Annotated in this window: 59 protein-coding genes and 1 tRNA gene (2 of these 60 cut by a window edge); 50 read left to right on the top strand and 10 right to left on the bottom strand. The window is 30.8% G+C overall.

The features are described 5' to 3' along the window. The 3 genes in view from L8W55_RS02080 to L8W55_RS02070 are tightly spaced (at most 9 nt apart) and all read left to right on the top strand, a layout consistent with a single transcriptional unit that may run on beyond the window. Positions 1-968, top strand: the 3' portion of a protein-coding gene (locus tag L8W55_RS02080; protein WP_263677090.1) for a DUF829 domain-containing protein. Its footprint begins 163 nt before the window's first position; only the last 968 of its 1131 coding nucleotides appear in the window; the start codon falls outside the window, past its left edge; it ends in the stop codon at positions 966-968. A 9-nt stretch (positions 969-977) separates the two neighbouring features. Beyond that, positions 978-2351 carry a cytochrome P450 gene (locus L8W55_RS02075; protein WP_263677089.1) on the top strand — a complete coding sequence of 458 codons (1374 nt, stop codon included), beginning with the start codon at positions 978-980 and terminating at the stop codon, positions 2349-2351. Then, complete coding sequence (locus tag L8W55_RS02070; RefSeq protein ID WP_039627957.1) at positions 2348-2701, top strand: membrane protein; 354 nt, start codon at positions 2348-2350, stop codon at positions 2699-2701. The genes L8W55_RS02075 and L8W55_RS02070 overlap by 4 nt, the downstream gene beginning before the upstream one ends. Here the strand turns inward: L8W55_RS02070 and nusA are convergent. Next, a complete protein-coding gene (gene nusA, locus L8W55_RS02065; RefSeq protein WP_039617565.1) occupies positions 2698-3789 on the bottom strand; it encodes a transcription termination factor NusA in 1092 nt (363 codons plus the stop codon). The genes L8W55_RS02070 and nusA overlap by 4 nt on opposite strands. A 124-nt stretch (positions 3790-3913) precedes the next feature. Here nusA and L8W55_RS02060 point away from each other — a divergent pair, with 124 nt between their 5' ends. From L8W55_RS02060 to L8W55_RS02035, 6 genes are read left to right on the top strand one after another with little or no spacing between them, the layout of a single operon-like run. After that, entirely contained in the window at positions 3914-4156 is a 243-nt protein-coding gene (locus L8W55_RS02060; protein ID WP_039617566.1) for an HP0268 family nuclease, read from the top strand. After that, entirely contained in the window at positions 4153-5451 is a 1299-nt protein-coding gene (miaB, locus tag L8W55_RS02055; RefSeq protein ID WP_263677088.1) for a tRNA (N6-isopentenyl adenosine(37)-C2)-methylthiotransferase MiaB, read from the top strand. Before L8W55_RS02060 ends, miaB begins: the two co-directional genes overlap by 4 nt. Then, on the top strand, positions 5435-6058 hold the full coding sequence (locus L8W55_RS02050) for a lysophospholipid acyltransferase family protein (RefSeq protein WP_263677087.1): 624 nt from the start codon (positions 5435-5437) through the stop codon (positions 6056-6058). The genes miaB and L8W55_RS02050 overlap by 17 nt, the downstream gene beginning before the upstream one ends. A gap of 5 nt (positions 6059-6063) precedes the next feature. Further along, positions 6064-7029: a hypothetical protein gene (locus tag L8W55_RS02045; RefSeq protein ID WP_263677086.1), complete on the top strand. Its 966-nt coding sequence runs from the start codon at positions 6064-6066 to the stop codon at positions 7027-7029. Beyond that, a complete protein-coding gene (locus L8W55_RS02040) occupies positions 7026-7580 on the top strand; it encodes a hypothetical protein (RefSeq protein WP_263677085.1) in 555 nt (184 codons plus the stop codon). Before L8W55_RS02045 ends, L8W55_RS02040 begins: the two co-directional genes overlap by 4 nt. Next, positions 7564-8103, top strand: coding sequence for a hypothetical protein (locus L8W55_RS02035; protein WP_263677084.1), 540 nt, complete (start codon positions 7564-7566; stop codon positions 8101-8103). The genes L8W55_RS02040 and L8W55_RS02035 overlap by 17 nt, the downstream gene beginning before the upstream one ends. On the opposite strand, the gene L8W55_RS02030 is transcribed toward L8W55_RS02035, so the two are convergent. Further along, on the bottom strand, positions 8090-8887 hold the full coding sequence (locus L8W55_RS02030; RefSeq protein WP_263677083.1) for a membrane lipoprotein lipid attachment site-containing protein: 798 nt from the start codon (positions 8885-8887) through the stop codon (positions 8090-8092). The genes L8W55_RS02035 and L8W55_RS02030 overlap by 14 nt on opposite strands. Before the next feature lie 72 nt (positions 8888-8959). On the opposite strand from L8W55_RS02030, the gene lgt reads away from it, so the two are divergent. From lgt to L8W55_RS02000, 6 genes are all read left to right on the top strand, one after another. Beyond that, positions 8960-9775: a prolipoprotein diacylglyceryl transferase gene (gene lgt / locus L8W55_RS02025; RefSeq protein WP_263668983.1), complete on the top strand. Its 816-nt coding sequence runs from the start codon at positions 8960-8962 to the stop codon at positions 9773-9775. A 77-nt stretch (positions 9776-9852) separates the two neighbouring features. Beyond that, on the top strand, positions 9853-10632 hold the full coding sequence (locus L8W55_RS02020) for a fumarate reductase cytochrome b subunit (RefSeq protein WP_012661076.1): 780 nt from the start codon (positions 9853-9855) through the stop codon (positions 10630-10632). Then, positions 10616-12607 carry a fumarate reductase flavoprotein subunit gene (locus L8W55_RS02015; protein WP_039617579.1) on the top strand — a complete coding sequence of 664 codons (1992 nt, stop codon included), beginning with the start codon at positions 10616-10618 and terminating at the stop codon, positions 12605-12607. The genes L8W55_RS02020 and L8W55_RS02015 overlap by 17 nt, the downstream gene beginning before the upstream one ends. Next, on the top strand, positions 12600-13325 hold the full coding sequence (locus tag L8W55_RS02010) for a fumarate reductase iron-sulfur subunit (protein ID WP_012661078.1): 726 nt from the start codon (positions 12600-12602) through the stop codon (positions 13323-13325). Before L8W55_RS02015 ends, L8W55_RS02010 begins: the two co-directional genes overlap by 8 nt. Beyond that, complete coding sequence (locus L8W55_RS02005; protein WP_263677082.1) at positions 13303-15528, top strand: dynamin family protein; 2226 nt, start codon at positions 13303-13305, stop codon at positions 15526-15528. Before L8W55_RS02010 ends, L8W55_RS02005 begins: the two co-directional genes overlap by 23 nt. After that, complete coding sequence (locus tag L8W55_RS02000; RefSeq protein ID WP_263677081.1) at positions 15518-17335, top strand: dynamin family protein; 1818 nt, start codon at positions 15518-15520, stop codon at positions 17333-17335. Before L8W55_RS02005 ends, L8W55_RS02000 begins: the two co-directional genes overlap by 11 nt. On the opposite strand, the gene L8W55_RS01995 is transcribed toward L8W55_RS02000, so the two are convergent. Continuing rightward, positions 17325-17909, bottom strand: coding sequence for an NAD(P)H-dependent oxidoreductase (locus L8W55_RS01995; RefSeq protein ID WP_263677080.1), 585 nt, complete (start codon positions 17907-17909; stop codon positions 17325-17327). The two genes, L8W55_RS02000 and L8W55_RS01995, sit on opposite strands and share 11 nt — an antisense overlap. Before the next feature lie 416 nt (positions 17910-18325). Here L8W55_RS01995 and rrpA point away from each other — a divergent pair, with 416 nt between their 5' ends. Both rrpA and L8W55_RS01985 read left to right on the top strand, forming a co-directional pair. Then, positions 18326-18655 (top strand): MarR family transcription factor RrpA, encoded by a 330-nt coding sequence (gene rrpA / locus L8W55_RS01990; protein ID WP_039617585.1) that lies wholly within the window; start codon positions 18326-18328, stop codon positions 18653-18655. Then, positions 18652-19104, top strand: a complete 453-nt coding sequence (locus L8W55_RS01985; protein WP_263677079.1) for a lipocalin family protein — start codon at positions 18652-18654, stop codon at positions 19102-19104. Before rrpA ends, L8W55_RS01985 begins: the two co-directional genes overlap by 4 nt. On the opposite strand, the gene L8W55_RS01980 is transcribed toward L8W55_RS01985, so the two are convergent. Beyond that, complete coding sequence (locus tag L8W55_RS01980; RefSeq protein WP_263677078.1) at positions 19101-20183, bottom strand: NAD(P)-dependent alcohol dehydrogenase; 1083 nt, start codon at positions 20181-20183, stop codon at positions 19101-19103. The two genes, L8W55_RS01985 and L8W55_RS01980, sit on opposite strands and share 4 nt — an antisense overlap. A gap of 153 nt (positions 20184-20336) precedes the next feature. On the opposite strand from L8W55_RS01980, the gene hsdR reads away from it, so the two are divergent. The 6 genes from hsdR to L8W55_RS01950 all read left to right on the top strand — a co-directional run bounded on the left by hsdR (position 20337) and on the right by L8W55_RS01950 (position 28520). Beyond that, entirely contained in the window at positions 20337-22649 is a 2313-nt protein-coding gene (hsdR, locus tag L8W55_RS01975; protein ID WP_263677077.1) for an EcoAI/FtnUII family type I restriction enzme subunit R, read from the top strand. A gap of 82 nt (positions 22650-22731) precedes the next feature. Continuing rightward, a complete protein-coding gene (locus tag L8W55_RS01970; protein ID WP_263677076.1) occupies positions 22732-24021 on the top strand; it encodes an AAA family ATPase in 1290 nt (429 codons plus the stop codon). Beyond that, positions 24011-24643, top strand: a complete 633-nt coding sequence (locus L8W55_RS01965; RefSeq protein ID WP_263677075.1) for an RloB family protein — start codon at positions 24011-24013, stop codon at positions 24641-24643. Before L8W55_RS01970 ends, L8W55_RS01965 begins: the two co-directional genes overlap by 11 nt. Further along, positions 24640-25842, top strand: a complete 1203-nt coding sequence (locus L8W55_RS01960; RefSeq protein ID WP_263677074.1) for a restriction endonuclease subunit S — start codon at positions 24640-24642, stop codon at positions 25840-25842. The genes L8W55_RS01965 and L8W55_RS01960 overlap by 4 nt, the downstream gene beginning before the upstream one ends. 110 nt (positions 25843-25952) lie before the next feature. Further along, complete coding sequence (locus tag L8W55_RS01955) at positions 25953-27026, top strand: Fic family protein (RefSeq protein WP_263677073.1); 1074 nt, start codon at positions 25953-25955, stop codon at positions 27024-27026. Further along, positions 27027-28520 carry a type I restriction-modification system subunit M gene (locus tag L8W55_RS01950; protein WP_263677072.1) on the top strand — a complete coding sequence of 498 codons (1494 nt, stop codon included), beginning with the start codon at positions 27027-27029 and terminating at the stop codon, positions 28518-28520. Here L8W55_RS01950 and L8W55_RS01945 read toward each other — a convergent pair. The 4 genes from L8W55_RS01945 to L8W55_RS01930 are packed head-to-tail and all read right to left on the bottom strand — an operon-like array spanning position 28517 to position 31925. After that, a complete protein-coding gene (locus L8W55_RS01945) occupies positions 28517-29698 on the bottom strand; it encodes a molybdopterin molybdotransferase MoeA (protein WP_263677071.1) in 1182 nt (393 codons plus the stop codon). The genes L8W55_RS01950 and L8W55_RS01945 overlap by 4 nt on opposite strands. A gap of 1 nt (position 29699) precedes the next feature. Then, on the bottom strand, positions 29700-30146 hold the full coding sequence (locus L8W55_RS01940; RefSeq protein WP_263677070.1) for a molybdopterin synthase catalytic subunit: 447 nt from the start codon (positions 30144-30146) through the stop codon (positions 29700-29702). 3 nt (positions 30147-30149) lie between these two features. Continuing rightward, positions 30150-30371, bottom strand: coding sequence for a molybdopterin synthase, small subunit (locus tag L8W55_RS01935; RefSeq protein WP_039617593.1), 222 nt, complete (start codon positions 30369-30371; stop codon positions 30150-30152). A 9-nt stretch (positions 30372-30380) separates the two neighbouring features. Beyond that, positions 30381-31925: a multicopper oxidase family protein gene (locus L8W55_RS01930; protein ID WP_263677069.1), complete on the bottom strand. Its 1545-nt coding sequence runs from the start codon at positions 31923-31925 to the stop codon at positions 30381-30383. Positions 31926-32069: 144 nt separating this feature from the next. Here L8W55_RS01930 and nspC point away from each other — a divergent pair, with 144 nt between their 5' ends. From nspC to putP, 11 genes are all read left to right on the top strand, one after another. Next, a complete protein-coding gene (gene nspC / locus L8W55_RS01925) occupies positions 32070-33233 on the top strand; it encodes a carboxynorspermidine decarboxylase (protein ID WP_263677068.1) in 1164 nt (387 codons plus the stop codon). A gap of 136 nt (positions 33234-33369) precedes the next feature. Beyond that, complete coding sequence (locus tag L8W55_RS01920) at positions 33370-34299, top strand: formate dehydrogenase subunit gamma (RefSeq protein WP_039627999.1); 930 nt, start codon at positions 33370-33372, stop codon at positions 34297-34299. A 63-nt stretch (positions 34300-34362) separates the two neighbouring features. After that, positions 34363-35043 (top strand): molecular chaperone, encoded by a 681-nt coding sequence (locus L8W55_RS01915; RefSeq protein WP_263677067.1) that lies wholly within the window; start codon positions 34363-34365, stop codon positions 35041-35043. Positions 35044-35218: 175 nt separating this feature from the next. After that, the gene (locus L8W55_RS01910) at positions 35219-35422 is read left to right on the top strand and encodes a twin-arginine translocation signal domain-containing protein (RefSeq protein ID WP_012661099.1); all 204 of its coding nucleotides are present in this window, start codon (positions 35219-35221) and stop codon (positions 35420-35422) included. A gap of 16 nt (positions 35423-35438) precedes the next feature. Then, on the top strand, positions 35439-38261 hold the full coding sequence (locus tag L8W55_RS01905) for a formate dehydrogenase subunit alpha (RefSeq protein ID WP_263677065.1): 2823 nt from the start codon (positions 35439-35441) through the stop codon (positions 38259-38261). A 10-nt stretch (positions 38262-38271) separates the two neighbouring features. Next, on the top strand, positions 38272-38841 hold the full coding sequence (fdh3B, locus tag L8W55_RS01900; RefSeq protein ID WP_039617607.1) for a formate dehydrogenase FDH3 subunit beta: 570 nt from the start codon (positions 38272-38274) through the stop codon (positions 38839-38841). A gap of 55 nt (positions 38842-38896) precedes the next feature. After that, entirely contained in the window at positions 38897-39625 is a 729-nt protein-coding gene (locus L8W55_RS01895; RefSeq protein WP_263677064.1) for a winged helix-turn-helix domain-containing protein, read from the top strand. A 48-nt stretch (positions 39626-39673) separates the two neighbouring features. Continuing rightward, complete coding sequence (gene yedF / locus L8W55_RS01890) at positions 39674-40252, top strand: sulfurtransferase-like selenium metabolism protein YedF (RefSeq protein WP_263677063.1); 579 nt, start codon at positions 39674-39676, stop codon at positions 40250-40252. Then, entirely contained in the window at positions 40249-41280 is a 1032-nt protein-coding gene (selD, locus tag L8W55_RS01885; RefSeq protein ID WP_263677062.1) for a selenide, water dikinase SelD, read from the top strand. Before yedF ends, selD begins: the two co-directional genes overlap by 4 nt. A gap of 140 nt (positions 41281-41420) precedes the next feature. Beyond that, the gene (locus tag L8W55_RS01880) at positions 41421-44918 is read left to right on the top strand and encodes a bifunctional proline dehydrogenase/L-glutamate gamma-semialdehyde dehydrogenase (protein ID WP_263677061.1); all 3498 of its coding nucleotides are present in this window, start codon (positions 41421-41423) and stop codon (positions 44916-44918) included. A gap of 14 nt (positions 44919-44932) precedes the next feature. Then, positions 44933-46414 carry a sodium/proline symporter PutP gene (gene putP / locus L8W55_RS01875; RefSeq protein ID WP_263677060.1) on the top strand — a complete coding sequence of 494 codons (1482 nt, stop codon included), beginning with the start codon at positions 44933-44935 and terminating at the stop codon, positions 46412-46414. A 36-nt stretch (positions 46415-46450) separates the two neighbouring features. On the opposite strand, the gene L8W55_RS07935 is transcribed toward putP, so the two are convergent. Beyond that, entirely contained in the window at positions 46451-46573 is a 123-nt protein-coding gene (locus L8W55_RS07935) for a hypothetical protein (RefSeq protein WP_412175260.1), read from the bottom strand. A 2-nt stretch (positions 46574-46575) separates the two neighbouring features. Further along, complete coding sequence (locus L8W55_RS01870; RefSeq protein ID WP_263677058.1) at positions 46576-47055, bottom strand: outer membrane beta-barrel protein; 480 nt, start codon at positions 47053-47055, stop codon at positions 46576-46578. 188 nt (positions 47056-47243) lie between these two features. Here L8W55_RS01870 and L8W55_RS01865 point away from each other — a divergent pair. The 16 genes from L8W55_RS01865 to L8W55_RS01790 form a co-directional block, all read left to right on the top strand. Further along, positions 47244-47341 (top strand) — tRNA-Sec (locus L8W55_RS01865). A gap of 25 nt (positions 47342-47366) precedes the next feature. Next, a complete protein-coding gene (locus L8W55_RS01860; RefSeq protein WP_012661109.1) occupies positions 47367-48617 on the top strand; it encodes an adenylosuccinate synthase in 1251 nt (416 codons plus the stop codon). Further along, positions 48614-49033: a flagellar FliJ family protein gene (locus tag L8W55_RS01855; protein ID WP_263677057.1), complete on the top strand. Its 420-nt coding sequence runs from the start codon at positions 48614-48616 to the stop codon at positions 49031-49033. Before L8W55_RS01860 ends, L8W55_RS01855 begins: the two co-directional genes overlap by 4 nt. Further along, complete coding sequence (locus tag L8W55_RS01850; protein ID WP_263677098.1) at positions 49030-49548, top strand: MotE family protein; 519 nt, start codon at positions 49030-49032, stop codon at positions 49546-49548. The genes L8W55_RS01855 and L8W55_RS01850 overlap by 4 nt, the downstream gene beginning before the upstream one ends. A gap of 61 nt (positions 49549-49609) precedes the next feature. Next, positions 49610-50161, top strand: coding sequence for a DUF507 family protein (locus L8W55_RS01845; RefSeq protein ID WP_263677055.1), 552 nt, complete (start codon positions 49610-49612; stop codon positions 50159-50161). Next, positions 50158-51276: a glutamine-hydrolyzing carbamoyl-phosphate synthase small subunit gene (gene carA, locus L8W55_RS01840; protein ID WP_263677054.1), complete on the top strand. Its 1119-nt coding sequence runs from the start codon at positions 50158-50160 to the stop codon at positions 51274-51276. Before L8W55_RS01845 ends, carA begins: the two co-directional genes overlap by 4 nt. Next, positions 51273-51935 carry a sulfite exporter TauE/SafE family protein gene (locus tag L8W55_RS01835; RefSeq protein ID WP_263677053.1) on the top strand — a complete coding sequence of 221 codons (663 nt, stop codon included), beginning with the start codon at positions 51273-51275 and terminating at the stop codon, positions 51933-51935. The genes carA and L8W55_RS01835 overlap by 4 nt, the downstream gene beginning before the upstream one ends. A gap of 116 nt (positions 51936-52051) precedes the next feature. Beyond that, a complete protein-coding gene (gene ccoN, locus L8W55_RS01830; protein WP_263674776.1) occupies positions 52052-53518 on the top strand; it encodes a cytochrome-c oxidase, cbb3-type subunit I in 1467 nt (488 codons plus the stop codon). An 11-nt stretch (positions 53519-53529) separates the two neighbouring features. Continuing rightward, entirely contained in the window at positions 53530-54195 is a 666-nt protein-coding gene (gene ccoO, locus L8W55_RS01825; RefSeq protein WP_263677051.1) for a cytochrome-c oxidase, cbb3-type subunit II, read from the top strand. 8 nt (positions 54196-54203) lie between these two features. Continuing rightward, positions 54204-54407 (top strand): cytochrome c oxidase, cbb3-type, CcoQ subunit, encoded by a 204-nt coding sequence (locus L8W55_RS01820; protein ID WP_039617636.1) that lies wholly within the window; start codon positions 54204-54206, stop codon positions 54405-54407. Then, the gene (ccoP, locus tag L8W55_RS01815; protein ID WP_263677049.1) at positions 54407-55285 is read left to right on the top strand and encodes a cytochrome-c oxidase, cbb3-type subunit III; all 879 of its coding nucleotides are present in this window, start codon (positions 54407-54409) and stop codon (positions 55283-55285) included. The genes L8W55_RS01820 and ccoP overlap by 1 nt, the downstream gene beginning before the upstream one ends. Continuing rightward, positions 55285-55497, top strand: coding sequence for a DUF4006 family protein (locus tag L8W55_RS01810; protein ID WP_263674778.1), 213 nt, complete (start codon positions 55285-55287; stop codon positions 55495-55497). Before ccoP ends, L8W55_RS01810 begins: the two co-directional genes overlap by 1 nt. A 2-nt stretch (positions 55498-55499) precedes the next feature. Next, the gene (locus tag L8W55_RS01805; protein ID WP_087685197.1) at positions 55500-55601 is read left to right on the top strand and encodes a hypothetical protein; all 102 of its coding nucleotides are present in this window, start codon (positions 55500-55502) and stop codon (positions 55599-55601) included. Continuing rightward, positions 55598-56173, top strand: coding sequence for a hypothetical protein (locus tag L8W55_RS01800; protein ID WP_263677048.1), 576 nt, complete (start codon positions 55598-55600; stop codon positions 56171-56173). The genes L8W55_RS01805 and L8W55_RS01800 overlap by 4 nt, the downstream gene beginning before the upstream one ends. Further along, positions 56174-56686: a FixH family protein gene (locus L8W55_RS01795; protein ID WP_263677047.1), complete on the top strand. Its 513-nt coding sequence runs from the start codon at positions 56174-56176 to the stop codon at positions 56684-56686. Further along, on the top strand, positions 56686-57671 hold the beginning of the coding sequence (locus L8W55_RS01790; protein ID WP_263677046.1) for a PD-(D/E)XK nuclease family protein. Its footprint extends 1402 nt past the window's final position; 986 of the gene's 2388 nt are visible here — the first part of the coding sequence; its start codon is at positions 56686-56688; the stop codon falls past the right edge of the window. The genes L8W55_RS01795 and L8W55_RS01790 overlap by 1 nt, the downstream gene beginning before the upstream one ends.

The raw sequence follows: 57671 nt of genomic DNA, 5'->3' as shown, positions 1-57671 counted from the left end.
TTTGGCAAATTCAAACCCCACATACAAGCACTACTTATACCTTTTTAAGCTGGAATGATATAGTCAAAAAAAACTGGTCAGAGGGTATAAAAGATGCCTTGAGTGATTGCTATAGTTTTTTTAGAATTTATACCATCACAGGGCTTTTTTTAAAATTCGGTAAAGAATCCCCGCACCAACTTATCACAGGTTATTATCCATTTTTTTATGTACTTTTGAGTTTGATTTTTACTTTAGTTTGTGCTTTTGGAAGCTTATTTTATTTGCAAAATTTTCATATTGTTTTGGGAATTTTGGTTTTTATTTCATCATTAGTATTTTTACCAAAAATACTTTATAAATTAGGCAAGAAATTAGCTGTTTTTTGGATAGCTAGAATTTGTTCTTTTTGCGCAAACTGGGAGAAAAATGCTCAAGGTGAACTTGAATTAAGAATGGATGATTTTGCTAGGGTTATTTTTGAAAAGCTAAAGGAAAATGCAAATGATAAAAATTACGAACTCATCTTAAGTGCGCATAGTGTAGGAACAGTACTTTGTATAAATGTTTTAGCAAAAGTGCTTAGAAAATGTGAAGATGAAAATATATCTTTTGAAAATTTAAAGGTTTTAACTTTAGGTGAGTGCATACCTTTGGTAAGCTATCAAAAAAAATCTTTTGAGTTTAGAAAAGACTTAGAGTATTTAGGAAATAAAAATTTAATATGGTATGATTTTACTTCTATTATCGATGGGGCTTGTTTTGCACAAGTTGATTTTATACGCACAAGCGGGGTAAAAGCACAATTTAGCCCAAAATACCTTTCGGCTAAATTTCATACCTTATATAAAAATAAAGATTATAAAAAAATCAAAAAAGACAAATATAAAGCACATTTTTTATATTTATTCGCCACGCAAATTCAAGGAGTATATAACTTTTTTGAATTTATCATAGGTAAAAATAAACTAGAAGAAAAAATCAAATAGGAGAAAAACATGGGTCAGTGTCCTTTTCATCCAAAGCCTTATAAAAATAAAGCTTCTACATTAACCACTTTTTTACTAAAAAGAAGATCATGGCTTGATGGACTTTATGAGCGAAGCTATAAGATGATGATGGGTAGAGTAAAAATGCCTGGATTTGATCTGTATGTAGTAAATGATCCAAAAGAAGTTAGACGCATTATGGTAGATGAGGTTAGAGAATACCCAAAAAGCCAACTTTTACATGAACTTTTAGAGCCACTTTTAGGTATAAGTATTTTTACAACTAACGATAGAGTATGGGAAAAGCAAAGAGAGCTTTTAAGACCTTCTTTTGAAATGACAAGGATTTCTAAGGTTTTTAATTTGATGAGTGAAGCAGCTTCTGATATGATGGCAAGATTTGCAAAGTATGAAGACAAAGCGATTGTAGAAGTAGATGAGGCTATGACTTTTGTAACTGCAGATGTGATTTTTAGAACTATCATGTCATCAAAACTTGATGAGCAAAAAGGTAAGATTGTTTTAGATGCTTTTGTAACTGTGCAAGAAGAAACAGTTAAAACAGCTATGCGAAGAATGTTTCGTTTTCCAACTTGGCTTTCAAATCTTTTAGGTGAGAGAAAAAGACTTAAAGCAGGTGGAGTTATACGCAAAGTTTTATCAGATATTATAAAACCAAGATATGATAATACCCTAAATGATCAAGGAAAATATGAAGATATTTTATCATCATTGCTTATGGTAGTAGATGCAGATACTAATGAGAGATTTTCTTTTAATGAAATTTTAGACCAAGTTGCCATGCTTTTCTTAGCAGGCCATGAAACTACTGCAAGCTCGCTAACTTGGACGCTATATATTTTAAGTATTTCTCCAAAAGAACAACAAAAAGCTTATGAAGAAATCATGCAAGTTGCAGGTGATGAGGAGTTTAAGATAGAACATATTAGAGCAATGAAATATCTTACAAATGTGTTTAAAGAAAGTTTAAGACTTTATCCACCAGTTGGCTTTTTTGCTAGAGAAGCAAGAAATGAAAGCAAAATGAGAGATAAGCTCATTAAAAAAGGTTCAGGTGTAGTGGTAGCTCCATGGCTTATTCATAGACACGATAGTTTTTGGGAAAATCCACATGAGTTTGATCCAAGTCGCCATGAAGATAAAAGCAAGATTAAAAAAGACACTTATATGCCTTTTGGTATGGGAGAGCGTGTATGTATAGGGCAGGGCTTTGCTATGCAAGAGGCTGTTTTGATTTTAGCTAATATTTTAAGGACTTATAAGTTAGAATTAGAAGAAAATTTCGTGCCTGATATTGTAGGAAGACTAACTATAAGATCAGCTAATGGTATGAATATAAGATTTATAAAAAGGCAAAAATGAAAGAAAAATTAGCAGGAACCATACTACTTTGTGCTATCGTTCCTTTAGCGGTGATTAGTTATCTTTTTATTGTTATAGTAGGAACTTTTGGTAATCCTGCTAGGGTTAGACAGGGTGTGAGAGCGCTTGATCATTTTGTCAATGCTACTTTGTTTAATGGTTATGCTTGGGAGTCTTTATCATCTCATGCTTGGAGAGAACGTGATAAAAGATGGGCTAAAATAGTTATTAAAATCACAGATTTTTTTGACAAAAATCACTGCCAAAAGGCAAACAAAAGAGAACAACCTATAGTAGATTTAGTTTTAGAAAGAAAGCTTACCGAACAAACCGTCGGTAAACAACTTTAATTTTCTCCAAATAAAGCCTTAAGATTTTTAAATGCTTCTTCTTGGTTATTAGTTTTATCTTCATTATTCACTTCATTAAGTTCTATCTCATATCCAAGAAGCATGCTAGCTAAGCGTATATTAATACCACTTTTTCCTATGGCTTTGCTTTTTTGCTCGCTATTTAGCGTTACAATAGCCTTTTTATCTTCAATACTAACTGAGTTTATAATGGCTGGAGCTAAGCTTCTTGTGATTAAAATTGCCATTTCATTAGAATACTCAATGCAGTCAATATTTTCATTTTTTAATTCTTTGCTTACAGCATTAATTCTAACTCCTTTTATACCCACAGTTGCTCCTACTGCATCAACACTTGGGCTATTAGCTTGCAAGATGATTTTTGCTCTCTCGCCTGGAATTCTTGCACTTGCATAAATATTTATAAGGCCATCTTTGATTTCAGGAACTTCAGCTTTTAATAAAGCTTCTAAAAATTTAGGGCTAGTTCTACTAAGCTCCATTCTCATACCTGATTTATCAATATATACATGTCTAATAACAGCCTTAATCACATCACCTACTTTAAATTTTTCACCTTTGATACGATTTTTTCTAGGTAAATATGCACGAAACTCATCAATTTCTACATAAGTATTTTCTTCGCTATCTACTCTTACTACGCTACCAAAAACCATATGTCCTACCATTTTTTGGTATTTTTCATAGATTTTTTCTTCTAAGAGTTTTTGTATATTGTATTCTAATTCTTTATGTAAGATATTTACAGCAGTACGACCTAAATTTTCCAAAGAACATTCATAAGTTAACTCATCGCCAATTTCTACATCTTTAGCTTCAGCCCTTGCTTTACTTAAGGCGATAAAATGCTCATTTTCATTTTCTAATCTTTCATCATTATCAGCTACTACGATGATTTTTTGATAAAGTTGTAAATTTTTACCTGAATCAACAAAAAATTCATACTTATCACCATAAATTTTCTTAGCAGTATTAATAAGCGCTTTTTTAACTCTTTCTCTTACATCTTCTATTTGTAAATTTTTCTCATTAGCAATGGATTCAATTATATCTGTGATTTTTTCCATAATGACAATACAACCTTAATTTTGGATTTTAAAAGTTTGAAGAATAAAATTATATCTTTAATAAGTTTAATTAAAAGTAAAATTTGCTATAATTTCAGATTAAAAAAAACTTGAGGATGATGATATGGATTTAAAAATAGCAAGAACCTCTGTTGATGAAAAGCCAAAAAGTATAAGTTTAGAAAGTATTGAAAAGGCTGTGGATAAAGAAGGTCAAAAATTTTTCTATTTTGATAAAGATAATGCACACAAGCAATTAATCGCTTTAGTAGAGCATTTTGAAAAAAAAGGAAAATGTGTTTATCATAGAACGATCAAATATGGTTTAGATGATACAGATTTTATGTATGAGGTACACATTCTTTGAGTAAAAAACTTTTTATACAAACTTTAGGTTGTGCTATGAATGTGCGTGATTCAGAGCATATGATAGCCGAACTTAAAGAAAAAGAAAATTACGAACTAACTCAAGATGCAAAAGAAGCAGATTTGATTTTAATCAATACTTGCTCAGTGCGTGAAAAGCCTGTACATAAGCTTTTTTCAGAAGTTGGAAGTTTTGAAAAAATCAAAAAAAATGGAGCTAAAATAGGAGTTTGTGGTTGCACTGCTTCGCATTTAGGAGATGAGATTTTTAAGCGTGCTCCTAATGTGGATTTTGTTTTGGGTGCTAGAAATGTTTCTAAAATCACAAAGGCTGTAAATACGCCAAAATTTTTAGGTAATGATATAGATTTTGATGAGAGTAATTATGCTTTTGCAGATTTTAGAAATAGCCTTTATAAAACCTATATTAATATCTCCATAGGATGTGATAAACATTGTACTTATTGTATAGTGCCTCATACAAGAGGAGATGAAATTTCTATACCTTTTGAGATTATTAAAAATGAAGCGTTAAAAGCTGTTTCTAAAGGTGCTAAAGAGATTTTTTTACTAGGGCAAAATGTTAATAATTATGGTAAAAGATTTTCTAATGCGCATGAAAAGATTAATTTTTCAGATCTTTTGGAAAAGTTAAGTGAAATCGAAGGTTTAGAGCGTATTCGCTTTACAAGTCCACATCCATTGCATATGGATGATAGATTTTTAGAGGTTTTTTCTAAAAATCCTAAAGTATGTAAGTCTATGCATATGCCTTTACAAAGTGGTTCGAGTGAAATTTTAAAGGCTATGAAACGCGGTTATACTAAAGAGTGGTATTTAGATAGAGCATTGAAACTTCGTTCTATGTGTAAGGATGTGAGTATTTCTACTGATGTGATTGTAGCTTTTCCAGGTGAGAGTGATAAAGACTTTGAAGATACTATGGATGTGCTTGAAAAAGTGCGTTTTGAGCAAATGTTTTCTTTTAAATATTCTAAAAGACCATTAACTAAGGCTGCAACTATGCCAAATCAAATTCCTGATGATATAGCTTCAAAACGCTTGAGTATTTTACAAGCTAGACATATAGAAATTTTAGATGAAATTGTTGCAAAACAAAAAGATAAAGAATTTGAAGTTTTATTTGAAGAATTAAGAAGTGAAGGTTTTGTAGCAGGTAGAAGTGATAATAACTTTTTGATTCAAGTTAAAGGTAGTGAAGAGTTATTAGGACAAATGAAAAAAGTAAAAATCACCAATCCTAGGCGTATGGTGTTAAATGGCGAAATCCTTTAAGATTAATCTTTTAGCTTTTGGAATTTTTTTATTACAATGGCTGATTTTTTTAACTTGTAGAAAGGTTTATTTAGGGCAAAAGCTTCCAAAAAGATCATGTGTGATACTTTTTTGGCATGGGCGTCTTGCTCTCATGCCTTTTGCTTATCGTAAAATGGGTATTAAAGGAAAAAAGGCTTATGTGATGATTTCACGCCATAAAGATGGAGAAATCATTGCTAGAAATATTGCCTTTTTTGGTTTGGATACTTTAAGAGGTAGTACAAGCAAAGGTGCTTTGGCTTTATTAAAACAATCTTTTAAAATTTTAGATCAAGGCGATGATGTGATTATCACTCCAGATGGGCCAAGAGGACCTTATCATAGTATTTCAGATGGTTCTGTGATGATAGCTTTGAAAAAAAATGCTCCACTTTTTTTGCTAAATTATGAAGCGAGTTCTTTTTGGGAATTTAAAAGTTGGGATAAAATGATCTTACCTAAACCTTTTTCTAAGATTACCTATAGACTAAGTGAAGAAATTAAAATACAAAATTTAAATTTAGAAGAAGCTAAAGTATTGATAAAAGAAAAATTTGATATGATAAGTCAAATAGACAAAGGATAAACACCATGTTATCTTTTTTTAGAAAATATATTTTACAACTTTTAGTTTGTATTTGCTATGATGAAAAACAATACATTATAAGATGTCATACTTGGAAAAAATCCCAAGCTGTTGATACTTTTGAAAAAAGCTTTGAAGATAAAGAAAAAGCCATAGAATATGTAAAAAATTTAACTAAAGATTTTCAAATTTATTATATATGTACTTTTTTTACCCCTATTGCCCAAGGCGTTGTGCCAAGCTCAAATTTTAAAGATCTTTCCAATTTTGGTGTCGATGCAAGTAGTGTTAAGTGTATTTCTTTTAATAATGGTTTATTGTATGCATCTAATCATTCTTTAAGCTCATATGAGCAAGATTATGAGGCTTTTGGCGGTTTGGATTTGCTTTATTCACCTTTTTCTTTGCTTTATCATTGTATGGCAAATAGAGGTTTTGAAGAAAAAATAGGCCTTTATGTATATAGATACCATGATTTTGTTGCGATGTTAGTTTGTAAAAATGAAGCTATATTATTTGGAAGTTATTTTAATATAGCTAGTCAAAATTATGATGAAGATGATTTTTTTGATGATATTAAAGAAGAATTTGATTTACAAATTGATGATGAAAATCAAGAAGAAGAAAATGAACAAAATTATGATTTAAAAAGTTTAGAAGAAATGAGTCAAGAGCTTGATAAACTTGAGGAATTAGATGAAGAAAAAGAAGAGCTTCCTATTGAGTCTTTAGAAAATTTTAGCTCAGATATGAAAATGATAGAATACATCATCTCAAGTGTAAAAGAGTTTTATCAAAATCCTTTGTATGATAATAGCTTTTTGGAAGAAATTGTGATTTTTGATGAGGAAAGTTTTAGTCCGACCTCGCTTGATTATTTAGAAAATGAGCTTTTTATAAAACCTAAAGTAGAACTTGTAGATACTTTAAATTTGATGAATGAACTTATGGTGAAGGACTTAAAATTATGAGATATAGTCTAATCAAACCTAAGATAAAACCTGTTTTTAATCTTTTTACTAGAATTTGGATTTATTTTACTAGCATTAGTGTTGCTTTGATTTTTGTAGTATTTATTGTGGTTGTTTTTAAAAGCTATTATGCGTCTGTACAACTTGATAATAAAAAAGAAGAATTAGCTCAAATTATCGCACAAATTAATGCTAATAAGCTTAAATATCAAGAATTAGTAAGACAAAATGATAAAGCAGAATTGATTTTGGGAGATTTAGAGCAAGAACAAGAAAATGGTAAAAATAAAGTTTTATTAAAAAGTATTCAAAATCTTTTTACTTTAGTGCCTAAAAACGTATCTTTAGATGAGGTTTTAATGGAAGATAGATCGCTTATTTTAAGAGGCATTACACCTACTAAAGAGATGTTTGCATTGCTATTAGAGGCTCCATTAAGAAGTATTTTTTCCAATTCTCAAACAAGTTATTATCAATTAGAAAATGGGTGGTATCGCTTTGTAAGTGTAAATATCACTATACCAGAGGAAATGTATGAACAAAAACGATAAGAGCTTAGAAGAAGCTGATGTATTAAAAATCTTGATTTATTCTTTTTCATTTGTAGCGCTTTGTGCGATTTTGATTTTATTTTTAATCGTGCCTTTTTTGAAAGATTATAAAATCGAACATTCAAGATTAGCAACCCAGCAAATTCAAAACACTAAAGCAATAAATGAGTTGCAAGCTTTAGAAAAAGTTATTGATGAGTTTCAAAAGGTGAATGCGCAAAATTTAGCTCAAATCAATGCAGAATTTTCACAAAAAGAATTATTAGAATTTATGAAAAATTACTTTGATGATATTAAAATCAATCTTATTCCTATTAAAAAAGAGCAAGAGTATTTAAAATACCAATTTGGAGCTAATGTAAAGATGAAAAATCCTCAAGCTTTTTACTCTTTTTTAAATGATTTGCAAAGATATAAAAATTTAATAGAAATTAGCACTCCTGTGGAGTTTAAATCCGAAGAAAAACACATCAATCTTAAATTTAAGATCAAAGTGTTTTATGCACAAGCTATTCAAAAATGATTACTTCATTATTTTGATAAGGAGTAATTTTTTCTTCTTTTTTATCATCTTGTTTTACATCTTGAACTTCTGAATTTTCTTGTGTTTTTAGCTCTTCTTTGATTTCTTTTACACTAGTTTTTAAACTAGATGTGATTTCTTTATAAAAAACAACAAAAACTTTATCAATTTCTAAAGCACTTGCTGCAAGACTTTCATTAAGCTGAGTAGGAACAGCACTGTATACCTCTCTAAAGCTTTCTATGCTTGCTTGACCTTTTATAGGATAATTTAAAATAATAGGATCGTTTAATTTTGCTGAGCTTGTTGTGCTTTGAAAAGTATCTTCTTGATGTAAATTATTTAAATGACTTTGAGCTTCTAAAATAATCATAAAAGAAGACTCTACGCTATCACCTCCAAGACTTGAATTTCTTGTAACCTTATCTTCATATAAATTAGCATTAATAACTATATTAAAAGCATAATCAGGATTTTCATTATCTATAGTATATCCTTTACTTTGAAGCAATGCTTTGCTATCTTCTAAAAGTTGTTTTTTGAGTAATTCTAAGCTTTTGTTGATTCTTTGATTTAGAGTAGATTGTTCAAAATATGAACTATAAAAAGTACTTTTTATAATTTCTACATCATTGATTTTGACTTTAGGGCTATTAGCATTTGTATGGTTGTGTTCTTCAAAAGTGCTTTTAAAATTTGGCATAGAAATATAATAAGTTTTTTGATTACCAGTGCAAGCACTTAAAAATAAAACTATACTAAAAAATAATAATATTTTTTTCATTTTCTCTCCTTGTGATTTTTATAATTATAACAATTTTTTGCTATATTATATGTTTTATAATAAGGGCTTTTTATGGAATTTTGGCAAAATATTTATGCAAATTTTGATGTGGTAGCTTTTGAAATCTTTGGTTTAAAAGTGCATTGGTATGGCATTATGTATGTGCTAGCTTTGCTTGTTGCCTTAATGGTTGCAAAATACTATGCGATTAAAGATAATATGGGAATTTCTAAAGCTATGCTTGATAGCTATTTTATATGGGTAGAAATAGGGGTGATTTTAGGTGCAAGAATAGGTTATATTTTAATTTATGATGCGCATACTTTATGGTATCTTACACATCCTTGGCAAATTTTTAATCCCTTTTATAATGGAGAATTTGTAGGGATTAGAGGTATGAGTTACCATGGAGCTGTTGTGGGATTTTTGATAGCAACTTATGCTTTTTGTAAAAAAAATAAGCAAAATTTATGGAAATATTTAGATTTGGTTGCTATTAGTGTGCCATGTGGATATATTTTTGGTCGTATCGGAAATTTTTTAAATCAAGAGTTATTTGGTAGAGCTACAGAAGTTCCTTGGGGTATTTATGTAGATGGGATATTGCGTCATCCATCGCAGCTTTATGAAGCATTTTTAGAAGGCTTTGTGGTTTTTGCTATTTTACTATTAATAAAAAAATATAAAAAATACAATGGAGAATTGATTGCTTACTATACGATTTTATATGCTCTAGCACGCTTTGTATGCGAGTTTTTTAGAGAGCCTGATTTTGGCATAGGCTTTGTTGCTTTTGGTATGAGTATGGGTCAGATATTGAGCTTATTAATGTTTTTATTAGGACTATTTTTATCTTTTTATTTAAGAAATATTAAAAAAAATTTATAAATTTTTATTTATTTTAAGAATAAAAGTTCTATAATTGCTCCGATATTAAAACTTATCAACTTTTAAAAGGAGTAAATATGAGCCAACTCATTGAAGGTTTTTTAGGCAAGAGTATTGATGGCAAAAAAAGTAAAATGCCAGCAAAACTTGACTATATTCAAAGTGCAACAGGCTTGATTTTAGGCTTGTTTATGTGGGCACATATGTTGTTCGTTTCTACCATTTTGGTTAGTGATGATTTTTTTGATTCAGTGGTTCACTTTTTAGAACTAAAATTTATCATTAATAGCCCTATGATGAGCTACATCACTTCTTTCTTGGCTGCCTGTGTTTTGGTTATTTTCTTTGTGCATGCGGGTCTTGCAATGAGAAAATTTCCTATTAATTTCAGACAATACCAACTTTGTAGAACACACTTAAAATATATGAATCATGGTGATTCTTCTTTATGGTGGGTTCAAGCTGCAACTGGTTTTGTAATGTTTTTCTTGGGTTCTGCGCACTTAATTTTTATCATTACTAATGCAGATAAAATCAGTGCTGATATGTCAGGCGATAGAGTAGTGAGCCATTTTATGTGGTTATTTTACATTGCCTTATTAATTTGTGTTGAGTTGCATGGTAGTATTGGTCTTTATAGATTATGTGTAAAATGGGGTTGGTTTGAAGGTAAAGATGCAAAAGAAAGTCGTAAAAAACTTAAAAAAGCAAAATGGTTTATTAGTATTTTCTTCTTAGTTTTGGGTGTATTAAGCTTAGCTGCTTTTGCAAAAATAGGCTTTAATAATTACCAAAACAACTCTGTAGCGCAAATAGTAAAAACTTATGATGGAGCTAAATATGAACATACAATATAGTGATGCTTTAGTTATCGGTGGTGGTCTTGCAGGTTTAAGAGCTGCTATTGAAGTTGCAAAAAGTGGTCAAAGTGTAACTTTATTAAGTATTTGTCCAGTTAAAAGATCTCACTCAGCTGCTGTACAAGGTGGTATGCAAGCGAGTTTAGGAAATAGCGTTAAAGGTGAGGGAGATAATGAAGATGTGCATTTTGCTGATACAGTAAAAGGATCCGACTGGGGCTGTGATCAAGAAGTTGCAAGAATGTTTGCGCAAACTGCTCCAAAAGCTGTGCGTGAGCTTGCTGCTTGGGGTGTGCCTTGGACTAGGGTTACAAAAGGACCTAGAACTGTAGTTATCAATGCTCAAAAAACTACCATTGAAGAAAAAGAAGAAGCACATGGTCTTATAAATGCAAGAGACTTTGGTGGTACTAAAAAATGGAGAACATGTTATATCGCTGATGCAACAGGACACTGTATGCTATATGGTGTGGCAAATGAAGCGATTAAACATCAAGTTAAAATCATCGATAGAATGGAAGCAGTAAGAATTATCCATGATGGTAAAAAATGTCTAGGGGCTATTGCTAGAGATTTAACTAATGGGGAATTAATCGCTTATGTTGCTAGAGGAACTATGATTGCAACAGGTGGTTATGGTAGAATTTATAAACAAACTACAAATGCTGTTATTTGTGAAGGTACAGGAGCTGCTATTGCTTTAGAAACTGGACTTTGCAGACTTTCAAATATGGAAGCAGTACAATTTCACCCAACTCCAATCGTACCAAGTGGTATCTTACTAACTGAAGGTTGTAGAGGTGATGGTGGTATTTTAAGAGATGTTGATGGTTACCGCTTTATGCCCGATTATGAGCCTGAGAAAAAAGAACTTGCAAGTAGGGATGTTGTAAGTCGTAGAATGATGGAGCATATTAGAAAAGGAAAAGGTGTAAAAAGCCCTTATGGAGATCATTTATGGCTTGATATTTCTATCCTTGGTCGTGCTCATGTTGAAAAAAATCTTCGCGATGTTCAAGATATTTGTAAGACATTTAATGGTATTGATCCTGCTGATGAGGGTCCAAAAGGCTGGGCACCAGTTTTACCTATGCAACATTACTCAATGGGTGGTATTAGAACTAAACCAACCGGCGAAAGCCAATGGTTAAATGGTCTTTTTGCGTGTGGTGAAGCAGCTTGCTGGGATATGCACGGATTTAACCGCTTGGGTGGAAATTCATGTTCAGAAACTGTTGTTGCAGGTATGATTGTGGGAGATTATTTTGCACAATATTGTAAAGAAAATGGTAATGATATTGATACAAATATTGTTAAATCTTTCCTTTCTAAAGAGTATGATTACTTAAAATCTCTTGTAAGTAAAGAAGGAAAACATGATGTATTTGAAATCAAAAATAGAATGAAAGACATTATGTGGGAAAAAGTAGCTATCTTTAGAACAGGCCAAGGTCTTGAAGAAGCGGTTAAAGAGCTTGAAGAATTGTATCATAAATCACTTGATCTAAAAGTACATGATAAAGAATTAAAATGTGCAAATCCAGAGCTTGAAGAAGCTTACAGGGTTCCAAGAATGCTAAAAATTGCTTTATGTGTTGCTTATGGTGCGCTTTTAAGAACAGAAAGTCGTGGGGCTCATTATAGAGAAGATTATCCAAAAAGAGATGACTTAAATTGGATGAAAAGAACAAATACTTACTGGGTAGAAGGTGAAAGTATGCCTAGAGTTGAGTATGAAGATCTTGACATTATGAAAATGGAAATTCCACCTGCATTTAGAGGTTATGGTGCTAAAGGAAATATCATTGAAAATCCATTAAGCGAAAAACGCCAAGCTGAAGTTGATGCGATCCGTGAAAAAATGGAAGCAGAAGGCAAAGGTAGATATGAAATTCAACATGCTCTAATGCCTTATGAATTACAAGCTAAATTTAAAGCACCAAATCAAAGAATAGGAGTTGATTATGAGTAGAAAATTAACAATAAGAGCATTTAAATATAATCCATTAAGTAAAATTTCTAAGCCTCATTTTGTTACTTATGAGCTTGAAGAAACTCCATTTATGACGATTTTTGTGTGCTTAACTCAAATCAGAGAAAAAATGGATGCGGATTTGAGTTTTGACTTTGTATGTAGAGCAGGGATTTGCGGAAGCTGTGCTATGATGATTAACGGTAAGCCAAAACTTGCTTGTAAAACATTGACAAAAGACTATCCAGATGGCGTTATAGAACTTATGCCTTTACCTGCATTTAGACACATAAAAGACTTAAGTGTTAATACAGGTGAGTGGTTTGATGGTATGTGCAAACGCGTTGAAAGTTGGGTGCATAATGAAAAAGAAACAGATATTTCTAAACTTGAAGAGCGTATTGAGCCAGAAGTTGCTGATGAGACTTTTGAGCTTGATCGTTGTATAGAGTGTGGAATTTGTGTTGCTTCTTGTGCGACTAAGTTAATGAGACCTGACTTTATCGCAGCTACTGGGCTTTTAAGAACAGCTAGATATTTACAAGATCCACATGATCACAGAACCATAGAAGATTTTTATGAATTAGTGGGCGATGATGATGGTGTATTTGGATGTATGTCTTTGCTTGCATGTGAAGATAATTGTCCAAAAGAACTGCCTTTACAAAGCAAAATCGCTTATATGAGAAGACAGCTTGTCGCTCAAAGAAACAAATAATCCTAGCCCCCAAGAAAAGGGGGCTCTTAAAACCTTACTAAAACAAATTTGGCAAAATCATAGCGTTTATCTTGACACAAATACACTTTTTGATGAAAGTTTAATTGATACTCAAAAAGCAGCAATTGTTTTAAGTACTAATCTTGATAATTATGAAAGATTTAGCGCTTTAAATGAATTTAAAAGTTTGATGAAAAGTTTAAATTTACGCTTAGATCTTTATGGTATTCAGTATGCACAGGTTTGTTTTATTAATGCTTTAAATTTAGGAATTTTAGACAAAAACGAGCTTTTAAAATCCTTGGAAAAACTTCAAAAAATCACTGATAATACTTTAATATATGCTTTTGTATCTAGGCAAAAAGTTATTCAAAAAGATTACAAGCAAGAAGTTAAAAACTCACATCAAACATTAGATCTCATTAACCAAAGCTTACAAGAGCTTTGCGAGGATGAAAAAGCTCAAAAACTCTTACAAGAAGCTTTGGTTAAATTTAGTAATATTGATTTTTCTATTGCGGTAACGGGTGTGGTAAATGCAGGTAAATCAAGTATGTTAAATGCACTTTTAAAAAAGGATTTTTTAGGTGTATCTAATATACCTGAAACTGCAAATTTGAGCGTTTTAAAATACGGCAAAGAGCAAAAAGCTAAGATATATTTTTGGAGTGAAGAAGAATGGCAAGATATTTTAAAAAGCTCCAAAGATAATCAAGATATGCAAGAACTTATAAAACAATTAGAGCAAAATTTTAATCTAAATGAGTATATTGAAAAAGAAAATAAAAATATAGAAATAAAAATTGAAGAATTAAAAAATTACACTAGTGCAAAAAACAAAATTTCAGCACTTATTAAAAAAATAGAGCTTTTTTCATCGCTTGATTTTTTAAAAGATAATGTTTGTATAGTTGATACTCCAGGACTTGATGATGTGATTATCCAAAGGGAGCTTTTAACAAAAGCTTATATAAGTAAAGCTGACTTTTTAATCCACCTTATGAATGCTTCTCAAAGTCTTAGTCAAAAAGATTGTGATTTTATTATAGAATGTTTGGTAACTTCAAGGGTAAGTAAGCTTTTGATTGTGCTTACTAAAGCTGATTTACTTAGTCAAAAAGACTTGCAAGAAGTAATTAGCTATACTAAAAATAAGCTCAAAGAAAATTTAGCACAAAAACAGCTTAGCCAAGAATTATTAGATAATGTAGATTTTGTGTGTATCTCTTCAAAACTAGCTAATGATTTTTATCAAAAAGGAGCTGGAAATTTAGAGCAAAGTAATATTTTAACACTAGAGGAACTTATAGCTAAAAGTTTATATGATAAAAACAAAATTGCTCTAAGTGCTTATAAAAAAGAATTATTATTACATTTAGAAAAAATAGAAGAAAAAATTAAATTTTCTAATAAAATGCTAAATTATGAAAGCTTTGAACTTGATAAGCAAAATCAAACTATTATCAATGATTTTAAAGCAAAAAAAGAAAAATTAATGCAAGTAAAAGCAGAGCTAAGTGCTATTTTTAACACAAAAGATGAAAATACTCAAGAAATTTTAACACTTTTGCATTTGCTAGCTAAAAAATTAAAAGAAAAACTCATAGATGAGCTAAAATATAATCAAAATAATAAAATCAAAAACAACACTCAAAGACTAAATACTATCATCGATACGACTTTAAAAGATGGAATTTTTGATCTTTTAAGAGAGTTAAAACAGCAAAGTGAGTATAAGATTAATGAGATTAAAAATACACTAAGCGTGAAATATGATTTTCTAAAAGCTATTTTAGAGCAAAATTGTGATGATTTTAAAAGCAAGGTTGAAGCAAAAATAGAAAGCATTTTTACTAATGAACTTTTTATGACATTAAAAGCAGGACTTTTAAAAAATTTAGAGTCCACTCAAGATATTTATAAACTAGAAAGCTCTTTAGAAAATCAGATTTTAGAAAAATTACAAACATTTAATATAGAAAAAATCGCCCTAGATTTAAAAAATAATCAAGAATTTTTTACTAATTTAGAGCTTAGTTTAAATTTATACGAAAAAGAACAAGAAGAGCAAATCAAAGACTTAAAAGACTTGATTTTACAAATAGAACAAAATGAACAAAATTCCAAAGAGCTTTTAGAAAAAAACAATACAAAATTACAAAGTTTAAAGACTTTAAAAATGGAGCTTTTAAATGCAAAATGATTTGATTAATGATTTTTTAAAAGCTTATGAAGATGCTTATTGTAAAAGCTTTGATGATAGTTTTGAAGGAAAGATTTTAGCAATTAAAAATGCATTTTTAGAGCCAAGTTTGCATTTAAATGATGTCTTTTTAAAAGATCTTGAGATGATTATAGCTAGCTATAAAAGAGCCATTAATGTGGCCATTATAGGGCAATTTTCCAGCGGTAAATCCACGCTTTTAAATTTGATTTTACAAAAAGAATGCCTGCCAACAGGCGTGGTGCCAGTGACTTTTAAGCCCACTTTTTTACGCTATGCTAAGGAGTATTTTTTAAGAGTTGAATATGAAGATGGTAGTGATGAGATTGTTGATATAGATGAGCTTTCTAAATTTAGCGATCAAAGAAATGAGCTAAAAGAAACTAAAAGTTTGCACCTTTTTGCACCTATTGAGCTTTTAAAAGATATCACGCTTATAGATACCCCAGGTTTAAATGCAAATACAACTGATACACTAACTACTTTTAAAGAGCTTTCTTTTATGCATAGTGCTATTTGGCTTAGTTTGATTGATAATGCAGGCAAAAAAAGTGAAGAAGATGCCATAAAAGCAAATGCCAAGCTTTTAGAGCGTGGTGGGATTTGTGTGCTTAATCAAAAAGATAAGTTAAGTCAAGATGAGTTAGAAAATGTTTTAAATTATGCACATTTAGTTTTTGATAAGTACTTTGAAAAAATCATCGCAATTTCATGCAAAGAAGCAAAATTTGATTTGCAAAAGTCAAATTTACCTTTGCTTTATGAGTATTTAAAAGAACTTGATTATGAGCGCATTAAAAAAGATTTTGTTAAAGAAAAACTTAGTAATTTATGCGAACTTTTGTCAAATCAATATGATTTATTTCAAAATGCGCTAGAACAATTAGAGTTTAAATTTAACGCTATTTTGCAAACTTTTGAAGTAAGTAAGCTAGAGCAAAAAATCAAAATTTTAAATCATAATTGTTTAGATAAATTAAAACTTGTTGGAGAAAAAATTGCCCAAGAAATTTTAAAATTTATCAAAGAAAAAGATAGTAGTTATTATAAAGAAGCTAAGGGTTTGTTTAAGAAAAATCTTTATGAAAAAATTGCTTATAAAGCACCGTATCTTTCAAGTGATGATGCATTTTTGGCTATGTTTTACAACTCTGAAGCAATGAATAAGGAATTTAAAAGATTAAAAAATGAAATCACTTTAGAATTTAGTCAAATCAAAGATGATTTTTCCTTATTTTTTACTCATTTAGAAGAGCAAATTTTGCTTTTTAAAGCTCAATTTTCAAATTTACAAAAAGAAAATGCCTTAGAAAGTGAAAAAGAATTTGCTAGTTTTAGAAGCTTTGTTAGTGCTAGCGAGGAGCTTTTTTTAAAAGATTTTAAGCAATTATTGTTTAAAAGCCAACTTGAGCTTGATTTGTTTTTAGAAAAACTTAATCTAAAAGCTTTGGCTAATTATGAAAGCGCTACTAAACTTAGCTTGGGATTTTTTAGCACTAAAATGAATGCAAGTAAAGAATTTTATGAGCTTGATAGCACTGAGTTTAGCTTGTATCATCCAAAAGCAAGTGAAGTACATCAAAGAGTATTAACCGAGCTTAATGTATATGAATTTGAAGATTTGCTTTTAAATAAGCCCGTAGTTTTAAAAATTTACAAAAATTATATGCAAAGCTTTGTTGATTTTATTGAAGCTAAAAGACAGATTGTTCTGAATTTAAAAAATGAATTTGAGGCTAAAAAATCAATGATTTCTAGCATCAAATCCCAAATTTCTAAGCTTTGAAAATTTTTTCTAAGTGCGCTTTATAATTTGTGAAATATTCTTGTACTTGAGGATTTTTGATTACATCATTTGCTATGAAAGTAGGTAAAGCACTCATACCTAAGAACTCATGCGCTTTGTGAAAGTGTAAATATACTCCATCAACTCCGGCTCCATTAAAGAATTCATTCTCATCATCAAAAGCTTGCATTGGAGCATTCCAAGTTAGTGAAAGCATGTATTTTTTATTTTTTAAAAGCCCGCCTGTACCATAATTTTTAGTAGGTTCATTGTGACTTCTGCCATCGTTTTTATAAAATACTCCATGCCCAGCTGTAAAAACATCATCAATGTATTTTTTCACTATCCAAGGTTCTCCCATCCACCAACCAGGCATTTGCCAAATCAAAACATCAGCATTTAGAATTTTTTCTACTTCATCGTTTGTGTTATAGCCTTGATCTATGTGTGTTTGCTGGGTTTGTAAACCAAGATCTTGCAGGGTTTTAAGAGCAAGTTCATGCAAGCTTGTGTTTAGTCTTCCTTTAGAGTGTCCAAAGTCTTTTGCACCGTTTAATAATAATACCTTTTGCATATTTTTCCTTTTTATGTTTTTAAAATTATAATTTAACTATAATTTTATTTCAATACTGAAATTTATGTAAGATACTATACTATAAGAAAGTGTAATTAATTTTTTTATACTATTAAGGCAGAATGTATAGAATAAGTATTTTTACTTTTTGATCTGAAGTTAGAATATACTGAAATATATTATAAATTAAATCAATGTGAAGCATTTTGCTTCACATATTATTTTTCGCTACTGTCTTTTTCTTTTTTCTTTTTCCATAAATGAAGCGCAACTCCACATGCACCACCAACAATAGCAGCAATGATAAGATTTGTGATGAAATCCATCGAAATCCTTTTTAATTTGTTTTCATTTTGATAAAAAATGATTTTGGATTATAATATAAAAAAGCATAATACTATATTAAAGGAAAGTATATGGAAGAAAAGTGCGATTTTACAGAATGTGGGTTTAACTATACCTTGTCTTTGATTTCAGGCAAATACAAGATGAGTGTTTTGTATTGTTTATTTCGCTATGAAGTAGTAAGATATAATGAACTTAAAAGATATCTTGGCAATATTTCTTTTAAGACTTTGACACATACTTTAAGAGAGCTTGAAAATGATGATTTAATTACGCGTAAAGAATACCCACAAATCCCTCCAAAAGTAGAATACCGCCTTGCTAAAAAAGGTCAAAGTTTAATTCCTATTTTACAAGCAATGTGTGATTGGGGTGAGGTAAACCAAAAGGAAGAAAAATGATAGAATTATTAGATGGTATAAATTTAGAAAAATACATGGGTACATGGTTAGAAATGGCTAGAAAACCTGCTTTTTTTCAAAAAACTTGCAAAAGTGCTAAGGCAGAATATGAGCTAGAGTATGAAGGCTCTACGCCTATAATTAAAGTCAAAAATATATGCACAAAAGAAAATGGAGAAATCTCTCAAGTAAATGGCAAAGCTAGGGTAAAATCACCAAGGGCTTTAGCGGTTAAATTTAGTATTTTTATGAATGTTTTTAACAAACCAAATTATGAGATTATTTACATTGATACAAATTATCAAGTTTCTATCGTAGGTAGTCCTGATAAAAAATATTTATGGATTTTATCAAGAGAGATTTTAGCAAAAGAGCAAATAAACTCCTTGCTTGAAATAGCCAAGCAAAGAGGTTTTGATACTAGTGATGTGATTTTTGATGAGTATTAATTTTCTGCACTCATATCGATTACATAGCGGAATTTGGCTTTTCCTGAAGTGAGATTTTCATAAGCTTTGTCAATCTCACTTGGTTTGATGAGTTCAATTTCAGGATAAATTCCATGTTCTAAAGAAAAATCAAGCATTTCTTGAGTTTCTTTAATGCCCCCAATAAGGGAGCCATATACTTTTTTACCTGCTTTAAATACAAAATGAATGATGTTAATGCTAGGACTTACTTCATGTGGAGGTAATCCTACGATAGCCATCTCACCACCAAATTTTAACAAATCCATATAAGCTAGTGGATCATAAGAGGTTGGTATAGTAGAGATGATGAGGTCAAATCTTTCTTTTACCGCACTTTTATCTGTACTAGTATAAAAATTACTCACACCCATAGCTAGAGCTTCTGCTTTTTTGTTCTCATTTCTTGCAAAAACACTTACTTTTGCCCCCATTTTTACAGCATATTTAACTGCCATCATACCAAGCCCACCAAAACCTGCTACGGCTACACTTGAGCCTTCTTTTATGTTTGAAAATTTAAGTGGTGAGTAGGTAGTAATACCCGCACAAAGTAAAGGCGCCACTTTGTCAAGCGGTGCATTTTTTGGTACATTGATAGCAAATTTTTCACTTACTACGATGTTATTTGAGTAGCCTCCATAGGTGTTTTCATTATCATGAAATACATCTTTGCAGTTATAAGTGTAGATGGTTTTACCATTTTCGCAAAATTGCTCTTGAGATTTTTTGCATGCTTCGCACTCTCCGCATGAGTTTACCATGCACCCAACCCCAGCAAAATCGCCTACTTTAAATTTACTCACATTTTCACCCACTGCGATAACTTCTCCTGCTATCTCATGGCCAGGTACGCAAGGGTAAGTTGCCTCGCCCCATTCGCTTCTTGCGGTGTGTATGTCACTATGACAAATTCCTGCGTATTTGATAGCGATTAAGATATCGTTTTTACCTACTTTATGGCGTGTAAATTCAAAAGGTGTGAATTTAGAATCCTTGCTAAGCATAGCATAACCTTTACTTTTAACACGACCATTTTCTAAAAAGATTTTTGAGTCCATTTTCTCTCCTTTGTGGTTTTCGAAATTATAATAAAGCTAGGTTTTTATTGCAATAGGGAAAATAAAGTAAGATACTATACTCAAGGTGTGTTTGTGGGTTTTGGTTTGATTTTTATGGTATAATTGTTTAAATTTTTTACCCATAAGGAAGCCATGGAACTTAAGCATTTTTCAGAAGATGATACTAGAGTTAAACTCATAGATGTAAAACTTCACGCTAGCTCTTGGAGTGAAGAAAATATCATAAGAAATTATTATTTTACCGATGGACGTAAGCTTATAGGAAATAAAAGAGGCGAAAGAAAATTTGCAGATTATTTGTTGAAATTTCAAAACAATAATCTTGCTATCATAGAAGCTAAAAAACAAAGAAAAGATCCTTTAGATGGCTTGTCTCAAGGCATAGAATATGCCAGAATTTTAAACGTAGCATTTGTATATAGCACTAATGGCGATAAAATTTATGAATACAACTTAAAAACTTCAAGCGGTGAGTACATAGAAAAATTTCCAACCCCAAGTGAGCTTTTTACTAGGATTTATGGAAATTTAAAAGAATGGCAACACAAGCTTTTATCGCAGCGAGAATTATACATACCCCAAAAAGAATTAAGATATTATCAAAAGATCGCAGTTGATAAAGTCATAGAAGCTTTGATCAACGGTAAAAATAGAATTTTACTCACTCTTGCTACAGGTACAGGTAAAACCACCATAGCTTTTGCTTTGTGTTATCGTTTGCTTGAAGCTAGGTGGAATAAAACAAATCAAGACAAAAAACCTAAGATATTATTTTTATGTGATAGGGTGAGTTTAAGAGATCAAGCTTTAGGAGAGTTTAATCCTATAGAGGGCGATTGCGTGGCAGTGAGTGCGCAAGAGTTGAGAAAAAATAATGGCAGAGTGCCTACAAGTGCAAATGTGTTTTTTGGAATTTATCAAAGTCTAGCTTCAAATTCAAAAGAACAAGAAAATGCTAATGAAGAACAAGAAAGCAAATTCTACTTACAATACCCCAAAGACTTTTTTGATCTTATCATCATCGATGAATGCCACAGAGGTGGAGCGAATGAAGAAGGTAGCTGGGCAGGGGTGCTAGAGTACTTTTCATCGGCTACGCATTTAGGGCTTACTGCTACACCTAAAAAAAGCGATAATGTAGATACTTATAGATATTTTGGTGGGAGTGTGTATGAGTATAGTCTTAAAGATGGCATAGAAGATGGCTTTTTAACTCCTTATAAAGTTAAGCGTGTTACGACTACGCTTAGTGAAGGCTATGTGTATAACCCTGATGATATCATAGAAGGTGAGTTAGAAAAAGGCTTTTACAAGATCAATGAATTTGAAAGAAATATTCACTTACCTCAATACAACGATTTTCTAGCTAAAGAAATTTTAAAGCTCATCAACCCTATGGACAAAACCATCATCTTTTGTGCTAACCAAGCCCATGCAAGTGAAGTAAAAAGAGCCATTGATAAATTTAAAAGTGTAAAAAGAGATGACTACTGCGTGAGGGTTACAAGTGATGAGGGTAAAATAGGGCTTGAGTACTTAAAGCAGTTTCAAGATAATGACAAAAGCTACCCTGTGATACTCACTAGTTCTAAAATGCTAACCACAGGAGTAGATGCTAGAAATGTCCGCAACATAGTGCTTTTGGCAAATATAGGTTCTATCATAGAATTTAAGCAAATCATCGGAAGAGGCACTAGGGTGTATGAGGGAAAAGACTTTTTTACTATACTAGATTTTACCGGAGTAACAAGACTTTTTTATGATCCTAAATGGGATGGCGAGCAGATCAAAGATGAAGAAAAAACCGAGGTAAAAACTATACAAAACAAAATAGAGCAAAGCAACCCTAAAGAAACAACCAAGCAAAAAGAAGTCACCGTGCATTTAAAAGGCACCAAACTAAAAGTGCTTGATATAACGACAAGCTACATAGGAGATAGCGACAAGCCACTTAGCACAAAAGAATTTTTGGAATTTTTAGTAGGAAAGCTAGCAGAATTTTATAACGATGAGACAAGGTTACGCGAGATTTGGAGTAACCAAGCAAGCAGGAAAGAATTTTTGCAAAAACTTGAAAAAGACCGCATAAGCGAGCAGGTTTTGGAAGAATTGACAGTGATTTTTGAGCAAAAAGACTGCGATGTGTATGATGTGCTAGCACACTTAAGCTTTAACAGCGAGATAAAAACACGCCATGAACGCGTGCTAAATGTAAAAAATAGTGCATTTTTAAAACGCTTCCAAAAAGAAAAAGCCTTAAAACTTGTCGAGTTTTTACTAGATAGGTATCAAGAGTATGGTATAAAAGACTTTGATAGTGGGTTAAAAACACTTATAGATCTTAGCTCTTTAGGTAGCGTAAAAGAGCTAGTGAGTGAATTTGAAGGTATGGAGAATTTAAAACAATGCATTGATGATTTACAAAGGGAGATTTATGAAAGATAAAAATATTTTTTAAGAATAAATTTGAGATTTTTCGTTAAAATAATCTATAAAAAATAATTATCTATATATTTTAGGAAAAAATATGCTTATAGAATTTAGAGTGGAGAATTTTTTATCTATTCAAGATGAACAAGTTTTAAGTATGATGGCAAGTAAAGATAATACTTTTTTTGATTCTCACACTAATGGCGATAAAAAATTAGCTTTGTTAAAAAGTAGTGTGATTTATGGAGCAAATGCTGCGGGCAAATCAAATATTATAAAAGCTTTACAAGCTATGAAAACCATCGTTATTTCTAGTGCGAAAAAACAAAGAGGGGATGAATTGCCAATAACACCTTTCTTATTAGGAGATGAGTATGATAAGCCTACAAAATTTGAAATAATTTTTATACAAGATAATAAAAAATATCAATATGGTTTTATCTTAAATTCTGAAAATATTTTAGAAGAATGGCTTTTGGCTTTTGGTGAAAGCAATAGAGCTCAAAAGTGGTTTGAAAGAATTTATAATGAAAAAGAAAAAAAATATAATTATTCTTTTGGGGCTAAATTTTTAGGTTCAAAACAATTATGGGCTGAAAGCACTAGAGATAACGCTTTATTTTTATCTACAGCTATTCAATTAAATAATGAGCAATTAAAGCCTGTATTTGATTTTTTTGATCTTAAGCTTCAAGTAGCAAAGTCACAAAACTGGGATAGTGGAATAAATATCACAATTAGTGAGTATGAAAAAGATAAAGAATTAGTCAATAATTTTTTAAAAATAGCTGATCTAGATATAGAGGATATTAAGATTGAAAAAAAAGAATTAGATAAAACAAGTTTAATGCAAGAAAATATTCCACAAGAAATCAAACAAATAATCCAAGCTGATTTAGAAAAAGGTGCAAGATTAACAAAAACAGATATACAAACTATGCATACAAATCAGCAAGGCAAGCAAATATTATTTGATATGTTTACGTTAGAATCGCAAGGAACGCAAAAATTTTTTAATTTAGTAGGTATTTGGATTAATTCTTTAAAAAATGGAAATATTTTAATAATAGATGAGCTAAATACTCACTTACATCCTTTAATGACAAAATTTTTAGTAAATCTTTTTCATAATGAAGATTTAAACAAATCAAATGCTCAGCTCATTTTTACCACTCATGATACTTCTATTTTAAATCAAGATATCTTTAGAAGAGATCAAATTTGGTTTTGCGAAAAACAAAATAAAGCTACTAAACTTTATCCTTTGAGTGATTTTAAAGTAAGAAAAGATAAAACAAATTTGGAAAATGATTATCTTTTAGGGCGTTTTGGGGCTTTGCCTTATTTTAAAGAAATATTATCATCATGGAGTGATAATGGGAACTGATGATTTACACAAAAAAAGAAAAATAAAAATAAGAGATAGAAAGCCAAAAAGACAAGAAAACGAAGTTATACTCATAGTATGCGAAGGTGAAAAAACAGAAAAAAACTATTTAAACCGATTAAAAGATTTTTTTAACTTAAGCAATGTAAGTATAAACATCATCTCAGGTAAAGATTCAGATCCTTTAAAAATTGTTAAATTCACTAAAGAAAAAAGCAAGGGAAATTCTTATGATAAAATTTATTGTGTATTTGATAAAGATACACATTCAGATTTTGACAAAGCAAGGCAAAAATGTAAAAAATACAAATTTGAAGCAATTACCTCAAATCCTTGTTTTGAATTTTGGATACTTTTACATTTTACATACACTACAAAATCATTTAGCACAAATAGTCCTTGTAATGAATTAATCAATACTTGCTTGAAAAAATATATCAAAGATTATACTAAAAATTATGATTTTACAAATATTATACAACAAAATCTTAATGCAGCTATTGCAAATGCTCAAAAAGCGAATGAAGAAGCAGAAAAAAATAACTATACAAGCTCATATACTTTTATGGATAAACTTGCACTTAAATTTCAAGAATTAAACAACGCAAGAATAAACCAATGACAAATTTACCACAAGGTTGGGAATGGAAAAGCTTAGAGGAAATTTGTGAAGTGATTATGGGACAATCTCCAAGTGGAAATTGTATTTTTAATAAAGATAAAAATAAAGATTTAATTGAATTTCATCAAGGAAAAACAGCTTTTTCTGATAAATATATAAAGAAATCTGATTTTGTTACTTCGGACATCAGAAAAATTGCAAAAAAGAATTCGGTTGTATTGTCTGTGAGAGCACCTGTTGGTGAAGTGAATATTGCTTTTGAAGATATAGCGATAGGACGTGGATTGTGTTCCTTAAATGGAATTAAGGCAAATAATGAATTTTTATTTTTTTATTTATTAACTTTAAAAAAATATTTTAATGATAATTCAACTGGTTCTACTTTTAAAGCTATTAATGTTAAAACAATTAAAGAGACTAAAATTCCTTTACCACCTTTACAAGAGCAAGAAAGGATAGTGGGGATTTTAGATGAGAGTTTTGCAAAGATAGATGAGAGTATAAAAATTTTAGAGCAAGATTTGCTAAATTTAGATGAGTTAATGCGAAGTGCCTTGCAAAAAGCTTTTAACCCTTTAAAGGATAATACTAAGGAAAACTACAAACTCCCACAAGGTTGGGAATGGAAAAGCTTGGATGATATAGGGGAAATAATTACAGGAACAACACCTAGTAAAAATAATCCTAATTTTTATGGAAATGAGTATCCATTGTTTAAGCCTAGTGATTTAAATGGAGATATGATAATAAAATTTGCTAGTGATAACTTATCAAAATTAGGCTTTGATAATGCAAGAAATTTACCAAAAGATACAATTTTGGTAGTTTGTATAGGTGCTTCTATCGGGAAAGTAGGATTAAGTGGAGTTAGTGGAAGTTGTAATCAACAGATTAATGCCATTATTCCAAATTCTACTTTTGTTTCAAAGTATTTATTTTTTGTATGCTTAAGTAACTATTTTCAAGAAATTCTTAAAAAAAATGCTTCTCAAACTACTTTACCAATTATAAATAAAACAGAATTTTCTAAATTAAAAATTCCCCTACCGCCTTTACAAGAGCAAGAGCAAATCGCTTCGCATTTAGATGAACTTTCTTCTCATGTAAAAAATTTAAAACAAAACTATCAAATGCAGATAAAAGACTTACAAGAGCTTAAAAAGTCCTTGCTAGGTAAAGCTTTTCAGGGAAGATTATAAATGTTAAAATTTTTATCAAATTTTAACATAAGGACTAGATATGTTAAAAATTTTTGATTTTTTTAACATATTTTTTTATAATGTTAAAAATTTTAACATATGGAAAAATTATGAAAGAATTCATACCACCAAAACTTCCTTTAGATATAGAATTAAATGCAAATATTTATGGTCTCATCATTAGGGCTTCGAGAAAATTAGCGGAGTTAAATGGACTTAGCAAAAGCATGCCTAATCCAAATATATTAATCAATGCTTTGATCTTGCAAGAAGCTAAAGATTCTAGCGAGATAGAAAATATTATTACCACTCACGATGAACTTTTTTTATCTCAAATCGATGAAAGTAAACTTACAAGAGCGGCAAAAGAAGTGAAAGACTATGAAAATGCTTTAAAAAAAGGATATGAGCTTTTAAAAAAAGAGCAATTATTAAGAAATGCACATATTTTAGAAATTCAAAAAAGACTAGAAAGAAATAATGCAGGTTTTAGAAAACAAAGCGGAACTACACTGATAAATCCTACCACAGGAGAAATCAAACACACCCCCCCCCCGCAAAATCCTAGTGACATACAAGAACTTATGGGAAATTTGGAGCGATACATCAACGATGATACTTTAGATGAACTTGATTTTTTGGTAAAAATGGCAATCATTCATTATCAGTTTGAAAGCATACATCCATTTTACGATGGTAATGGTAGAACAGGCAGGATTATCAATATACTTTATTTAGTTTATAAAGGCTTGCTTGATTTGCCTATCTTGTATTTAAGCTCTTATATAGTAAATAACAAAGAAGAGTATTACAATCTTTTACAAAAAGTACGTGATGAAGGTGCAATTTTAGAATGGATAGAATACATACTCAAAGGTGTAGAGCAAACTGCTATAAAAACGATAAAAACCATTACTATAATAGAAAAAATGATGTCTGATGTAGGTGAAATTTTGCAAAATAAAACGAATTTTTACAGCAAAGACTTTGTGGAGCTTTTGTTTTCTCATCCTTATACAAAGATAGACTTTTTGATAAATAAATTAGATATTTCTAGGCAAAGTGCCTCAAAATACCTTAAAATTTGTGAAAATTTAGGGGTGCTAGAGTGCATTAAAATGGGTAGAAATAATTATTATATTAATATAGAACTTTTAAGACTTTTTAGAAAGGGAAATTTTTAAATGCAAGGTAAAATCGATAAAATCACAGATATTTTAAGACGCGATGATGGCATAAGCGGTGCTATGCATTATAGTGAGCAGATTAGTTGGGTGCTTTTTTTGAAATTTTTAGATGATTATGAAGAAGAGTTAAAGCTAGAAGCTGAGTTAGATGAAAAGCCTTATAAGGCTATTTTGCAAGAAAAATTCAGTTGGAGAGCTTGGGCAGCACCTAAAACAAGCGAAGGAAAGCTTGATGTAAAAAATGCTTTAAGTGGAAGCGATTTGCTAAGCTTTGTGAATGATGAGCTTTTTCCATACCTAAAAAGTTTTAAAGATAATGAAAATTTCAAAAGCATAGAGTATAAGATAGGCGGAATTTTTGAATTTATAGACAACCGCATAGCTAATGGCCATACTTTAAGAGAGGTTATAAATTTAGTTGATGAGCTAAGTTTTAGCAAAGAAAGTGATGTATTTGCTTTGGGTGAGGTTTATGAAAAGCTTTTAAAAGACATGGGAAGCGATGGGGGAAATAGCGGGGAGTTTTATACCCCAAGACCTTTGGTTAGAGCCATGGTGGAGGTGTTAGACCCTAAAGTAAAAGAGAGAATTTATGATCCTGCGTGTGGGAGTTGTGGGTTTTTAGTAGAGAGTTTTTTGCATATTCTTTATGAAGATAGGGCAAAAAAGAAAAAAGCAAATTTGAGTGTGGAAGAACTTGAATTTTTACAAAATGATGCCTTGTTCGGTAAAGAAAAAACTCCGCTAAGTTATGCAATGGGTGTGATGAATATGATCTTACATGAGGTTAAGTCCCCAAATATCATCAAAACCAATACTCTAAATAAAAAAATCACAGACATAACTGAAAATGAAAAATACGAAGTGATTTTGGCAAATCCTCCTTTTGGTGGCAAAGAAAAAGATCAAATTCAAAATAACTTTCCTGTAAAATCAAATGCTACCGAGCTTTTGTTTTTACAGCATATTTTAAAGTCTTTGAAAAACAATGGAAGATGTGCCATAGTAGTGCCTGAAGGGGTGCTTTTTCAAAATTCAAATGCCTTTGTGAGTGTAAAAAAAGACTTGCTAGAAAATTTTAATCTTGAATGTGTTTTAAGCTTGCCAAGCGGTGTATTTTTACCATATAGTGCGGTTAAAACTAATATACTTTTTTTCTCTAAAGGACAAAGAAGCATTTGTGGTGAAAATGATGAAAGTGTATATTACTATGAGCTTGTACCACCTTTTAAATTGACTAAAAACAAACCTTTAGAATACACGCATTTACAAGAATTTTTAAAATGTTATAAAGAAAAAAAAATCACGGCTAATTCTTATTTGGTAAGTAAAAAAGAACTTGAAGAAAGAAATTATGATTTAAGTGCTAAAAATCCAAACGTAAAAGAAGAAAAAACCTTGCGTGAAGTAGAGGAAATTTTAAGCGAGTTAGAGCAAAATCAAAAACAAGCAAAAATGCTTTTTGAAAAAATTCAAAAAGCATTTGTTTAAGGCATAAAAATTATATTAACCAAATCATTTTCTTTTATATCACCATGTGCTATCATTAATGCAGCCTTGTGGTTAAGGTTGTTGATGATGGCACTTGAGCCTTGTTTTTTGCCTTTTAAATTGGCATAAATTTTTCCATCTTTAAATTCTACATTACAAGCTACAAATTCTAAATGCGAACTTTTTTTCTTATAGTCAGTATTTGCAAATGCCTTAAATACATAGTCTTTTTCTTGTAAAAGCCAAGCATTTAAAAGTTCTCTTACATATAAATTAAACATCACCATAGCCGAGTATGGAAAACCCGGTAGGGCAAAGATGAATTTATCTTCAAATTTGGCAATTTTGATGTGTTTACCAGGCTTTACATCGACTTTATCTATGATGATTTCATACTCTTTAACAGCTTGTTTTAAAAAGTCAAAATCCCCCATGGAAACTCCACCAGTGGTAACTAAAATATCACACGCATTAAGTGCTTGTTTTAAAACACTTGGAGTTTTTTGCATATCATCTTTTAAAAGTGGGAAAATTCTAGCTTCAGCACCAAGTTTTTTTGCCATATTAGCTATGGCTACATGGTTTGATGAGCGAATTTGTGCAGAGTGCTCTAAGCTTTCGCCTAAGTCTTTGATCTCACTTCCACTACTTAGCACGCCTATGATAGGTTTAGTAAAAACGCTAATATGAAAGTGTCCAAGCTCGGCTAAAAGTGCTATCTCGCTATAGCCTAGCTTTGTGCCTTTTGTGAGTAAAATTTCACCTTCGGTGTAGCTCTCGCCCACCTTTCTCACAGCAAAGCCTTGTGGAACTTTTTCTTTTATATAAATTATGTTATTTTTAACTTCTACTTTTTCAACAGGTACTAAGGTATCACAACCTTCACTCATTAAAGAACCTGTAAAGGTTTTAACACATTCTTTATTTTGTATTTTAAAGCTTGGAAAAACTCCAGCAGGCACTTCACCTATGATAGACAAAGCCTCATCTTGCTCGCTAAATTTGATCGCATAACCATCCATAGAAGCTGTGGGAAATTGAGGGTTGTTAGTAGAAGCTTTGATGTCTATGGCTAAAATTCTATCTAAGCACTGTGTTAAAGCGATGTTTTCTATCTTTTCATATGTTTGTATGTGTGAATGAAGTATATCTAAACTTTGGTTATAAGAAGTTAGCATTTTAGTCCTTAGTGCTTAAAATTCCTGCTCCTTGAAGTTTCAAAGAGCGTTCTTTGGCATAAATTTTTTCGCCATTAATGATATCATACTTCCATATAGGTGCGCTTGCTTTAAAATCTTCTACAAAATCATTAATTAGCTTAAGTCCTAATTTTCTTTGCTTGCTTAAAACCCCAGCAAAATAAGAACTCTCATGCACCTTAACCTCGCCGATAGAGTGAGCAAACATCAAGCTTGCATTTTCATTTGCAAGTTTTTGGCACCACTTTTCAAACCAAGTTTTTAATAAAGGCTCATATATATCAAAACTTAAAGCCTCAATCTCATCTTCAGCCCTCACTATACCGCAAAATGTGATCAAAGCTCCGCAGTTTTTATCTTTAGCATATTTATACCATCTAGCATAAATGCTAGGAATTTCTAAGGCTCCTTGATGTAATTCAAACATAACTCATCCTCCACAAACCGGTGGAAGTAGACAGATTTTATCCCCATCTTTTAAGGTGGTTTCATCATCAAAAACCATTTCATCATTTAAAGCAACTGCACAAAGCTCAAGCCATTCTTTTAAGCTTTCATCTTGCCCTAAAATTGCTTTTAATTCTTTAAGATTGCTTACGTTTAGTTCTAAGCTTTCTTTGTTAATTGGCCCTAGAAATTCGACTTTTACCATTTTTTACCTTTATTCTTTTATTTCTAAAATTCCCATCATTCCAAGATCTTCATGCTCTAAAATATGGCAGTGAAACATTCTAATACCGGTAAATTTTTGACTCATTCTAAGTCTTAATTCTTCTCCAGGTCTTACATTAATCGTATCTTGCAATGCTCTGAATTTTGCTTTTGTTATTTTACCCTTAAATTTAGAAGATATGAGTTCAAATTGTGTTCCGTGTATATGGAAAGGATGATCCATATGTGATTTGTTTTTTACTACCCATTCTTCTACTTCATTTAATTTTGAGGTTAAATCCGTTCTATTCATATCAAATGTTTTACCATTGATTAAAAACATAGAGGCAAGGCTTTTTTTGATTTCTTCTTCACTTTTTTTACTAATACCATGCATTTGCATATGATCTTCACTCATAATCACTTCTTTAAAGCTTGTAGCTTCTTTTAAAGGTGGAAATTCGCGTAATTTCTCCGGTATGTTTTCTATAGTTTTTTCTACTTTAAGATCAGCTAACATAAGAGTGTAAGGTTCTTCTTTAACAAGCATTTTATCGCGGTCATAATAAGTACTTTCAAGTTTAAAATCACCTTTATTTGCTTTGATTAATACTTCTACTCTTGAAGCAGGACTTAAAAATAACTCATCTAATTCAACACCTTTTTCTATAAGCCCTCCATCAGTTCCTACTAAAATAAATTTAGCGCCTTTAATGCGTAAATTTAAATATCTTGCCGCACAAAAATTATAAATACGAATTCTTTGAGCTTTGTCAAGCGTTATTTTTGGCTTTAATTGTCCATTGATAAGAATTAAATTTCCTTCTCTACCATTTAGCCAATCAAATAAATTATTATCAGGAATTTGTGCATTTTCATCTAAACGCAAATCACTAATCACCCAATCTTGTTCTTGTAAATGCGACAACGCATCTTTTTTAGCTTTTACTACAAATACCCCTGCTAAGCCTTTATAAACTTGCTTTGCTGTGGTGTAGTGTGGGTGCGGATGATACCAGTAAGTTCCTGCTGAATTTTCTCCAAGTTTAAAGCGATAAATTCTTTCTCTACCAGGCATGATAGGATCGTGTGGGTTGCCATCTTGCTCAGGTGGTATGTCAAGTCCATGCCAGTGGATTGTAGTTGGCTCTTTTAAACTATTTTTTACTAAAATTTCAACTGTATCACCTTCATAAACTTCTATTTTAGGTCCAGGTATAGAGCCATTGTAAGTAAAACATTTTGTTTTTTTACCTTTAACAAGTTCTATTTGACTTTCTTTGATTTCTATACTTGATCTAAAGAAATTTTTCTTTGTACTTGTGTTTTTTAGAAGTTTTAAATTTGCTAATGTTCCTCCGCTAGGAAAGTTTTTTTCATCGAGTAGTTTAATGTTTGGATTTTCTAGTTTGATAAAAGAAGTATCGATTTCTTTTACTTCTTTTTGTGTATGTTTTGAGTGCATATTGTGATGAGAATGATCTCCCATTGCATAAGCACTGCTAATACTTACTAAACCTAAAGCATTAAATTTTAAAAATAACCTTCTGTCCATTAAATTTTTACTCCTAAATTAATTTTGATTTGGATTTTGATTATAACTATTATTTGATTAATGATTGTAAATTATAAAAACAAGATATAATTTTAATATGATTTGTTATACAAGTGGTTTTAAATCAAAAATTAAGGATAAATAATGCTAATTAAAAATCATCTAGATAAAGACTTTCAAACTCCTGCTTATATTTTAGAAGAAGATAAACTTAGAAAAAATTGTGAGCTTTTGGCTAAAGTGAGCGAGCAAAGTGGAGCAAAAGTTTTACTTGCTCTAAAGGGTTTTGCTTTTTCAGGTGCTATGGATATAGTGGGTGAGTATCTATCAGGCTGTACTTGCAGTGGGCTTTGGGAAGCTAAATTTGCAAAAGAATATATGAACAAAGAAATTCATACTTTTTCACCTGCTTTTAAAGAAGATGAAATAGATGAAATCATAGATCTTTCACATCATATAGTATTTAACTCTTTTAATCAGTTTAAAAAATTTAAAGACAAAGCAAGTAAAAAGTCTCTTGGTTTGCGTTGTAATCCAGAGCTTTCAGTGGCTCCAAAAGAACTTTATAATCCTTGTGGTAGATTTTCAAGATTAGGAATTCGTGCGATTGATTTTGAAAATGAAGATTTAAGTGCCTTAAGTGGGCTTCATTTTCATGCTTTATGTGAAGAAAGTGCGCATTCTTTAGAGCTTGTATTAAATGCTTTTGAAGCTAAATTTTCAAAATTTATTAAAAATATGAAATGGGTTAATTTTGGCGGGGGTCATCACATTACAAAAGAAGGCTATGACACGCAAAAACTAATTGATCTTTGTAAAAAATTTAGCGATAAATATGGAGTGCAAGTGTATCTTGAGCCAGGTGAGGCTGTGGGTTGGCAGTGTGGAACTTTAGTTGCAAGTGTGATAGATATAGTAGAAAATGAGAAAAAAATAGCTATTTTAGATACTTCAAGCGAAGCTCATATGCCAGATACTATCATCATGCCTTATACAAGCGAGGTTTTAAATGCTAGAATTTTATCAAGTCGTGATGGGGAAAAATATAGCGAGTTAAAAGAAAATGAATTTGCTTATTTACTTGGTGGCAATACTTGCCTAGCAGGGGATATCATGGGTGAGTATGCTTTTAATCAAGAGTTAAAAATAGGACAAAAAATAGTATTTTTAGATCAAATTCATTATTCTATAGTTAAAAACACCACTTTTAACGGAGTAAGACTTCCAAATTTAATGTTCTTTGATAAGAATGAAAATTTATCTATGATAAGAGAGTTTTGTTATGAAAATTATTCAAAAAGAAACTAAAAATTGAGTTTTTTTGTAGTTTTTTGCAAATTTATGTTTTTTAAATAAAACTTTTTTTAAAATAAAAATGGAAACTGAAAATTAACAAAACTACAACGCTAAGCTTTAGCTAGCGTGTAATGTTTAGGAGTAATTTATGCATAGAGTTATACTAGCTCTTTTAGCCTGTTTTAACTTTCTATTTGCTCAAGAAAATTTTGAAGTTAAAAATACTCAAATTTGGGATGTGCAAAGAGTGATGAATATAGAAAGTTATCAAAATTTTGGTGCTTTGTGGACTAAACTGCAAGGTGAGTATATTGCAAGTGCTGTTTTGATTATACTTATAGTAGTTATTTCAGCTTTTGCTTTGCATTATATGGTCATAGGTCCAAAGAAATTTTCTCATGATGGTAAGAAAATTTACGCTTTTTCAGTATTTGAAAGATTGTTTCATTTTGTAGCAGCAATTTCTTGGATTATCCTTGTACCAACCGGACTTATTATGATTTTTGGATCGTATTTTGGCGGTGGATTTTTTGTAAGAATGTGTAAAAACTTACATGGCATTGCTACTATTTTATTTATCATTTCTATCATTCCTATGCTTTTGTGTTGGATTAAAAGAATGCTTCCTGCAAGTTATGATTTAAGATGGATGATGATAGTAGGTGGATATTTAAGTAAAGAGAAAAAACCTGTGCCTGCGGGTAAGTTTAATTTTGGTCAAAAATCTTGGTATTATATAGCTGTTTTTGGTGGATTTTTGATGATAATCACCGGAGCGTTTATGTTTTTCCTTGATTTTAATTCTACTTCTTTACAGTCTATTTTTGGAATTTCTCATATAGATATTTTAAGAGCTTCAGCTATCATCCATAATATTTTGGGTATTTTATGTGCAGTATTTTTTGCTATTCATATTTATATGGCTGTATTTGCTATTAAAGGAAGTATCCACTCTATGATTAGTGGTTATAAGGAAGAAGAGGAAGTTTATATTTTACACTCTTATTGGTATAAAGAATTAAGCGATAAAAAACAAATCAATCCATCATTTACTTACGATTCTAAAACAAAATTTTAAAATCTCACTTGATTTTTTTAAATTTTCCTTGTTATAATCAAATAAAAATAACAAGGAAAATTAATGATACAAGATATTGATCTTTCGCGCAAATATTTTTATGAATTTTTTTCTAAAGCTTTTAATTTTATCGATGAAAAAGAGTTTAAAATTTGGCATGAGCAAGTTTTAGTTTTAGCTCAAAGCCCTTTAGATGATAGTTTAAAACCTGATTTTGAAAAACTTAGTGCATGTGATTTTGCAAGTTTTAAAGAAGAACAAAATGCGGTATTTTTTGATTTTTCTTATGTGAATGTACCTATTAGTGCTTCTTTTTACGATGAGGGTAGAGATGATGGTAAAATGAAGCTTCAAGCTTGTGAAATCATTAGAAAAACCAAATTTAGAAAAAAAGAAGATTGCAGACAAAGTGAAGATGAATTTGGCTTTTTATTTGCTTTTATGGCAAGTATTATTGAGCATGATTTAAAAGTTGCACAGCAATTATTTCGTTTTGTGATAAACCCTGTGATAGATGAGTTTATAGAAAAATTACAAATCCACAAAAATTCAAATTTTTACATTGCTATTGCTAATATTATGAAAGTCTTTTTTGCAAACGAAAGGGCTTATTTAGAAGTACAAGCGCCTGTAAAAAAAGAAGGCAAAAGCGTAGCAGATGAGGCCTTGCAAAGACTTCCTTACGAACCAAGACTTCCTACTAAATTTAGTAAAACAAATATAGAAGAACTTAGCAAATTATAAAAATTAATATGTATTTTGTTACCAAAATACATATTATCAAAATCATCTTTTTATGAAAATAGAAATTAAATAAAATCTTAAGTGAAAATATGCAAAATTTACTCTGTTAAGTGCGTAAATACTTTAAAAATAAGTATTTATAGTTATTCTTTACTTTTATTTCAAAGGAGAGAACATGGAGGCCAATCAAAGAAGGGATTTTTTAAAAAAATCTTTGAAAATTGGTGCTTTAGGGGTGGTAGCTGGAGCAAGTGTAAATGCTTTAGCTAAAGATGATTACCAAGAGCAAAATACTGTAGTTTTAGGAAAAAGCACTAAAAAAGAGGTGCTTTATAAAAAAACTATGCATTGGGAAAAATATTACAAAATAGCTTACTAATTAAGAAAGGAAGAAGATGGCATTAGCAAGAAGAAATTTTCTTAAGCTTGCTGGTATTGCTGGTCTTGGAAGTGCGGCTTTTGGTAGTGAAAATAAAGCCATTAGAGCTGCAAGTGAACAAGAAGTAGCAAATCCTTATCCAGATTCTAAGATTGTTAGAACAATCTGTAGTATCTGTAGTGCAGGCTGTGGAATTAAAGCAGAAGTACAAGATGGAGTTTGGGTGCGTCAAGAAAACGCTATAGAACATCCTATTTCTCAAGGATCACACTGCTGTAAAGGGATAGATCAAATCGATCTTACTAAATCAAAACAGCGTATTAAATATCCTATGAAAAAAGAAAACGGCAAATGGGTGCGTTTAACTTGGGAGCAAGCTATCAATGAAATTGGTGATAAAATGCTTGAAATCCGTAAAGAAAATGGACCTGATAGCGTTATGTTCTTAGGTTCGGCTAAATTTAATAACCAACAAGCTTATTATTTTAGAAAATTTGCAGCATTTTGGGGTACCAATAATATAGACCACGTTGCTAGAATTTGACACAGCGCAACAGTCGCCGGTGTGGCGAATACATGGGGTTATGGCGCTATGACAAATCATTTTGGTGATGTGACTAAACATTCAAAAATGATGATTATTTTTGGTGCAAATACTGCTGTGGCAAATCCTATCGGATTTAAACACTTATTGCAAGCAAAAGATCGTAATAATGCTAAATTAGTAGTTGTAGATCCTGTATTTACAAAAACTGCAGTGCATGCTGATGAATATGTGAGAATTCGTCCAGGTACAGATATAGCTTTAGTTTATGGTATGCTTCATTTGATCTTCAAAAACGGTTGGGAAGATAAAGAATTAATCAAAACTAGAACTTATGGGGTTGAAGAAATAAAAGCAGAGGCTGCTAAATGGACTCCTGAAGTTGTAGAAGATGTAACAGGTGTTCCGGCTGCTCAACTTGAAAAAATCACAAGAATGCTAGCTACAATCAAACCTGCTACGCTATTTTGGGCTTTAGGTATTACTCAACACTCAGTAGGTAGCTCTAATACAAGAATCCTAGCTATCTTGCAACTCGTTCTTGGTAATATAGGCAAACCAGGTGCAGGAACAAACATCATCAGAGGTCATGATAATGTTCAAGGTGCTACTGATATGGGTTGTTTGGCTGATACTTTACCAGCTTATTATGGACTTGATGATAATGCTTGGAATCATTTTTCTAATGTATGGAATGTTGAGAGAGAGTATTTAAATTTAAGATTTTATTCTAAAGAATGGATGCATGAAAAAGGCTTTTCACTAGCAAAATGGTGGCAAGGTGTTTTACATGAAGAAAAAACTTATTCAAACTCACCTATCCGTGTACTTTGGGTGCAAGGAACGGGTATTACTTCTATGGCACATACGGTAAAAATTCAAGAAGCACTTAAAAAACTTGATATGATCGTAATTGCTGAGCCTTTTGTAAATGAAGTAGCAGTTTTAGCAGATCGTCCAGATGGTATTTATATTATTCCTGCTTCAACCCAATTTGAAACAGAAGGTTATGTAACAGCGACTAACCGTGCTATGCAATGGCGTTCTCAAGTAGTAAAACCAATTTATGAAAGTAAAGAAGACCAAGAGATTATGTTTGCTTTTGCTAAAAAATTTGGTTTTTATAAAGAATACACTCGTGGTATGAAAATGGAATTAAAAGATCATAAACTTGTACAAACAAGAGATGATAATGATGATAATTTCATATGGCCTGATGATGCCACAAGAGAAATGAGTAATGGTCTTTTAAGTATAGGCTTAAGAGGTATTTCAGCTGAGCGCCTAAGAAAACACCAGCAAAATTGGGAACATTTTGATCCTGATACTCAAAGAGGTATTGGTGGTGAAGTTAAAGGCGAATATTATGGTTTACCTTGGCCTTGTTGGGATAAACAACACCCTGGTACTTCTATCATGTGGAACACAGATATTCCTTATGAAGAAGGTGGTATGGGCTTTAGAAATCGCTTTGGTTTAGAGCATGATGGGCATTCTCAATTAGCAGATGAAACTTTTACTCCAAAAGGATGTAAAGTTAAAGGTGGCTACCCACAAATTACTAAAGAAAATATCGAAAAAGTATTTAATATCAAACTAAGCGATAAAGAAAAAGAATTAATGGGTGCTAGCTGGAGCACAGATATTTCAGGTATAATCTTAGAAAAATGTAGAGAAAAAAGTGCTTGTTGTTTAGGTAATGCAAGAGCGAGAATGAAAGTTTGGGAATTTGCTGATCCTATTCCGTTGCATAGAGAGCCTATTCACTCGCCTCGTTGGGATTTGGTTAAAAAATATCCTACTTGGGGTGATCAAGAGAAAAACTTTAGGGTTGAGAGTAAATTTATTAGCGAGCAACAAAAAACAGATTGGAGTAAAGAGTTTCCAACTATTATTTCAAGTATGCGCTTAGTAAATTTAAGCGGTGCGGGTATGCTTGAGAGAACTAGTAAATATCTTGCTGCAATCACACCTGAGATGTTTGCTAATGTGCACCCTGAACTTGCTTTAAAATATGGTATAAATGATGGTGATATGATGTGGATTCATTCACCACAAGGCACTAAGATTAAAGTAAAATGTGTGCATAATCATTCAGTTACGCCAGATAGAATTTGCTTGCCTTATAATTTTGCAGGTATTATGCAAGGTGTGGATTTAAGTTATAATTATCCTGAAGGTACTAAACCTTATACTATAGGGGAAAGTTCTAACACGGTTACTAACTATGGTTTTGATATAAATACGCAAATTTCTGAGTTTAATGCAGGACTTTGCAGACTTGAAAAGGCTTAAGGGGTAAGTTATGGCTAGAATGAAATTTTATGTAGATAATAATCGCTGTATTTCTTGCTTTGCTTGTCAAGTAGCTTGTTCAAGTGCGCACGAAGTGCCAGTAGGAATTAATAGAAGAAAAGTAATCACTTTAAATGAAGGTATAGAAGGCAAAGAGTTTTCAACAACTCTTGCTTGCCAACACTGTACAGATGCTCCGTGTGAGCAAGTTTGTCCTGTAAAATGCTTTTATATTAGAGCTGATGGTATTGTTTTACATGATAAAAAAACTTGTATAGGTTGTGGGTATTGTCTTTATGCATGTCCTTTTGGTGCTCCACAATTTCCAAGAGATGGTGCTTTTGGTATTAAGGGTGAAATGGACAAATGTACTATGTGTGCAGGTGGTCCTGAGCCTACTAACTCTCATGAAGAAAGAGAGCTTTATGGACAAAATCGTATCGCAGAAGGTAAAGTGCCTATGTGTGCTGCGGTTTGTTCTACAAATGCACTTTTGGTTGGTGATGCAGCTGAAGTTAGTGCAATGTATAGAAAAAGAGTTTTACTCAAGGGTCAAAATTTAGGACTTGATGTAAAATAATTCAAAGGGTGTTTACAAGCACCCTTTTTTACTACTTATAATCCAAGGTTAATTCATGGAAGAGCTAATTTTACAAATTCAAAAAAATCTTGATGAAAATAATAAACTTACTTGTAAAAAAGCACTAGAACTTTTAAAACAATATTCTAAAGAAGATTTTCAAACTGCTATAAAAGAATTAGGTGTAAAAATTTCAGATTGTGAGTTAGGTCAATTTGGCAAGTTAAACAAAAATATAGCAAAAAGTGAAATTTTAGAAAAATTGGAAGCAAAATTAGATTCTAAGCGTCGCATATCATGTAAAGATGCTTTAGAATGTGCAAAAAACTTTAATATGGCTGATATGAGAGCTACACTTAAAACTTATAAAATTGATGTTAAATACTGTGAACTTGGTTGTTTTGAAGAAAAAAAGGGTAAAAAATTTCATGTAAAAAGTAAAATTTGGGTAGAAAATCCTGAAGGAGAATTGCTTTTTGGTAAAGGTAAAACAGATATTTTAGAATTAGTAGGAGAATGTGGAAGTATTTCCCAAGCGGCTAAAAAACTAGGGATTAATTATAAAAAAGCATGGCTTTATATACAAGATTTAGAAAAAAATATGAAAGAAGAATTGCTCATTGCTAAAAAAGGAAGAGGAAGTGAAGCTGGTAGCAAACTTACTCCAAGAGCTTATGAATTAATTCAAAATTTTAAAATTTTACAACAAGATGTAGAAGAATATACCAATAAACGCTTTAAAGAATTATTTTTTAAGAAAAATCAAGAAAAAAACAAAACTTAATTTGAATACAAGTTATAACAATATATCATTAAATAAAAAAGGTAAAAAATGAAAATTGATTGTAGAGATTTAGCTTGTCCACGTCCTGTGATAGAAACAAAAAAAGCCTTAGAAGAGTTAAAAGAAAATGAAAATTTAGAAATTCTTTTAAATTCTCAAGCTTCTAAAGAAAATGTAATGAGATTTTTAAAATCTTTAAATTTGGAATTTAGCGTTAAAGATTTAGATGATGAGAGTATTATTAGCATTATAAAAGATGGCAATATAGCTCAAACTCAAGAAAAAAATTTACAAGAATACAATGTGTTATTTTTAAAACGCGATAGAGTGGGCGAGGGAGAACTTGGAAAAAATTTAATGCTAGGTTTTTTAAAAACTCTAAAAGATTTACCTAATAAACCTGTAAAAATCCTTTGTGTTAATGATAGTGTTTTGATGAATACTGATTGCTCTCATATTGCTTTTGAGGCTATGAAAGAACTTGAAAATTTAGGAGTTGAAATTTATAGTTGCGGGGCATGTTTGGAATTTTTTGGCAAAAGCAAAGAACTTAAAATAGGTAAAATAGGCAATGCTTATGAAATTTTAAATGAACTTTTTGGAAAGGCAAAGATTATTTCTTTATGATATATAAAGATCAAAAACTAACCCAATATGTAAAAGCTGCGGGTTGAGCTGCCAAATTAGACTCGGTGGGTCTTGACAAAATTCTTGGCATTTTAAAACCGCATGAAAACATTTTAAGTGGTATTAATAATAATGAAGATGCAAGTGTTTATAAGCTAAATGAAGATTTAGCTTTGGTGCAAACTCTTGATTTTATTACACCCGTGGTTGATAGTGCGTATCATTTTGGCGCTATAGCTGCTGCAAATGCTTTAAGTGATGTATTTGCTATGGGTGCTGAGGTGATCAATGCTTTAAATATTGTAGGTTTTGATACTTGTCATTTTAATAATGAAATTTTACTTGAAGTGTTAGAAGGTGCTAGAGTTAAGGTTGAAGAAGCTGGTGCTGTGCTAGTAGGTGGGCATACTATAGAAAATGATGAATTTATTTTTGGGCTTAGTGTAACAGGCGTAGTTCATCCTAAGAAATTTATAGCTAATAATAGCGCAAAAGATGGTGATGTGATTTTACTTACTAAGCCTATAGGTAGTGGTATTATTAGTACTGCTATCAAGGCTGGTTTGCTAGAAAAAGCAAAGATTTTAAAAGCAGTAGAACAAATGAGTTTTTTAAATCTTTATGCAAGTCGTATTTTAAAGAGATTTAAAAGTCTTAGTGCTTTAAGTGATGTGACAGGTTTTGGCCTTTTGGGACATTTAAAAGAAATGTTAAATAAAGAGCTTATGATAGAAGTATATAAAAATGAAATTCCTTTAATGGATGGAGTTTTGTCAATGGCTAATATAGGGATTATCCCAGCAGGAGCTTATAAAAATAAAGATAGTTTAAAAATTTGGGTTGATAATTTAAATGAAAAAGATGAAGATATAGTGTATTTTGATCCTCAAACTTCAGGTGGACTTTTAGCTAGTATGAGTGAAAATGAAGCAGTTGAAGCTTTAAAAATTTTGAAAGATCATAATATTGAAGCAAAGATTATTGCTAGATGTGTAAGAAATACTCATAATTATTTATTATTGTGCTAATATTTTATTTATAATTAAAAATATATGTTTATATTTGTTACTTTTTTACATAAAAAAATAAATTACAAATAAATATATGTTGATTTTCGTTGCAATTTTTGTATCATAAATACATATTAACTATTAAAGTGGAGGAAAAAATGATACAAAAAGCTTTGCAATTAGCTGAAGAATTACAAAGAAAGATAGAAAGTAATATCTCTCAAAGCGAAAAAGAATTTCATGCCAAAATGCAAAAACTTTTAAATAATCCTAAAAATAAAGTAATGTTAATTGAGCTTTTAGATCGCTCTTTTAGATGTAAAGATAAAAGTGCGAGTTTTGAGCTTATAGAGTATACTTTAAACAAATATGGTATAGCTGATTTTTTTAGTGCTTTTGAAAAATTTTTACTTTTTTCATTTTTAAATTTTGGAAAATTTGCACCAACTCTTAGTGTGCCATTTTTCATTAAGCATTTAAGAGAAGATACAAAAGCTATGGTTTTAGATGCAAATCCTAGTGTTTTAGAGCCTCATATGCGCAAAAGAAAAGATGAAGATAAAATCACTTTAAATGTAAATTTAATCGGCGAAGAGGTCTTGGGCGAGGCTGAAAGTGCTTATAGGATGAAAAAATACGAAGAAGCATTAAAAACAAGCTATATTACTTATATTTCTATTAAAATTACTACCATTTTTTCCCAAATCAATATTATTGATTTTGAATACTCTAAAGATGAGGTGGTAAAAAGATTGGATAAATTATATGCTCTTGCTTTAGAGGAAGAAAAAAAGCAAGGTGTGTCTAAATTTATCAATCTTGACATGGAAGAATTTAGAGATTTAGAATTAACCGTTGAAGCTTTTATGGAAAGTGTTGCAAAATATGATATTAAAGCAGGTATTGTTTTGCAAGCTTATTTACCTGATTCTTATGAGTATTTGAAAAAACTTTTTGCTTTTTCAAAAGAAAGAGTTTTAAAAGGTATGAAGCCTATAAAAATTCGCTTTGTTAAAGGAGCGAATATGGAAAGTGAAGAAACTATAGCCTCACAAAGAGGTTGGGCTCTACCTACTTTTTATAAAAAAATTGACACCGATAGCAATTATAAAAAAATGCTTGATTTTGTCTTAGAGGGAGATAATCATAAATATATTAATGTAGGTATTGCAAGTCATAATTTATTTGAAATTGCTTATGCTTATACTAGAATTTCACAAGCTGGAGCTTTATCATCTTTTACTTTTGAAATGCTTGAGGGTATGAGTTTGCAATGCTCTTATGAGCTTTCTAAAATGCATGATCTTATACTTTATGCACCAGTTTGCGATGAAGCACATTTTAACAATGCTATTGCATACTTAGTAAGAAGACTTGATGAAAATACTAGTGAAGATAATTTCATGAGATATTTTTTCAATCTTAAAATCAATGATAAAAATTGGCAGATGCAAAAAGAATTGTTTATAAAATCCTTAGAAGGCGTTGCTAGTTTGGATAATTCTACTCATAGAACCCAGGATAGAAATAATGAAACAAAGGCTATTAGTTCTTATGAGAGTAAAGAATTTAAAAACGAACCTGATACAGATTTTATCTTAAAAGCAAATAGAGAATGGGCTAAGGGTGTAAGAGCTAAATATGAAAATTTAGAAAATTATGATGTCTATCCGGTTGCAAAAGAAGAAATTAAAAATGAAAATTTACAAGTAGTAGAAGTTAAAGATAAAATCAAAAATCGTACTATAGGTAAAGCACATTTAGCAGGTCAAAAAGAGATTAAATACGCTTTAGATGTAGCTAAGAGCTCGAATTTTAGCGATTTAAGTCATGATGAAATTTATAAAATTTTAGCAAAAACTGCTCAACTTGTTAGAGATCGTAGAGGAGATTTAATAGGTATAGCAGCTTTAGAGGTAGGAAAAACTTTCTTAGAAATTGATCCTGAAGTTAGTGAGGCTATAGACTTTTTAGAATTTTACCCACATTCTTTGGAAAAACTAAAAGAGCAAAATCCAAATACAACTTTTAAGGCAAAAGGCATAGGCGTAGTGATTGCGCCATGGAATTTCCCAGTAGGTATTTCAGTAGGAACCATAGCAGCACCTTTGGCTGCAGGTAATAAAGTAATATATAAGCCATCATCTTTATCCATGCTAACAGGCTATATGCTTTGTAAATGTTTTTGGGATGCAGGAATTCCAAAAGATGCTTTGATTTTCTTACCTGCTAAAGGTAGTGATATATCAAAATACTTGCTTGTTGATCAAAGCGTGAAATTTTCAGTATTAACTGGTGGGGAAGAAACTGCTTATGCAATGCTCAAAGCTAATCCAACCTTACTTTTAAGCGCTGAAACAGGCGGTAAAAATGCAACTATTGTTTCTAAATTTGCTGATCGTGATAGTGCGATTAAAAATATCATTCATTCGGCATTTTCAAATTCAGGTCAAAAATGCTCTGCTACTTCTTTACTAGTTTTAGAAGAAGAAGTTTATAATGATGAAGAGTTCAAAAAGACTTTGGTAGATGCTGCTAGTTCCATGGCGGTTGGAAATCCATTTGTATTTAAAAATAAACTTGGAGCTTTAGCAGATAAACCAGATGTAAAACTGCAAAAAGCATTAGATGAGTTAGCTCCATATGAAAGTTGGGCTTTAAAACCTAAATTTGTAGATGATAATCCTTATCTTCTAACTCCAGGGATTAAATATGGTACTAAAAAAGGTGATTTTACACACATGAATGAGCTTTTTGCACCAATCTTAACTGTAATGAAAGCAAAAGATTTAAAAGAAGCTATTGATATAGTAAATTCTACAGGTTATGGACTTACAGCAGGATTTGAAAGTTTAGATGAAAGAGAATGGGAATACTTCCATACTCACATAGAGGCAGGAAATATTTATATTAATAAACCAACAACAGGAGCTATAGTTCTTAGACAACCTTTTGGTGGTATTAAAAAATCAGCCATTGGCTTTGGTAGAAAGGTAGGAATTTATAATTACATTACCCAATTTTTAGATATAGAGCAAAGTCAAGCTGATCAAAATGTCTTAGATAATGAATTAGTATCAAATTTAAATGCTTTAAGCTTAGATTTAAATGAAAAAGATAAAGCCGATTTTGAAGTCATTAAAGCTATGGTAAGAAGCTATGCTTATCATGCAAAACATGAATTTGCAAGTGTGAAAGATTATGTCAATATAAGAGGCGAGGATAATCTTTTTTCTTATACAAAGGTTAAAAATATCGCTTATAGAGTGCATAAAGATGATAGCTTAAAAGATATTTTAGGAGTTATTTTAGCAGCTAGTGTGCTAAATATTGATCTTATTTTAAGTTATGATGAGCATGAAAAAATAGATCTTGTACAAAAGATTAATCAAAAAATTAGTTCAAAAACTTTATTCCTTAAAGAAAGTAAAGAAAATTTCATTAGCAAAATAGCTGATTATGAAAGAATTCGTTATTTTGCTCCATTAGATGTTAATGATGAAATTTTCATAAAGGCAGCAAGTTGCGCAAAAATCATTGCTAATGCTAAGCCTTTAATGAATGGACGTTTTGAGTTGCTTTTATATCATAATGAAAAAGCTTTAAGTATATCTTTCCATCGTTATGGAAATTTAGGCATTCGTGCTTTAAAATAAAAAAAGGAGAATAAATGGAGGTTGTACACATTAATACTCAAATTGCGATAATGTTTGTCGCATATTCAGCATTAATGCTTTTTATCGGATTTTATTTTTATAAACAAAATAAAAATTCAGAAGACTATTTTTTAGGTGGTCGTTCTATGGGGCCGGTGGTTTCAGCACTTAGTGCTGGAGCTTCTGATATGAGCGGTTGGCTTTTAATGGGCTTGCCAGGAGCTTTATATGTAAGTGGTTTAGCTGAAAGTTATATTGCAATAGGTCTTAGTATAGGAGCGTTTTTAAACTGGGCTTTTATAGCAAAAAGACTTAGAATTTATACTAGTGTGATTGCAAATTCTATTACCATACCTGATTATTTTGAGACAAGGTTTGATGATGATAAGCATATATTAAGAGTGGTTTGTGCTATTGTTATCTTGATTTTCTTTACTTTTTATGTTTCTTCAGGACTTGTAGGTGGAGCAAAACTTTTTGAAGCAACTTTTGGAATTCAATATGATTATGCTTTAACTACAGGAACTGTGATTATAGTTGCTTATACATTTTTGGGTGGATATAAGGCAGTTTGTTGGACGGATTTGATTCAGGGTTTATTAATGATGAGTGCCTTGATTATCGTGCCTATAGTGATGATTTATCATTTGGGTGGCTTTAGTGAAGCTGTTAATATAGTCAAAGAAATTAAGCCAAATACTTTTTCTATGGGAGAAGGATTAAGCTTTTTAGGTATAGTTTCAGCTCTTTCTTGGGGGCTTGGGTATTTTGGTCAACCACATATTTTGGTACGTTTTATGTCTATACGCTCAACTAAAGACATCCCAACTGCTACTTTTGTAGGAATTTCTTGGATGGTTATATCTTTAATTGGTGCTTGTTTGATAGGTGTTTTAGGTATAGCTTATGTGAGTAAATTTGAACTTAGTTTACAAGATCCTGAAAAGATTTTTATCGTAATGTCACAATTACTTTTTAATCCTTGGATAGCAGGTATTTTATTAAGTGCTATTTTAGCAGCTATTATGAGTACAGCAAGTTCACAATTGCTTGTTTCAAGTTCGACTATAGCAGAAGATTTTTATAAAAGAATTTTCAATAAAGAAGCATCTAATAAAATGGTAATGACTTTAGGTAGATTTGGTGTTTTAGCAGTGGCCGTGATAGCTTTTGTTATTTCTACTGATAAAAACTCAAGCGTATTAAGCATAGTAGCTTATGCTTGGGCAGGGTTTGGAGCAAGTTTTGGTTCTGTAATGCTCTTTTCATTATTTTGGTCAAAAATGACTAGATATGCTGCTATTGCAGGTATGATTACAGGTGCAGTTGTAGTTGTAGCATATAAAAATTTCTTGGCTGAGTGGCTTAATTTTCCTATTTATGAAATCATCCCAGGATTTTTAGCTGCATCTGTTGTGATTGTTTTAGTGAGTTTAGTAACTAAAGTGCGCCCAGGAACTAAAGCAGCTTATGAAACAATGTTAAAACATCTTTAAAGTTTTTTTGTGGGTAATTCTTTGTAAGAATTACCTTTAAAAACTATAGATATATTTTAATTGTGTGCTATATATTCTTTGAGTTTTTGTGCTTGTGTGAAAAATATTTTCTTTGCAATCTGAAATAGAACTTCTTATAAAAGGAATTTTAGCACCCAATTCTATACTATGATGATTGTAAAATTTGCTCTTGTACCAAAATTAATTCCACTAATGAATCCTTTTTTCTCTATATTTGTAGAATTTACAAAATCCCAATCAGTATAACCTGCAAATAAACCACCATAAACACCTATATTTGTTTCATTTGAGGTAAAATTATATAAAGTATCTAAATTAATCGTATATTCATTCCAACCTGCTTCTTTAGCTTGAGTTACCACTCCATAGTCTATTGAACTTGCTTCGTGATTAAAATAAATTCTAGCGCCAAGTTGAGGGGTGTAGAAATATTTATATCCCACAATTAGATTAAAAACAATATCTTGTGAGTTATCTTTATATTTTTCTCCGATAATGCTTGTTGTATCTTTGTTTCCTGTGCTAGAAATTCCTCCACCTATGAAAAAACCGTTATTTTCTGCATTTAAAAGAGTGGTAAATAAAAGTAAAAAGAAAATACTCTTTTTTATGATTTTCATGTATTCTCCTTTATATGTTTAAAATTATAATAACATAATTGAAAAAATTATATTATTTTTTATTAATTATATGAAATATTTTTTAATTTTTGCTTTATAAGTATAATTATTTTTCATTTTTGTAAAAATATATATTTACTAATTATTTTATTCTAATATATAAATTTATAAGATATAATATAATTTTTGGAAGGTTAGCTTATCTGGTGATGGCCACTGACTTCAAATCAGATGAAAGGGTAGTTGACTACTTTTTGGGGAGTTCGATTCTCTCACCTTCTCGCCAAATTTAAGTCAAAATGGAGTTTTTTATGAGTAAAGCAGATATTGTAGTTGGTATCCAATGGGGTGATGAGGGTAAAGGTAAGATAGTTGATAAACTATGTGAAAATTATGATTATGTTTGCAGGAGTGCAGGTGGACATAATGCAGGTCACACTATATGGGTTGATGGTATAAGATATGCTTTACATTTAATGCCATCAGGTGTTTTAAATAAGCAATGTATTAATGTTATAGGTAATGGGGTTGTAGTTAATCCTGATGTATTAATTAGCGAAATGGCTCAATTTGAAAATTTAGAAGGAAGATTATTTATAAGTGATAGAGCTCATTTAAATTTAAATCATCATGCTTTGATTGATCAAGCAAGAGAAAGACTTAAAGGCGATAAAGCTATAGGAACAACAGGCAAAGGTATAGGGCCAAGTTATGAAGATAAAATAAGCCGTAATGGACATAGAGTAGGGGAATTACTAGAGCCTGAAAAACTTTGTGAAAATTTAATGAAAGATTTTGAACTTAAAAAAACTTATTTTGATGTTTTAGGTATTGCAATGCCTAGTTATGATGAAATCTTAAAAGATTTAAAACGCTTTAAAGAAGTTTTAGCACCATATATTACAGATACTACAAGAATGCTTTGGAAGGCTTTAGATGAGGATAAAAAAGTATTGTTAGAAGGTGCGCAAGGATCAATGCTGGATATTGATCATGGAACTTATCCTTATGTTACTAGTTCAACAACTATTTCAGCTGGGGCTTTAAGTGGTTTGGGATTAAATCCAAAAGAAATTGGAAAAGTTATAGGTATAGTAAAAGCTTATACAACAAGAGTGGGAAATGGAGCTTTTCCAAGTGAAGATTTAGGTGAAGATGGTGAAAAAATAGGACTTATCGGTAAAGAAATCGGAGTAAGTACAGGCAGAAAAAGAAGATGTGGTTGGTTTGATGCGGTTGCGGTAAGATATACCGCAAGATTAAACGGCTTAGATACTTTATCATTAATGAAACTTGATGTGTTAGATGGCTTTGAAAGTGTTAAAATTTGTAAAGCTTATGAATATAAAGGGCAAGAAATAGACTATGTGCCTTGTGATTTAGAAAATGCTAAACCTATTTATGAAGTAATGGAAGGTTGGGATAAAGTTGCAGGGATTAGGGATTATGATTTGTTACCTGAAAATGCTAAAAAATACATTAAACGTTTAGAAGAATTAAGTGGTGTTAAAGTAGGTTATATCTCTACAAGTCCTGAAAGAGAAGATACTATTATTTTATGAAAAGCAAATATTCTTCTGTGATTAAGCTTAGAAAACAACAGCTTGATAAAGCAGAAGCAAATTTAACCAAAACAAGACAAAAGCTTTTGCAGTGTGAAGAAGAGCTTAAAGAAGCTTCAAAAACTTGCGAAAGCTTAACTTTAGCTGATAAGGGTTCAATAGCTTTGTTAAGATCGTCTTTAAAAATGCAAGAAATTGCAAGAGAAGGCAAGCAAAGAGTTAAGCAAAAATTAGATTTAACTAAAAAAGAATTAGCACACCATCAGCACTTATATAAAAAAGCTCATTTAGAATTTGAAAAAATTAAAGTTTTGGAAAATGAAGAATTAAAAAAAATCCAAAAAGCCTTGCAAAAAGAAGAAGAAAAATTTATAGATGAACTTGCCATAACAAGACATTTTAATAAGGATAAATAGTGAAAAAAATAATATATTTATTGATTTTTTTAAGTTTTTTAAATGCACAGCAAAATTGTGAGCAGTATTTTGAAGCAAGAAAAGAACAAATGCAAGAGCAAATTAGAGAATATGATGAAGCAAGACAAAGCTTGGAAGCTTATAGAGCATCTTTTGAAGCTTTACAAAAAGAAAAAATGCAAGCTTTAATGCAAAAAGAAGCTGATATTAATGCAAGTTTAGAGCAAATCAAAAGCTTAAAAGAACAAAATGAGCGTATATTAGAAGCAACTAAGCAAAATCTTCAAGTTATTCATGATAAAACTATGGGACGTATTACAGAAATCTATGCTAAGATGAAAGATGTGGCTGTGGCAGGTATATTAAGCGAAATGGAGCCTGATGAAGCTTCAAAAATTCTACTTTCGCTAGATCCTAGAAAAATTTCATCTATTATGGCAAAAATGGAACCTAAAAAAGCTTCGGATTTAACATTACTTTTAAAAAATTTAGATCAAAATGCAAGTTCGCAGTAAGTTTTAAGCAGTTTTTACCTTTTTTTTAGTATTATTTCAATAAAAATAAAAAGGTGAATAAATGCGTATCAAACCAGCTCATATACCTTATATAGCAAATAAAATAATACTTGATTTAATGCATTCTTCTTTTGTAAAAATCAAAGATGATAGTCAAAAACTTTTAAAAATAGCAAAAGAAATTATAGAAATAGATGTTTTAAACGAGCGTAAGCTTGATGAAAAAGCAAAAGAGCTTTTAGAAAGCCAAGAAGATGAAATCGAGTTTATGCAAATAGATAGAAAAAGTATGTTTTGGATGATTAAGAAAAAATTAGCAAGTGAGTTTAAATTTATACTTGATAGTGAAGATAGATACAACAATCTTTCTCATAAAATTTTAGAAAATTTAATAGAAGAGGATTTGATAAATTATAATGTATCAGAAAACCGTGTGAAAAATCTCATTTTTTCAAGCATTATGTCTTATTTAAAAGAGTATGAAAATTTAGAAGATTTGGTTTATGAAAAAATTTCAAATTATAAAAGAAAACTTATCCCAGGTTCTGAAGAATATGAATTAGTATTTGAAAAGCTGTATCAAGAAGAGCTTAGAAAAAAAGGACTTTTATGAAAGCTTATATTTATATAGAAAATGATGTTTTTTTAAGCGCAAAGGCTTTTGGAGAAGGTGGAACTTTTTTTGGAGAACTTGTTTTTAATACCTCTTTAACGGGCTATCAAGAGATTATTTCTGATCCTTCGTATGCAGGTCAATTTGTGGTTTTTTCAATGCCAGAAATTGGTATAGTTGGTGTTAATGATGAAGATAACGAAAGCAAAGAAGTTTTTGCTAGCGGTATGATTATAAGAGAATTAAATGAAGATTATTCTAATTTTAGAGCTAACAATTCTTTAAGTGCTTATTTGAAAAACCATGGCAAAATAGGACTTTGCGAAATTGATACAAGATTTTTAGTTAAAATGATTAGAGATTATGGTAATTTAAGAGCGGTAATATCTACTGAAATTAAAGACAAAGAAGAACTTAAGAAAATGCTTTTATCAAGTGCTAAGATTGATGAGGTAAATTATGTAGCTCAAGTTAGCACTAAAAGCTCTTATAAGCATAGTAAAGGTGCTTGGGATCATAGTAAAAAAGCTTATGAGAATGTAAAAGCAAGTGGTAAAAAAGTAGCTGTGATTGATTATGGTGTAAAAGAAAATATTTTAAATGAGCTTGTAAGCGTGGGGCTTGAAGTAGAAGTTTTTCCTTATAATACCAAGGCAAAAGATTTGATTGATTTATATCAAAAAGGCGTGATTCATGGGGTATTTTTATCCAATGGACCAGGTGAGCCAAAAATTTTAAAAGATGAAATTGCAGAGATTAAAAAATTAGCAGAAGCAAAAATTCCTATGTTAGGTATTTGTTTAGGGCACCAACTTTTAAGTAATGCTTTTGGTTATGAAACTTATAAGATGAAATTTGGTCAACATGGAGCAAATCACCCAGTAATCAACCTTACAAATAACACAGTAGAAATTACAGCACAAAATCACAACTATAATGTTCCTGAAGAAATCGCAGAGGTTGCAACTATTACTCATAGAAATTTATTTGGTGACAATGTAGAGGGTGTAAGATATAAAAATTATCCTATCATTTCAGTACAACACCATCCAGAAAGCTCATCAGGGCCACATGAGAGCAAGTATATTTTTAAAGAATTTTTAGAGCTTTTGTGAATTTAGATTTTATTGCTTTAGCGAGTATAGCTTTTCTTTCAAGCTTTGGACATTGCTATGGAATGTGCGGAGGCTTTGTTTTGGCTTATACTCAGCTTTCAAAGCAAATTAAACTCCCTTTTACTCTTTTGATTTTCTCTTATCATTTATCTAGAATTTTTGCTTATGTTTGCTTAGGCGTATTTTTTGGAATTTTTGGAAATTTATTTTCTTTTAACGAATTTGCAAAAGGTGTAATGTTTTTTATTATTGGGCTTTTTATGATGATTTTAGCTTGTGCTTTAATTTTTAAAGGAAAATTTTTAGCTTTTCTTGAAAGATCTTTAATTTTTGACTGTATCATCAAAAAAAATATTCCCAAACTAATTCAAAATAAGTCTTTAAAAAGTACTCTTTTTTTAGGATTTTTAAATGGTTTTGTGCCATGTGGATTGGTGTATTTTTACATAGCCTTTGGTATGAGTGTGCAAAATATTTATTTATCAGCATTAATTATGCTTGTTTTTGGACTTTCAACCTTGCCTGCTTTGATATTTTTTGCTTATTTTTCTAAAACATTAAATGAAAAATTTCAAAAAATAGCTAGTTTGATTTCTTGTATTTTAATCTTTTTTTATGGCGTGTATTTTTCTTATACAGGTTTTATACTCACGCGATAACATTACAATTTATTAATAAATAATAAATAATTTGACATAATTTAAGCTAAAAAAGATATTAAATATCATATAATATAAAGATTGCATAATTGCAGAAAAAAACTTAAGGAGAGGAAATGCACCCAGGAAATGCATTAAACTATGACTATACGGTTGCTAAATATTTTATGTTTGCTACCTTATTGTTTGGTGTTATTGGTATGGCTATTGGAACGCTTATTGCCTTTCAAATGGCTTATCCGGATTTAAACTATTTAGCCGGTGAGTATGGTACTTTTTCAAGACTTAGACCATTACACACTTCAGGTGTAATTTTTGGTTTTATGCTCTCAGGAATTTGGGCTACTTGGTATTATATTGGTCAGCGTGTACTAAAAGTTAGTATGGCAGAATCAAGCTTTTTAATGTTTATTGGTAAATTGCATTTTTGGCTTTATATGATCACTATGATTATAGCTGTTATTACTTTGTTTGCAGGTGTTAGTACTTCAAAAGAGTATGCTGAACTTGAATGGCCACTTGATATATTGGTAGTTTTAGTTTGGGTTTTATGGGGTGTAAGTATTTTTGGACTTATTGGAATTCGCCGTGAAAAAACTCTATATGTTTCACTTTGGTATTATATAGCTACTTTCTTAGGTATAGCAATGCTTTATCTATTTAATAATATGGCTGTACCAACATACTTTGTAAGTGGAATGGGTGATTGGTGGCATAGTGTTTCTATGTATGCAGGAACAAATGATGCGTTGGTTCAATGGTGGTATGGACACAATGCTGTTGCATTTGTATTCACTGTTGGTATTATTGCTCAAATTTATTATTTCTTGCCAAAAGAAAGCGGTCAGCCAATTTTCTCTTATAAATTGTCTTTATTTGCATTTTGGGGCTTAATGTTTGTTTATCTATGGGCAGGTGGACACCACTTGATTTATTCTACTGTACCTGATTGGATGCAAACTATGGGTTCAGTTTTTTCAATTGTGCTTATTTTACCTTCTTGGGGTTCGGCAATTAATATCTTGCTTACTATGAAAGGTGAGTGGAGCCAATTAAGAGAAAGCCCATTAATCAAATTTATGATTTTAGCTTCAACTTTCTATATGTTCTCAACTTTGGAAGGTCCTATTCTTTCTATTAAATCAGTTAATGCATTAGCGCACTTTACAGATTGGATTCCAGGGCATGTTCATGATGGTACTTTAGGTTGGGTTGGCTTTATGACTATGGCTGCACTTTATCATATGGTGCCTAGAATGTTTAAAAGAGAGCTATATAGCAAATCACTAATGGAAGCTCAATTTTGGATTCAAACCACAGGTATAGTATTGTACTTTAGTTCTATGTGGATAGCAGGTATTACTCAAGGTATGATGTGGAGAGCTACAGATGAGTATGGTAACTTACTTTATACTTTCATCGATACTGTTGAAGCTATTATTCCTTATTATTGGATTAGAGCTGTGGGTGGCTTGTTATACTTAGTAGGATTTTTCATGTTTGTTTATAATATTTACAAATCAATCGCAGTGGGTAGAGTACTTGATAAAGAACCAAAAAGTGCTTCACCTATGGCAGCATAAGGAGGAAAAATATGTTTAGTTGGTTAGAAAAAAATCCATTCTTTTTTGCTGTAGCAGTATTTATTGTGATTGCATATGCGGGTATTGTAGAAGTTTTACCTGATTTTGCTCAAAATGCAAGACCAATTGAAGGTAAAAAGCCTTATACGGTTTTACAACTTGCAGGACGCCATGCTTATATTAAAGAAAGTTGTAATGCGTGTCATTCACAACTTATTCGTCCTTTTAAATCAGAAACAGATCGTTATGGTATGTATTCAGTTAGTGGTGAATATGCTTATGATAGACCATTTTTATGGGGTTCAAAAAGAACCGGACCTGATTTATTGCGTATAGGTAATTTTAGAACTACAGATTGGCATGAAAATCATATGTGGGATCCAGTTTCAGTTGTACCTGGTTCTATTATGCCAGCTTATAAACATATGTTTAGCAATAATGCAAACATAGAAACAGCTTATGCAGAAGCATTGACTGTGAAAAAAGTTTTCAATGTGCCTTATGATGTTGAAAATGGTACAAAACTTGGTACTTGGGAAGAGGCTCAAGTAGAAGTTAAAGCAGAAGCTCAAGCTATAGTAGATCAAATGAAAAATCAAGATGTTAAAGATGCGTTTGCTAGAGGCGAAATTAGAGAGATTGTAGCTTTAATCGCGTATCTTAATAGCTTAAAATAGGAAAAACCATGGATTTAGAACTAATAAGAGAGCTACAAGCTTATGGTTTTTTTGCTCTTGTAGTGTTTTTAGTGGTAGTTTTGTATTCTTATTGGTTTCATTTATATAGATCTGAAAAAACAGGTAGAAGAAACTATGAAAAATATGCTGATTTAGCATTGCATGATGAAATCAGCGATCGTGTTTTAGAGCAAAATAAAAGGAGTGCTTAATGCAATGGTTGAACTTACAAGATAATGTTAATTTATTATCTTTTATTGGAGCAATTCTTATCATCTTGATTACACTTGTTGTGGTAGGAAAATTATTTAAAAGTATGAAAGAAGAAAAAAGCCAAGGTGAGCTAAGCGAGCATAGTTGGGATGGTATAGGCGAGTTTAAAAATCCTATACCACTTGGCTGGGCTGTTGTATTTTTCTTGGCTATAGTGTGGTGTATATGGTATTTTCTTTGGGGATATCCTTTAAATAGTTATTCTCAAATTGGTGAGTATAACAAAGAAGTACAAGCGCATAATGAAAAATTTGCACAGAAATTCGCAAATTTAAGTGCACAAGATAAACAAGAAATGGGTAAAAATATTTTCTTGGTTCAGTGTTCTTCTTGTCATGGAATTACAGGTGATGGTATTAACGGAAAAGCACAAAATCTTAACATTTGGGGTTCAGAAGAAGGACTTATAGAAGTAATTACTAAAGGTTCTAAGGGTATGAATTATCCTATGGGTGAGATGTTAAGCGCAGCAGATAATGGCATAGATGAAGCTGATATCCCTGCAATTGCAGCTTATGTTGCTTCTGAAATTTCAGCGATTAAAAAAACTGAAAATCCTCAGCTTGTGGCAAAAGGAAAAGAGCTTTTTGTAACTTGCACAGTATGTCATGGAGAGGACGGAAAAGGAACTATTGATGGACAATTAGTAGCTCCGGATTTATCAAAATACGGTAGTGCTGAGTTTGTAGTAGATGTTTTAAATCGTGGTAAAGCAGGTAGCATAGGTGTAATGCCTCACTTTAACAATGGTTTATTAAACGAGCTTCAAAAAGAAGCAGTTAGTGAATATGCAATTTCTCTTTCAAGGGGTGAATAATGGAAAATTCAAATAGATGTGTATTTTCACTTTCAGGTGTTAGTGGAATGTTAATAGCAACTGTTTTATTATTATCGATTTTAGCTGGACTTACTGTTTGGGGTTTAAAAGCACAACAAGATGTAATGCAAAAACCTTATAAATTAGAAAAAGCAGAGCAAATTAAAATGTTTGACTCTAAAAGAGAAGAACATATCATCATAAAGGAATGATTATGGCAAAAGTTCTTGAATACTTAATCATAGCTGGCTTAGTTGTGGCAGCAGGAATTACTGCTTGGTCGGTTTTAACTGTAAATCATCTTTTTATAGGATGAAAAATACATTTAAGGGCGGTTTTTTAACCGCCATTTTTATTTGCTTTGCTAATTTCTTACATGCTGAAATATTATTAAATGATAACATCTTAAACACTGCAATAGAACAAAACATCACTTTAAGTTCGAAACAAATTCATGAGTTAACTGGTGTGAATATCGCTTTAGCCTTAAGTGATAAGAAAGACTTTGAAAGTTTAAAAAATTATGAAGCTAATTTGAGTAAGCCATATATTTTGCTTGTATTTTCTAAAGCTTCACATAAGGTAGATATACTTGCAAGTGATGATGCTATGAAGTATTTTGACAGAGAAGCTGTTTTAAGTCCTTATCCTGAAAAAGGAACGATTTTACCTATACTTGCAAATCCTAAACAAAAAGACATTTACAACGCTGCTATTTTAAATGGTTATGCAGATATTGCCGATCAAGTGGCAAATCATTTTAATATAAAACCTTTTTATGGAAATTCAAATCGTGATACTTTAAATATCATGAGAATTTTAATTTATGGCTTTTTATGTGTCGCAATTTTAATGCTAGTTCAAAGAAAAATCAAAAGGAGAAGATAAATGCAAAATCAAAAAACATTTTGGCCTTATGGCATTTTGATTTCTTTAGGGCTTATTGTTGTAGCTTGTATTGTTACGATTTTTATTGCAAGCAAAGCCCCTGTGTATGAAGATAATTTTTATTTTGATTCTTATCAAAATGTTGAGTTAAATTATAATGAAATTCAAAACAGACAAAAGGCTTTTGATGAAAATTTTAAGCTAAGCATTAAAGATAAAGAAAGCTTTGTGCATAAGAAAAATAAAGTTTATTATATCAATGAAGGGCAAAATGAACTGAGAATTGCTATTGAAAATTTAAAAGATTATGACTTAAGTAAGCTTCAAATCCAAACTTTACTTTCACGCCCACATACAAATGTAAATGATGAGAATTTACAAGCAAAATTAGAAGAAAATGATTTGGTATTTGATTTTAATATCAAAGAAAAAGGTGTTTGGCAAGTACTTTTAAAAATCACTCAAGATAAAAATAGCGTAGGATTTTTTAAATTCTTTTTACAAACTAGATAATGAAGCTTTTTGTATTTAGCTCACTAAGGGCTTTAAGAAAGTATTATGAGAAAAAACTGCAGATTGATAGTTTAGTAGAACCGGCTATGAGTATAGCTGAATTTATGCAAAAATTAGTTTTTTCTCCACATTTTCAAGCAACTCATTATGAGTGTTTGCTTTTGATGAAAAAGGCTTGCGAGCAAACTAAAAATTTAGAGCAAAGTTTAAAAATACCGAGTAATTTTTTTGCTTTCTTAAAAAACAATGCTTATTTATTTAGTTTCTTTAAAGAGCTTAGTTTAGAAAAAAAAGATATCAACTCATTAAAATTTCATGATGCTTATGCTCAATATGATGAGCATTTGCAAATTTTAGAAGAGCTTTTTAAAAATTATCTTACTTTATTAAAAGAGCAAAATTTATATGATGATATTTCTTTGCCACTAGATTATGAAATTAATAGCGATTTTTTAAAAAATTATGATGAGATTGTTTTTGATTTTCAAGGTTTTTTAAATGCCTTTGAAGTAGAGCTTTTGTTAAAAGTTAAGGAAATACTTCCTCTTAAAGTACAGTTTAATTGCACTAAATTTAATAAAGATTTTTTAAATACTCTTAGCTTTTTACAAGGACTTTCTCTTAAGGAAAATTATGCTTATTTGTTCGATTTAAATCAAAAAACAATTTTAAAAGAAGAGTGCTTTTTTAAAGAAAGTAAAATTAGTTATAAAAGTTTTCATTTAAGATCTTTACAAGCTGCTTTTGTTTTTGAAAAAATTAATTCTTTTTTAAAATCTGGTATAAGTGCAAAAGATATTGTAGTGATTACACCTGATGAGAATTTTGTAGATATTTTAAGACTTTATGATAAAAACAATGTTTTAAACTATGCAAGTGGAGAGAGCATTAAAAACACACTTTTTTATCATAGATTAAAGTCTTTGTATGAAAGTGCTAAAGATGATGAGTTTGAGTATGAAGAAGATAAAGAATTTTATGAAAG

It is taken from the genome of Campylobacter sp. FU_520 (assembly GCF_025772385.1).
GTDB lineage: Bacteria > Campylobacterota > Campylobacteria > Campylobacterales > Campylobacteraceae > Campylobacter_D > Campylobacter_D lari_C.
Note: the sequence above shows the minus strand (reverse complement) of the source record. Positions and strands in the feature narration are given on the sequence as shown.

Bases quoted from the DNA above. Each gene is read 5' to 3' on its own strand.
- L8W55_RS02075 (WP_263677089.1), top strand. From the start codon at position 978: ATGGGTCAGTGTCCTTTTCATCCAAAGCCTTATAAAAATAAAGCTTCT.
- L8W55_RS02070 (WP_039627957.1), top strand. From the start codon at position 2,348: ATGAAAGAAAAATTAGCAGGAACCATACTACTTTGTGCTATCGTTCCT.
- nusA (WP_039617565.1), bottom strand. From the start codon at position 3,789: ATGGAAAAAATCACAGATATAATTGAATCCATTGCTAATGAGAAAAAT.
- L8W55_RS02060 (WP_039617566.1), top strand. From the start codon at position 3,914: ATGGATTTAAAAATAGCAAGAACCTCTGTTGATGAAAAGCCAAAAAGT.
- L8W55_RS02050 (WP_263677087.1), top strand. From the start codon at position 5,435: ATGGCGAAATCCTTTAAGATTAATCTTTTAGCTTTTGGAATTTTTTTA.
- L8W55_RS02045 (WP_263677086.1), top strand. From the start codon at position 6,064: ATGTTATCTTTTTTTAGAAAATATATTTTACAACTTTTAGTTTGTATT.
- L8W55_RS02040 (WP_263677085.1), top strand. From the start codon at position 7,026: ATGAGATATAGTCTAATCAAACCTAAGATAAAACCTGTTTTTAATCTT.
- L8W55_RS02035 (WP_263677084.1), top strand. From the start codon at position 7,564: ATGAACAAAAACGATAAGAGCTTAGAAGAAGCTGATGTATTAAAAATC.
- L8W55_RS02030 (WP_263677083.1), bottom strand. From the start codon at position 8,887: ATGAAAAAAATATTATTATTTTTTAGTATAGTTTTATTTTTAAGTGCT.
- lgt (WP_263668983.1), top strand. From the start codon at position 8,960: ATGGAATTTTGGCAAAATATTTATGCAAATTTTGATGTGGTAGCTTTT.
- L8W55_RS02020 (WP_012661076.1), top strand. From the start codon at position 9,853: ATGAGCCAACTCATTGAAGGTTTTTTAGGCAAGAGTATTGATGGCAAA.
- L8W55_RS02015 (WP_039617579.1), top strand. From the start codon at position 10,616: ATGAACATACAATATAGTGATGCTTTAGTTATCGGTGGTGGTCTTGCA.
- L8W55_RS02010 (WP_012661078.1), top strand. From the start codon at position 12,600: ATGAGTAGAAAATTAACAATAAGAGCATTTAAATATAATCCATTAAGT.
- L8W55_RS02000 (WP_263677081.1), top strand. From the start codon at position 15,518: ATGCAAAATGATTTGATTAATGATTTTTTAAAAGCTTATGAAGATGCT.
- L8W55_RS01995 (WP_263677080.1), bottom strand. From the start codon at position 17,909: ATGCAAAAGGTATTATTATTAAACGGTGCAAAAGACTTTGGACACTCT.
- rrpA (WP_039617585.1), top strand. From the start codon at position 18,326: ATGGAAGAAAAGTGCGATTTTACAGAATGTGGGTTTAACTATACCTTG.
- L8W55_RS01985 (WP_263677079.1), top strand. From the start codon at position 18,652: ATGATAGAATTATTAGATGGTATAAATTTAGAAAAATACATGGGTACA.
- L8W55_RS01980 (WP_263677078.1), bottom strand. From the start codon at position 20,183: ATGGACTCAAAAATCTTTTTAGAAAATGGTCGTGTTAAAAGTAAAGGT.
- hsdR (WP_263677077.1), top strand. From the start codon at position 20,337: ATGGAACTTAAGCATTTTTCAGAAGATGATACTAGAGTTAAACTCATA.
- L8W55_RS01970 (WP_263677076.1), top strand. From the start codon at position 22,732: ATGCTTATAGAATTTAGAGTGGAGAATTTTTTATCTATTCAAGATGAA.
- L8W55_RS01965 (WP_263677075.1), top strand. From the start codon at position 24,011: ATGGGAACTGATGATTTACACAAAAAAAGAAAAATAAAAATAAGAGAT.
- L8W55_RS01960 (WP_263677074.1), top strand. From the start codon at position 24,640: ATGACAAATTTACCACAAGGTTGGGAATGGAAAAGCTTAGAGGAAATT.
- L8W55_RS01955 (WP_263677073.1), top strand. From the start codon at position 25,953: ATGAAAGAATTCATACCACCAAAACTTCCTTTAGATATAGAATTAAAT.
- L8W55_RS01950 (WP_263677072.1), top strand. From the start codon at position 27,027: ATGCAAGGTAAAATCGATAAAATCACAGATATTTTAAGACGCGATGAT.
- L8W55_RS01945 (WP_263677071.1), bottom strand. From the start codon at position 29,698: ATGCTAACTTCTTATAACCAAAGTTTAGATATACTTCATTCACACATA.
- L8W55_RS01940 (WP_263677070.1), bottom strand. From the start codon at position 30,146: ATGTTTGAATTACATCAAGGAGCCTTAGAAATTCCTAGCATTTATGCT.
- L8W55_RS01935 (WP_039617593.1), bottom strand. From the start codon at position 30,371: ATGGTAAAAGTCGAATTTCTAGGGCCAATTAACAAAGAAAGCTTAGAA.
- L8W55_RS01930 (WP_263677069.1), bottom strand. From the start codon at position 31,925: ATGGACAGAAGGTTATTTTTAAAATTTAATGCTTTAGGTTTAGTAAGT.
- nspC (WP_263677068.1), top strand. From the start codon at position 32,070: ATGCTAATTAAAAATCATCTAGATAAAGACTTTCAAACTCCTGCTTAT.
- L8W55_RS01920 (WP_039627999.1), top strand. From the start codon at position 33,370: ATGCATAGAGTTATACTAGCTCTTTTAGCCTGTTTTAACTTTCTATTT.
- L8W55_RS01915 (WP_263677067.1), top strand. From the start codon at position 34,363: ATGATACAAGATATTGATCTTTCGCGCAAATATTTTTATGAATTTTTT.
- L8W55_RS01910 (WP_012661099.1), top strand. From the start codon at position 35,219: ATGGAGGCCAATCAAAGAAGGGATTTTTTAAAAAAATCTTTGAAAATT.
- fdh3B (WP_039617607.1), top strand. From the start codon at position 38,272: ATGGCTAGAATGAAATTTTATGTAGATAATAATCGCTGTATTTCTTGC.
- L8W55_RS01895 (WP_263677064.1), top strand. From the start codon at position 38,897: ATGGAAGAGCTAATTTTACAAATTCAAAAAAATCTTGATGAAAATAAT.
- yedF (WP_263677063.1), top strand. From the start codon at position 39,674: ATGAAAATTGATTGTAGAGATTTAGCTTGTCCACGTCCTGTGATAGAA.
- L8W55_RS01880 (WP_263677061.1), top strand. From the start codon at position 41,421: ATGATACAAAAAGCTTTGCAATTAGCTGAAGAATTACAAAGAAAGATA.
- putP (WP_263677060.1), top strand. From the start codon at position 44,933: ATGGAGGTTGTACACATTAATACTCAAATTGCGATAATGTTTGTCGCA.
- L8W55_RS01870 (WP_263677058.1), bottom strand. From the start codon at position 47,055: ATGAAAATCATAAAAAAGAGTATTTTCTTTTTACTTTTATTTACCACT.
- L8W55_RS01860 (WP_012661109.1), top strand. From the start codon at position 47,367: ATGAGTAAAGCAGATATTGTAGTTGGTATCCAATGGGGTGATGAGGGT.
- L8W55_RS01855 (WP_263677057.1), top strand. From the start codon at position 48,614: ATGAAAAGCAAATATTCTTCTGTGATTAAGCTTAGAAAACAACAGCTT.
- L8W55_RS01845 (WP_263677055.1), top strand. From the start codon at position 49,610: ATGCGTATCAAACCAGCTCATATACCTTATATAGCAAATAAAATAATA.
- carA (WP_263677054.1), top strand. From the start codon at position 50,158: ATGAAAGCTTATATTTATATAGAAAATGATGTTTTTTTAAGCGCAAAG.
- ccoN (WP_263674776.1), top strand. From the start codon at position 52,052: ATGCACCCAGGAAATGCATTAAACTATGACTATACGGTTGCTAAATAT.
- ccoO (WP_263677051.1), top strand. From the start codon at position 53,530: ATGTTTAGTTGGTTAGAAAAAAATCCATTCTTTTTTGCTGTAGCAGTA.
- L8W55_RS01820 (WP_039617636.1), top strand. From the start codon at position 54,204: ATGGATTTAGAACTAATAAGAGAGCTACAAGCTTATGGTTTTTTTGCT.
- ccoP (WP_263677049.1), top strand. From the start codon at position 54,407: ATGCAATGGTTGAACTTACAAGATAATGTTAATTTATTATCTTTTATT.
- L8W55_RS01810 (WP_263674778.1), top strand. From the start codon at position 55,285: ATGGAAAATTCAAATAGATGTGTATTTTCACTTTCAGGTGTTAGTGGA.
- L8W55_RS01805 (WP_087685197.1), top strand. From the start codon at position 55,500: ATGGCAAAAGTTCTTGAATACTTAATCATAGCTGGCTTAGTTGTGGCA.
- L8W55_RS01800 (WP_263677048.1), top strand. From the start codon at position 55,598: ATGAAAAATACATTTAAGGGCGGTTTTTTAACCGCCATTTTTATTTGC.
- L8W55_RS01795 (WP_263677047.1), top strand. From the start codon at position 56,174: ATGCAAAATCAAAAAACATTTTGGCCTTATGGCATTTTGATTTCTTTA.